Origin of the sequence: Georgenia ruanii, assembly GCF_009193175.1 — a bacterium.
Lineage (GTDB): Bacteria > Actinomycetota > Actinomycetes > Actinomycetales > Actinomycetaceae > Georgenia > Georgenia ruanii.
The window spans coordinates 1-54,656 of the sequence record NZ_VUKE01000013.1 but is presented as its reverse complement, the minus strand read 5'-3'; the positions used below and the strand labels follow the sequence as shown (position 1 = coordinate 54,656).

Annotated in this window: 55 protein-coding genes and 2 pseudogenes; 37 read left to right on the top strand and 20 right to left on the bottom strand. The window is 75.3% G+C overall.

Annotation, left to right across the window (positions count from 1 at the left end; all coding sequences use genetic code 11):
* Positions 1–137: 137 nt before the first annotated feature.
* The 4 genes from GD880_RS13425 to GD880_RS13410 all read right to left on the bottom strand — a co-directional run bounded on the left by GD880_RS13425 (position 138) and on the right by GD880_RS13410 (position 2,439).
* Positions 138–944: an alpha/beta hydrolase gene (locus GD880_RS13425; protein ID WP_152232128.1), complete on the bottom strand. Its 807-nt coding sequence runs from the start codon at positions 942–944 to the stop codon at positions 138–140.
* Positions 941–1,138: a hypothetical protein gene (locus tag GD880_RS13420; protein ID WP_152232127.1), complete on the bottom strand. Its 198-nt coding sequence runs from the start codon at positions 1,136–1,138 to the stop codon at positions 941–943. Before GD880_RS13420 ends, GD880_RS13425 begins: the two co-directional genes overlap by 4 nt.
* Positions 1,139–1,140: 2 nt before the next feature.
* Complete coding sequence (locus GD880_RS13415; protein WP_152232126.1) at positions 1,141–1,767, bottom strand: alpha/beta hydrolase; 627 nt, start codon at positions 1,765–1,767, stop codon at positions 1,141–1,143.
* 150 nt (positions 1,768–1,917) lie between these two features.
* Positions 1,918–2,439 carry a MarR family winged helix-turn-helix transcriptional regulator gene (locus GD880_RS13410; protein WP_152232125.1) on the bottom strand — a complete coding sequence of 174 codons (522 nt, stop codon included), beginning with the start codon at positions 2,437–2,439 and terminating at the stop codon, positions 1,918–1,920.
* A gap of 193 nt (positions 2,440–2,632) precedes the next feature.
* On the opposite strand from GD880_RS13410, the gene GD880_RS13405 reads away from it, so the two are divergent.
* The 6 genes from GD880_RS13405 to GD880_RS13380 all read left to right on the top strand — a co-directional run bounded on the left by GD880_RS13405 (position 2,633) and on the right by GD880_RS13380 (position 6,799).
* Positions 2,633–3,394, top strand: coding sequence for an NADPH-dependent F420 reductase (locus GD880_RS13405; RefSeq protein ID WP_226909651.1), 762 nt, complete (start codon positions 2,633–2,635; stop codon positions 3,392–3,394).
* A gap of 185 nt (positions 3,395–3,579) precedes the next feature.
* A complete protein-coding gene (locus tag GD880_RS13400; RefSeq protein WP_152232124.1) occupies positions 3,580–4,458 on the top strand; it encodes a dioxygenase family protein in 879 nt (292 codons plus the stop codon).
* Between the two features lie 92 nt (positions 4,459–4,550).
* Positions 4,551–5,183 (top strand): NADPH-dependent F420 reductase, encoded by a 633-nt coding sequence (locus tag GD880_RS13395; RefSeq protein WP_152232123.1) that lies wholly within the window; start codon positions 4,551–4,553, stop codon positions 5,181–5,183.
* Positions 5,184–5,193: 10 nt separating this feature from the next.
* Positions 5,194–5,799, top strand: a complete 606-nt coding sequence (locus GD880_RS13390) for a sulfite oxidase-like oxidoreductase (RefSeq protein ID WP_152232122.1) — start codon at positions 5,194–5,196, stop codon at positions 5,797–5,799.
* Positions 5,769–6,509: a ferredoxin reductase gene (locus GD880_RS13385; protein WP_152232121.1), complete on the top strand. Its 741-nt coding sequence runs from the start codon at positions 5,769–5,771 to the stop codon at positions 6,507–6,509. The genes GD880_RS13390 and GD880_RS13385 overlap by 31 nt, the downstream gene beginning before the upstream one ends.
* A 2-nt stretch (positions 6,510–6,511) precedes the next feature.
* The gene (locus tag GD880_RS13380; protein ID WP_152232120.1) at positions 6,512–6,799 is read left to right on the top strand and encodes a DUF6510 family protein; all 288 of its coding nucleotides are present in this window, start codon (positions 6,512–6,514) and stop codon (positions 6,797–6,799) included.
* A 16-nt stretch (positions 6,800–6,815) separates the two neighbouring features.
* On the opposite strand, the gene GD880_RS13375 is transcribed toward GD880_RS13380, so the two are convergent.
* The 4 genes from GD880_RS13375 to GD880_RS13360 form a co-directional block, all read right to left on the bottom strand.
* On the bottom strand, positions 6,816–8,549 hold the full coding sequence (locus GD880_RS13375) for a dipeptide ABC transporter ATP-binding protein (RefSeq protein ID WP_152232119.1): 1,734 nt from the start codon (positions 8,547–8,549) through the stop codon (positions 6,816–6,818).
* Positions 8,546–9,661: an ABC transporter permease gene (locus GD880_RS13370; protein ID WP_226909650.1), complete on the bottom strand. Its 1,116-nt coding sequence runs from the start codon at positions 9,659–9,661 to the stop codon at positions 8,546–8,548. Before GD880_RS13370 ends, GD880_RS13375 begins: the two co-directional genes overlap by 4 nt.
* Positions 9,661–10,740 (bottom strand): ABC transporter permease, encoded by a 1,080-nt coding sequence (locus GD880_RS13365; protein ID WP_405002752.1) that lies wholly within the window; start codon positions 10,738–10,740, stop codon positions 9,661–9,663. The genes GD880_RS13370 and GD880_RS13365 overlap by 1 nt, the downstream gene beginning before the upstream one ends.
* Positions 10,741–10,942: 202 nt before the next feature.
* Positions 10,943–12,586 carry an ABC transporter substrate-binding protein gene (locus tag GD880_RS13360; RefSeq protein WP_152232118.1) on the bottom strand — a complete coding sequence of 548 codons (1,644 nt, stop codon included), beginning with the start codon at positions 12,584–12,586 and terminating at the stop codon, positions 10,943–10,945.
* A 347-nt stretch (positions 12,587–12,933) separates the two neighbouring features.
* On the opposite strand from GD880_RS13360, the gene GD880_RS13355 reads away from it, so the two are divergent.
* The 9 genes from GD880_RS13355 to GD880_RS13315 all read left to right on the top strand — a co-directional run bounded on the left by GD880_RS13355 (position 12,934) and on the right by GD880_RS13315 (position 23,210).
* Positions 12,934–15,762: an ATP-dependent DNA ligase gene (locus GD880_RS13355; RefSeq protein WP_152232117.1), complete on the top strand. Its 2,829-nt coding sequence runs from the start codon at positions 12,934–12,936 to the stop codon at positions 15,760–15,762.
* Positions 15,763–15,971: 209 nt separating this feature from the next.
* Positions 15,972–16,253, top strand: coding sequence for an isoamylase early set domain-containing protein (locus GD880_RS13350; RefSeq protein ID WP_152232116.1), 282 nt, complete (start codon positions 15,972–15,974; stop codon positions 16,251–16,253).
* A 223-nt stretch (positions 16,254–16,476) separates the two neighbouring features.
* A complete protein-coding gene (locus tag GD880_RS13345; RefSeq protein WP_152232115.1) occupies positions 16,477–17,595 on the top strand; it encodes an ABC transporter substrate-binding protein in 1,119 nt (372 codons plus the stop codon).
* Positions 17,592–18,458 carry an ABC transporter permease gene (locus tag GD880_RS13340; protein ID WP_226909649.1) on the top strand — a complete coding sequence of 289 codons (867 nt, stop codon included), beginning with the start codon at positions 17,592–17,594 and terminating at the stop codon, positions 18,456–18,458. The genes GD880_RS13345 and GD880_RS13340 overlap by 4 nt, the downstream gene beginning before the upstream one ends.
* Positions 18,446–19,324 carry an ABC transporter permease gene (locus GD880_RS13335; protein ID WP_405002751.1) on the top strand — a complete coding sequence of 293 codons (879 nt, stop codon included), beginning with the start codon at positions 18,446–18,448 and terminating at the stop codon, positions 19,322–19,324. The genes GD880_RS13340 and GD880_RS13335 overlap by 13 nt, the downstream gene beginning before the upstream one ends.
* On the top strand, positions 19,321–20,403 hold the full coding sequence (locus GD880_RS13330) for an ABC transporter ATP-binding protein (protein ID WP_152232113.1): 1,083 nt from the start codon (positions 19,321–19,323) through the stop codon (positions 20,401–20,403). Before GD880_RS13335 ends, GD880_RS13330 begins: the two co-directional genes overlap by 4 nt.
* Positions 20,404–20,566: 163 nt before the next feature.
* Complete coding sequence (locus tag GD880_RS13325; RefSeq protein ID WP_152232112.1) at positions 20,567–21,814, top strand: SLC13 family permease; 1,248 nt, start codon at positions 20,567–20,569, stop codon at positions 21,812–21,814.
* A 4-nt stretch (positions 21,815–21,818) separates the two neighbouring features.
* Positions 21,819–22,352, top strand: a complete 534-nt coding sequence (locus tag GD880_RS13320; RefSeq protein WP_152232111.1) for a universal stress protein — start codon at positions 21,819–21,821, stop codon at positions 22,350–22,352.
* Positions 22,353–22,460: 108 nt separating this feature from the next.
* Complete coding sequence (locus tag GD880_RS13315) at positions 22,461–23,210, top strand: VIT1/CCC1 transporter family protein (protein ID WP_152232110.1); 750 nt, start codon at positions 22,461–22,463, stop codon at positions 23,208–23,210.
* On the opposite strand, the gene GD880_RS13310 is transcribed toward GD880_RS13315, so the two are convergent.
* Both GD880_RS13310 and GD880_RS13305 read right to left on the bottom strand, forming a co-directional pair.
* Positions 23,134–24,369: an MFS transporter gene (locus GD880_RS13310; RefSeq protein WP_226909660.1), complete on the bottom strand. Its 1,236-nt coding sequence runs from the start codon at positions 24,367–24,369 to the stop codon at positions 23,134–23,136. The genes GD880_RS13315 and GD880_RS13310 overlap by 77 nt on opposite strands.
* Before the next feature lie 201 nt (positions 24,370–24,570).
* A complete protein-coding gene (locus GD880_RS13305) occupies positions 24,571–25,284 on the bottom strand; it encodes a head GIN domain-containing protein (protein WP_152232108.1) in 714 nt (237 codons plus the stop codon).
* A 301-nt stretch (positions 25,285–25,585) separates the two neighbouring features.
* Between GD880_RS13305 and GD880_RS13300 the strand changes: the two genes are divergently transcribed.
* The 3 genes and pseudogenes from GD880_RS13300 to GD880_RS20785 all read left to right on the top strand — a co-directional run bounded on the left by GD880_RS13300 (position 25,586) and on the right by GD880_RS20785 (position 28,448).
* Positions 25,586–27,556 carry a penicillin-binding transpeptidase domain-containing protein gene (locus GD880_RS13300; protein WP_226909648.1) on the top strand — a complete coding sequence of 657 codons (1,971 nt, stop codon included), beginning with the start codon at positions 25,586–25,588 and terminating at the stop codon, positions 27,554–27,556.
* Positions 27,557–27,609: 53 nt separating this feature from the next.
* Positions 27,610–28,062: pseudogene (locus GD880_RS20790) on the top strand (LLM class flavin-dependent oxidoreductase); the annotation flags it as partial.
* A gap of 41 nt (positions 28,063–28,103) precedes the next feature.
* The gene (locus GD880_RS20785) at positions 28,104–28,448 is read left to right on the top strand and encodes a hypothetical protein (RefSeq protein WP_226909664.1); all 345 of its coding nucleotides are present in this window, start codon (positions 28,104–28,106) and stop codon (positions 28,446–28,448) included.
* A 42-nt stretch (positions 28,449–28,490) separates the two neighbouring features.
* On the opposite strand, the gene trxA is transcribed toward GD880_RS20785, so the two are convergent.
* The 3 genes from trxA to GD880_RS13280 form a co-directional block, all read right to left on the bottom strand.
* Positions 28,491–28,865: a thioredoxin gene (trxA, locus tag GD880_RS13290; protein WP_152232107.1), complete on the bottom strand. Its 375-nt coding sequence runs from the start codon at positions 28,863–28,865 to the stop codon at positions 28,491–28,493.
* A gap of 156 nt (positions 28,866–29,021) precedes the next feature.
* Complete coding sequence (locus GD880_RS13285; RefSeq protein WP_152232106.1) at positions 29,022–29,945, bottom strand: NADP-dependent oxidoreductase; 924 nt, start codon at positions 29,943–29,945, stop codon at positions 29,022–29,024.
* Between the two features lie 161 nt (positions 29,946–30,106).
* Positions 30,107–30,928, bottom strand: a complete 822-nt coding sequence (locus GD880_RS13280; protein WP_152232105.1) for an alpha/beta fold hydrolase — start codon at positions 30,926–30,928, stop codon at positions 30,107–30,109.
* A 189-nt stretch (positions 30,929–31,117) separates the two neighbouring features.
* Between GD880_RS13280 and GD880_RS13275 the strand changes: the two genes are divergently transcribed.
* The 4 genes from GD880_RS13275 (at position 31,118) to GD880_RS13260 (ending at position 37,366) form a co-directional block, all read left to right on the top strand.
* Positions 31,118–32,431 carry a glutamate-5-semialdehyde dehydrogenase gene (locus GD880_RS13275; protein WP_152232104.1) on the top strand — a complete coding sequence of 438 codons (1,314 nt, stop codon included), beginning with the start codon at positions 31,118–31,120 and terminating at the stop codon, positions 32,429–32,431.
* 116 nt (positions 32,432–32,547) lie between these two features.
* Entirely contained in the window at positions 32,548–33,528 is a 981-nt protein-coding gene (locus tag GD880_RS13270; protein ID WP_152232103.1) for an AAA family ATPase, read from the top strand.
* Positions 33,525–34,889 (top strand): DUF58 domain-containing protein, encoded by a 1,365-nt coding sequence (locus GD880_RS13265; protein WP_152232102.1) that lies wholly within the window; start codon positions 33,525–33,527, stop codon positions 34,887–34,889. Before GD880_RS13270 ends, GD880_RS13265 begins: the two co-directional genes overlap by 4 nt.
* Entirely contained in the window at positions 34,886–37,366 is a 2,481-nt protein-coding gene (locus GD880_RS13260; protein WP_152232101.1) for a transglutaminase family protein, read from the top strand. Before GD880_RS13265 ends, GD880_RS13260 begins: the two co-directional genes overlap by 4 nt.
* 13 nt (positions 37,367–37,379) lie before the next feature.
* Here GD880_RS13260 and GD880_RS13255 read toward each other — a convergent pair whose 3' ends face one another.
* A complete protein-coding gene (locus GD880_RS13255; RefSeq protein WP_152232100.1) occupies positions 37,380–38,045 on the bottom strand; it encodes a hypothetical protein in 666 nt (221 codons plus the stop codon).
* A 96-nt stretch (positions 38,046–38,141) separates the two neighbouring features.
* Between GD880_RS13255 and GD880_RS13250 the strand changes: the two genes are divergently transcribed.
* Positions 38,142–38,669, top strand: a complete 528-nt coding sequence (locus GD880_RS13250; protein ID WP_152232099.1) for a hypothetical protein — start codon at positions 38,142–38,144, stop codon at positions 38,667–38,669.
* Positions 38,670–38,739: 70 nt separating this feature from the next.
* On the opposite strand, the gene GD880_RS13245 is transcribed toward GD880_RS13250, so the two are convergent.
* Positions 38,740–39,087 carry a YciI family protein gene (locus GD880_RS13245; protein WP_226909647.1) on the bottom strand — a complete coding sequence of 116 codons (348 nt, stop codon included), beginning with the start codon at positions 39,085–39,087 and terminating at the stop codon, positions 38,740–38,742.
* 28 nt (positions 39,088–39,115) lie between these two features.
* Here GD880_RS13245 and GD880_RS20395 point away from each other — a divergent pair, with 28 nt between their 5' ends.
* Positions 39,116–39,274, top strand: a complete 159-nt coding sequence (locus tag GD880_RS20395) for a hypothetical protein (protein WP_193314509.1) — start codon at positions 39,116–39,118, stop codon at positions 39,272–39,274.
* A gap of 122 nt (positions 39,275–39,396) precedes the next feature.
* Here GD880_RS20395 and GD880_RS13240 read toward each other — a convergent pair whose 3' ends face one another.
* Entirely contained in the window at positions 39,397–40,071 is a 675-nt protein-coding gene (locus tag GD880_RS13240) for a DsbA family oxidoreductase (RefSeq protein WP_152232097.1), read from the bottom strand.
* Between the two features lie 141 nt (positions 40,072–40,212).
* Here GD880_RS13240 and GD880_RS13235 point away from each other — a divergent pair, with 141 nt between their 5' ends.
* Positions 40,213–41,289 carry a metallophosphoesterase family protein gene (locus GD880_RS13235; RefSeq protein ID WP_193314508.1) on the top strand — a complete coding sequence of 359 codons (1,077 nt, stop codon included), beginning with the start codon at positions 40,213–40,215 and terminating at the stop codon, positions 41,287–41,289.
* 127 nt (positions 41,290–41,416) lie between these two features.
* Here GD880_RS13235 and GD880_RS13230 read toward each other — a convergent pair whose 3' ends face one another.
* Positions 41,417–42,469 carry a CAP domain-containing protein gene (locus GD880_RS13230; protein WP_152232096.1) on the bottom strand — a complete coding sequence of 351 codons (1,053 nt, stop codon included), beginning with the start codon at positions 42,467–42,469 and terminating at the stop codon, positions 41,417–41,419.
* A 239-nt stretch (positions 42,470–42,708) separates the two neighbouring features.
* Between GD880_RS13230 and GD880_RS13225 the strand changes: the two genes are divergently transcribed.
* The 7 genes from GD880_RS13225 to GD880_RS13195 all read left to right on the top strand — a co-directional run bounded on the left by GD880_RS13225 (position 42,709) and on the right by GD880_RS13195 (position 47,472).
* Positions 42,709–42,939 carry a hypothetical protein gene (locus GD880_RS13225; RefSeq protein ID WP_152232095.1) on the top strand — a complete coding sequence of 77 codons (231 nt, stop codon included), beginning with the start codon at positions 42,709–42,711 and terminating at the stop codon, positions 42,937–42,939.
* Positions 42,940–43,138: 199 nt separating this feature from the next.
* On the top strand, positions 43,139–43,474 hold the full coding sequence (locus GD880_RS13220; RefSeq protein ID WP_152232094.1) for a DUF3140 domain-containing protein: 336 nt from the start codon (positions 43,139–43,141) through the stop codon (positions 43,472–43,474).
* A 10-nt stretch (positions 43,475–43,484) separates the two neighbouring features.
* Positions 43,485–43,769 (top strand): hypothetical protein, encoded by a 285-nt coding sequence (locus GD880_RS13215; protein ID WP_152232093.1) that lies wholly within the window; start codon positions 43,485–43,487, stop codon positions 43,767–43,769.
* A gap of 93 nt (positions 43,770–43,862) precedes the next feature.
* Positions 43,863–44,099, top strand: a complete 237-nt coding sequence (locus tag GD880_RS13210) for a hypothetical protein (protein ID WP_152232092.1) — start codon at positions 43,863–43,865, stop codon at positions 44,097–44,099.
* 65 nt (positions 44,100–44,164) lie between these two features.
* Complete coding sequence (locus tag GD880_RS13205) at positions 44,165–44,998, top strand: SDR family oxidoreductase (protein ID WP_152232091.1); 834 nt, start codon at positions 44,165–44,167, stop codon at positions 44,996–44,998.
* Positions 44,995–46,038: an LLM class flavin-dependent oxidoreductase gene (locus tag GD880_RS13200; protein WP_152232090.1), complete on the top strand. Its 1,044-nt coding sequence runs from the start codon at positions 44,995–44,997 to the stop codon at positions 46,036–46,038. The genes GD880_RS13205 and GD880_RS13200 overlap by 4 nt, the downstream gene beginning before the upstream one ends.
* Before the next feature lie 123 nt (positions 46,039–46,161).
* Positions 46,162–47,472: an alpha-amylase family glycosyl hydrolase gene (locus GD880_RS13195; RefSeq protein WP_152232089.1), complete on the top strand. Its 1,311-nt coding sequence runs from the start codon at positions 46,162–46,164 to the stop codon at positions 47,470–47,472.
* Positions 47,473–47,476: 4 nt separating this feature from the next.
* Here GD880_RS13195 and GD880_RS13190 read toward each other — a convergent pair whose 3' ends face one another.
* Both GD880_RS13190 and GD880_RS13185 read right to left on the bottom strand, forming a co-directional pair.
* Positions 47,477–48,322 carry a class II glutamine amidotransferase gene (locus GD880_RS13190; protein ID WP_152232088.1) on the bottom strand — a complete coding sequence of 282 codons (846 nt, stop codon included), beginning with the start codon at positions 48,320–48,322 and terminating at the stop codon, positions 47,477–47,479.
* Positions 48,323–48,473: 151 nt separating this feature from the next.
* Positions 48,474–50,471 carry an acyltransferase family protein gene (locus GD880_RS13185; RefSeq protein WP_226909659.1) on the bottom strand — a complete coding sequence of 666 codons (1,998 nt, stop codon included), beginning with the start codon at positions 50,469–50,471 and terminating at the stop codon, positions 48,474–48,476.
* Between the two features lie 290 nt (positions 50,472–50,761).
* On the opposite strand from GD880_RS13185, the gene GD880_RS13180 reads away from it, so the two are divergent.
* Both GD880_RS13180 and GD880_RS13175 read left to right on the top strand, forming a co-directional pair.
* Positions 50,762–51,253, top strand: a complete 492-nt coding sequence (locus GD880_RS13180) for a transporter substrate-binding domain-containing protein (protein ID WP_152232087.1) — start codon at positions 50,762–50,764, stop codon at positions 51,251–51,253.
* Positions 51,250–52,254, top strand: coding sequence for a cation diffusion facilitator family transporter (locus GD880_RS13175; RefSeq protein ID WP_152232086.1), 1,005 nt, complete (start codon positions 51,250–51,252; stop codon positions 52,252–52,254). Before GD880_RS13180 ends, GD880_RS13175 begins: the two co-directional genes overlap by 4 nt.
* Before the next feature lie 23 nt (positions 52,255–52,277).
* On the opposite strand, the gene GD880_RS13170 is transcribed toward GD880_RS13175, so the two are convergent.
* Positions 52,278–53,186, bottom strand: a complete 909-nt coding sequence (locus GD880_RS13170; RefSeq protein ID WP_152232085.1) for a putative RNA methyltransferase — start codon at positions 53,184–53,186, stop codon at positions 52,278–52,280.
* A gap of 127 nt (positions 53,187–53,313) precedes the next feature.
* On the opposite strand from GD880_RS13170, the gene GD880_RS13165 reads away from it, so the two are divergent.
* The 3 genes and pseudogenes from GD880_RS13165 to GD880_RS13155 form a co-directional block, all read left to right on the top strand.
* Complete coding sequence (locus GD880_RS13165) at positions 53,314–53,508, top strand: hypothetical protein (RefSeq protein WP_152232084.1); 195 nt, start codon at positions 53,314–53,316, stop codon at positions 53,506–53,508.
* A gap of 27 nt (positions 53,509–53,535) precedes the next feature.
* Positions 53,536–54,231 (top strand): nicotinate-nucleotide adenylyltransferase, encoded by a 696-nt coding sequence (gene nadD, locus GD880_RS13160; protein WP_152232083.1) that lies wholly within the window; start codon positions 53,536–53,538, stop codon positions 54,229–54,231.
* Positions 54,228–54,656 (top strand): annotated as a pseudogene (locus GD880_RS13155) (hypothetical protein); the annotation flags it as partial. The gene nadD and the pseudogene GD880_RS13155, both read left to right, overlap by 4 nt.

Here is a 54,656-nt window from a genome sequence, read left to right as displayed (position 1 = left end):
TGTCGCGCGCGGTGCGGGGAATCTCGCCATGTGGCACGGCGGGGGTGGGCAGGCCGCTCGGCTTCTCACCTGGAGGACACCGCGGCGGGGCAGCCGGAAGGGATGCGGCGCTGACTCGGCCGGGGGGAGGCGGCGGCTCAGCGGGAGGGCACGGCGGCGAGCCAGCCGGCCAGCTCCTTGGGCTGAGACAGGTAGGCGCAGTGGCCGCCGGGGACCTCGGCGGCGGTGAGACCGAGGCGCTCGCGGACCATCGCCCGGAGGAAGACGGCGGGGAAGAACCGGTCGTCGCGGAAGAGCACGAAGGAGGTCGCCACGTCGGGCCACGCGGCCAGCGGCCAGGGCTCGGTCATGACGGTCATGGTCTGCTTCCGGGTGCGGCGCAGCGCCTCGGCGGCCAGGTGCGGCTCGACGTCGTGGAAGAAGGTCTCGACCACCCACGCCTCGCCCTCGGCCTCCTGGATGCGGCTCGGGTGCTCGCCGTCGTCGGCCGCGGCGCCGGGCTCGTCGTCGTCGGCCGCGGCTCCCGGCTCGCCGTCGGCGGTCGCGGCGCTGGGCCGACGCGTGTCGTCCTCGGTGCCCGCCTTCATGGCCCGCATGGCGGCCTGGTACCCGGAGGCCTCCCACCACTCGCTCCCGGTCTCCCCGGGGCGGGGCACCATCGCGGCGGCCAGCGCGAGATGGTCCGCGCCCAGGCGGGCGGCGACGTGGGGCGCGGTGAAGCCGCCGAGCGAGTGCCCGACCACCACGAGGCGGTCACGGCCCACCCCAGCGCGCTCCACGGCCTGCACGACGGTGTCCGTGTAGGCCGCGAGCCCGGCGCCGTCGTCCTCGCAGGGCAGGTCCGGCGCGACGACGTCGTGCCCGCGGGCCTGCAGCTCGGCCGCCACCAGGCGCCAGTCCCAGCCGCTGCCCCCGGCCCCGTGGACGATGGCGTAGGTGGTCATGAGCGCTGGGGGAGCTGTCCCGCGGCGACGCGGCCGACGAAGTCGGCGACCACCGGCGCCACCGCCGCGGGCACGAGCGCGTGGCCCTCGCCCTCGACCGTGCGGTGCTCCGCCCCGAAGGCCTCGGCGGCGTGCCGGGCGGACTCGGCCAGCTCGGGCCAGGTGTCCCGCCCCGCGAGGACGAGGACGGGCACCGTCAGAGCACGGCGAGGTCCGCGGGCTCGCCGTGCTCTGCCGACACCGCCGTGTCGTAGGCGAGCGACCGGGCCATCGCCGTCATGCGGCTCCAGGACGGCGACTGCCGGAACTGCGCGACCATCTCCGCGGGAAGTCCCACGGCGTCGGTCTGGAACAGCGTCACGGCCTCGTCCCCGCGGCCGCGCGCGGCCAGGTCCCAGAGGCGGCCCGGCAGGTCCGGCGGGATCCCCCGGGCGCCGGGGCGGGGGAGGAACGGCGGCTCGAAGAGCACGACGGCCAGCACGGGCAGGCCGGACGCGGCGGCCACGGCCGAGAGGATGGCGCCCGAGGAGTATCCGAGCAGGACCACCGGGCCGCCGACGGCCGCGATGATCGCCCGCAGGTCCGCCAGCTCGCGGGCCACCGCGCCGTTCAGGGTGTCGGCGTTGTCGCCGCTGTCACCGCGGCCCCGCCGGTCGTAACTGACGGTCAGGCCGGCCGGCGCGAGCGCCTCGGCGAGGGCGGCGAGGTCCGTGCGGTCGGCGCCGGCGGGGGTGAGGAGAACGACCGGTGGCCGGCCGGGAACCGGCTCACCATGGCGCTCGAGGACGAGGTCGGTGCCGTCGGCGGCGGTGACACGTTCCACGACTCTGTTCCGTTCCGCTCGGCAGCTGGCGAAGAGACGTTCGGGCTCGACCTCGGTGGTGTCCGCCGACCGGGTCGACGGCTCGGCGGTGAGGGGTCGGGCAGATCACCACGGTAGCCGCTGCCGGGCCGGCGGGGGCTCGATCGGCTCTCAGCCCTGCGCCGGGGCAGCCTCCTTGCCCGCACGCGCGGCCCCGCAGGAGCGCAGCCGGTTCTCCGGGTCCAGCTTCGGCACGATCTTGTCGAAGATCGCCTTGAGCTGGCGGGTCTGGGCCGGGGTGAGGTCGTCGAAGATGAGCGAGCGTACGGTGTCGACGTGGCCCGGGGCGGTCGCGACGACCTTCTGCCAGCCCTCCTCCGTGAGCACGGCCATGGTGCTGCGGCGGTCGCCCGGGACGGGCTGGCGCTCGACCCAGCCGCGCTGCTCGAGGCGGTCGACAAGGTGGGACAGGCGCGACATGCTGAGACTGGCCATGTGGGCGAGCTCGCTCATGCGGATGGCGTGACCGGGGGCCTCGGAGAGCGCGGACATCGCGACGTACCCCGCGTGCGTGAGCTCGGCGTCGCGCTGCAGCTGGGCGTCCAGGGCGCCGGGGAGCAACAGGATCGCGGCCATGAGGGACCGCCAGGCCGACTCCTGCTCGGCCGTCAGCCACTGGGTCGTCTCGTCCATGCCCGCCAGTGTAGCGCCAAGAAAATTGAGCGTTCAAGCAACTGGACGTGGAGAAGGTAGTTGACGGCTCAAGCGACCCGGGTCTAGCGTCAAGGTTGTCGCTTCAAGCAATGTGCCTGGGCGGTCGGGCCGTCGGCGCACGCCGCGGCGTTCCGCTCGGCCCCCGCACGCCCGCCGACTAGGGAGAGAGCCCATGGGCCTGTTCGACCGCTTCCGCCGCAGGGAGACCCCCGCGGCGGCCGCCCCGGAGCCCACCACCGCACCGGAGCCCACCCCGACGCCGAGCCCGGCGCCGTCGTCCAGCACCACCACAAGGAGCAGCAAGATGACCGCCATCACCATCATCGGCGCGGGCAACATGGCCCGCGGCATCGCCACCCGCGCCCTCGCCGGCGGGCACGCCGTCCAGATCCTCGCCCGCGACGAGTCCAACGCCGGCAGCCTCGCCGGCGAGCTCGGCGGCGCCGCCTCCGGCTCGCTGGCCGCCCCGGTCACCGGCGACATCGTCGTCCTCGCCCTGCCCTACGACGCCGCGCTCGCCGTGGCCGAGCAGCTGCGCGACGCCCTCGCCGGCAAGGTCGTCGTCGACATCTCCAACCCGGTCGACTTCGCCACCTTCGACCGCCTCGTCACCCCGGACGACTCCTCGGCCGCCCAGGAGATCCAGAAGGTCGTCCCCGCGTCCAAGGTGGTCAAGGGCTTCAACACCGTCTTCGCGGGCACGCTCGTCGCGGGCGAGGTCGCCGGCCAGAAGCTCGACGTGGCCCTGGCCGCGGACGACCCCGAGGCGAAGGACGCCGTCGCCGCCCTGGTCGAGTCCTCCGGGATGCGTGCCATCGACGCGGGCCCGCTCAAGCGCGCCCACCAGCTCGAGGGCCTCGGCTTCCTCCACATGGCCGTCCAGGGCCAGCTCGGCAACACCTGGAGCACCGCCGTGAAGATCATCGGCGCCTGACTCCGCCCGGTCCGCCGTCGCACCGACGCAGCAACCCACTGGGCCGGTGCCACCATGGGTGGCACCGGCCCGCCCGGTGGGCGCTCACTGCCTGTCCCAGGGCCGCTCACCGGCCCGCCCCGGGGCGCTCACCGCCGCACCCGCCCCACCGTTTCGTCCACGCACCGCTCACGCCAAGGACCGTCATGAGCTCACTGCTGAACCCCGCCGTCCCGGCGGGCGCGTTCGACACCTACCTGCCCACCGCCGTCGCCGCGAGCCGCCGCCAGCGGCCGTGGACGCCCGCGGACGGCCCGCTGCCGTCGCTGTACCTCAGCCACGGGGCACCGCCGCTGTTCGACGACCCGCTGTGGATCCGGCAGCTGTCCGAGTGGGCCCTGTCGCTGCCCAAGCCCCGCGCGATCCTCATCGTCAGCGCGCACTGGGAGAATGCGCCGCTCGCGCTGAGCGGCTCCGACGCCGGCACGCCGCTCGTGTACGACTTCGGCGGGTTCCACCGGCGCTACTACGAGATGACCTATGCGACGCCCGACGCCTCGGAGCTGCTGCGGCGGGTGGTGACCGCGATGCCGGACACCGAGCCGATCCACCAGTACACGGGCCGCGGGCTCGACCACGGCGCGTGGGTGCCCCTGAAGGTCATGTACCCGCTGGCGGACGTGCCCGTCCTGCAGATGTCGATGCCCACCCACGACCCCGACGCCCTCATGCGCATCGGTGCCCGCCTGCGCGAGCTGCGCGACGAGGGCGTGCTGATCATCGGCTCGGGGTTCATGACCCACGGGCTGCCCTACCTCACCCGAGAGATGTTCGAGGGCGCCGTCCCCACCTGGTCCTCCGACTTCGACGCGTGGGCGGCCGACGCGCTGGCACGCGGCGACGTGGACACCCTCGCCGCCTTCCGGACCCGGGCGCCGGGCATGCCCTACGCGCACCCGACGGTGGACCACTACATCCCGCTGTTCGTCACCCTCGGCGCCGCGACGGCCGCCGACGCACCGGTCACCACCGTCATCGACGGCTACATGATGGGGTTCGCGAAGCGGTCCTTCCAGGTGGCCTGACGCCCCCGGGAGATGCCGGACCGCCCGGCCGGACGCATCATGGGTGGCACGCGTGGTGACGCAACGACGCGCCGCCGTGAGGAGGGGCTGCGATGAGGATCAGCATCATCGGCACGGGCAACATGGGCCGGGCGATCGCCACGCGGGCGGCGACCGGCCACCACGACATCCAGGTCGTCGACCGCGACCGCGAGCACGCCGGGGCCCTCGCGCACGAGCTGGGCGGCAACGCCACCGCGGCCCAGCTCGGTGACCCGCTCACCGGCGACGTCGTCGTCCTCGCGCTGTACTACCAGCCCGTGATGAGCGTGATCAAGGACCACGGCCCGGAGCTGGAGGGCAAGGTCGTCGTCGACATCACCAACCCGGTGAACACCGAGACCTTCGACGGCCTCGTCACCCCGCCGAACTCCTCCGCCGCGGAGGAGATCCAGAAGAAGCTGCCCGGCTCGCGCGTGGTCAAGGCCTTCAACACCACCCTCGCCGGGCCGCTGACGGCGGGGGAGGTGGACGGGTACCTGCTCGACGTCTTCGTCGCCGCCGACGACGAGGAGGCCAAGTCCGCCGTGACCGACCTCGTCGAGTCGGCCGGGCTGCGCGCGCTCGACGCCGGCCCGTTGCGCCGCGCCCACGAGCTCGAGGCGATCGGGTTCCTCCAGATGACCATGCAGGGGGCGCTCGGCAACACGTGGAGCACGGCCGTCAAGGTGCTCGGGGCCTCCTAGGAGGGCAGCCATGTCCTTCATCTCCCGCGGCTTCAAGGGACGCCGCCGCGCCGGACCGCCGGGCCGCCTGCCGCCCGGGCAGTACGACGTCGGCGAGGGCTTCCCGGTGCTCTCCGCCGGGCCCACGCCGCACACCCCGCTGGGGGAGTGGGACTTCAGCGTCCGGGGCGAGGTGGACCACCTGCGCCGGTGGACCTGGGACGAGTTCCGCCGCCTCCCGCGCGCGGCGCCGACCGTGGACATCCACTGCGTGACGAGCTGGTCCAAGTTCGACACCCGCTGGGAAGGCGTCTCGGTGGACACCCTCCTCGAGGGCGTGGACACGCCGGCCGAGTTCGCCGTCGCCTTCTGCGACGGCGGCTACACCACCAACCTGCCGCTGGCGGACCTGCGCGGCGGGCGGGCATGGGTGGTGGACACCTTCGACGGCGCGCCGCTCGATCCCCAGCACGGCGGCCCGGCGCGCCTGCTCGTGCCGCACCTGTACTTCTGGAAGTCGGCGAAGTGGGTGCGCGGGCTGACCCTCACCCTGCGCGACGAGCCGGGGTTCTGGGAGACGTTTGGCTACCACAACCGCGGGGACCCATGGCGCGAGCAGCGGTACGCCGGCGACTGACCTGGCAGCGCGCGGAGGTGCGCAGCACCGGGCGCGAGAGCGCCCGGGCCTGGCGCCTCGCGCTCGCGCCGCCGGACTGGCCCGGGCACGTGCCCGGTCAGCACCTCGACGTGCGCCTGACCGCCGAGGACGGCTACACCGCCCAGCGCAGCTACTCCATCGCCTCGGCGCCGCGGGCCGGGCACGTCGAGCTCGTCGTCGAGCGCCTCGACGACGGCGAGGTCTCGCCCTACCTCACCGACGTCCTCGTCCCCGGCGACGTGCTCGAGCTGCGCGGCCCGGTCGGTGGCTACTTCGTCTGGCCGGGCGACGGCGGCGCCGTCCAGCTGGTCGCCGGCGGCTCGGGCGTCGTGCCGTTCCTCAGCATGCTCGCGGCCCGGCGCGACCGGGGCGCGGGCGGCGAGGTCCGGCTGCTCTACTCCGCCCGGACCCTCGACGACGTCATCGGCCGTGAGGAGCTGGAGCGGCCCGCCGACGGCGCGCAGGTGCGGCTGACCCTCACCCGCGGCGCACCGGCGGGCTGGGCCGGGCTGACAGGCCGGGTGGACGGGCCGATGCTGGCCGCGCACGCGCTGCCCGCCGCGGCGCGGCCGTGGGTGCTGGTGTGCGGGCCGACGGGGTTCGTCGAGGCGGTGGCGCGCGAGCTGCTCGCGCTGGGCCACGACCCGGCCCGGGTGAAGACCGAGCGGTTCGGAGCGACCGGGGGGTAGTGATGGACGAGGAAACGCAGGAGCGCCGCCTCGACGGCAACGCGGCGGCCGGGCCGCTGGCCGAGCTGTTCACCGTCGACCTGGCCGCGGCCGTGTCCACCTGCGCGGGGTGCGGGGCGGCGGCGCCGCTGGCCGCGCACCTGCTCTACGCCGACGCCCCGGCGCTGGTGGTGCGCTGCCCGAGCTGCACGGCCGTGGTGCTGCGCTTCGGCTCGGCCGAGGGCCGGCTGCGCCTGGACCTCACCGGGGCGCGGCTGATCACCGTCGACCTCGGTACCGCCGCGGCCTGACGCCCCGATTCGCGGGCTACCGTTCGGCCAGTGCCGCCAGGGCCTCGCGGCGCCGCTCCTGCTCGACGGGGTCGGGCACCGGCACCGAGGCCAGGAGGCGCTGGGTGTAGGGGTGCTGCGGGTCGCCGAGCACCTGCGCGCCGGCGCCCTCCTCGACCAGCCGGCCGCGGTAGAGCACCGCGATCCGGTCCGCCAGCATGCCGACCACCGCGAGGTCGTGGCTGATGAACAGCGTGGCGAAGCCCAGCCGCGCCTGGAGCTCGGTGAAGACCTCGAGCACCTTGGCCTGCACGGAGACGTCGAGGGCGGAGGTCGGCTCGTCGGCGATGAGCAGCTCGGGGTCGAGGGCGAGCCCCCGCGCCAGGCTCGCGCGCTGACGCTGCCCGCCGGAGAGCTCGTGCGGGTAGCGCTGGGCGTAGGCGACCGGCAGGTGCACCGCGTCGAGCAGCTCGTGCACCCGCGGCCGGGCGGCGGCCACGTCGCGGGCGTGGCCGTGCACGACCAGCGGCTCGGCGATCGCCTCCTCGAGCGTGAGCAGCGGGTTGAAGCTGGTGGCCGGGTCCTGAAAGACGAAGCCGATGCGCGCGCGCAGCGGCCGGAAGGCGCGCTCGCGGAAGCCGACCATCTCGTGGCCGAGCACCCGCAGCGACCCGCCGGTCGCCCGGGTCAGCCCGGCGATGGCCCGCCCGATCGTCGTCTTGCCGGAGCCGGACTCGCCGACCAGCCCGAGCACCTCGCCCGGCGCGATCGCCAGGCTCACCCGGTGCACGGCGCGAAAGCCGCTCTGCCCGAGGCGGCCGGGGTAGACGATCTCCAGGTCGCGGGCCTCGACCACGGCCGGCCCCGCGCCGCCCGCGGCGCCCGCGGCGTCCGGCCGGGGCTCGAGGTGCCCGGCCGCGTCGTCGTCCTGGCGGTGCCGGGCGGCCGGGGCGGCAGTCCGGTCGCGCGGGGCCGGGTCGGCGCCGCCGCCGAGCCGGGGGACCGCCGCGAGCAGGCGTCGTGTGTACTCGTGGCGCGGGGCGGCGAAGAGCTCGCGCACGCCGGCGACCTCGACCAGCTCGCCCTGGTACATCACCGCCACGCGGTCGGCCAGGTCGGCCACCACGCCCATGTTGTGCGTGATGAGCACGATCGCGGTGCCGAACTCGGTGCGCACCCGGCGCAGCAGGTCGAGGATCTCGGCCTGCACGGTGACGTCGAGGGCGGTGGTCGGCTCGTCGGCGACGATGACCTTGGGGCCGAGCACGAGCGCCATGGCGATGACCAGGCGCTGCTTCTGCCCGCCGGAGAACTGGTGCGGGTAGTGGTCCACCCGGCGCTCCGGGTCGGGGATGCCGACCTTGCCGAGGATCTCGATCGCCTTGGCGCGCGCCGCCTTCTTGGAGTACTGCCCGTGCGCGCGCAGCCCCTCGGCGATCTGCCAGCCCACCGTGAAGACCGGGTTGAGCGCCGTGGACGGCTCCTGGAACACCATCGCCACGTCCCGGCCCCGCACGCCGCGCAGCCCGTCGCCGGTGAGGCCGACGACGTCCTGCCCGGCCAGGACGACGGCGCCGGAGACCGTCGCGCTGTCGGGCAGCAGCTTGAGGATGGTCTTGGCGGTCACCGTCTTGCCCGAGCCGGACTCCCCGACGATGGCCAGCACCTCGCCCGGCTCGACGCTCAGCGACACCCCGCGCACGGCGGGCACCGGGGCGGCGTCGGTGGCGAAGGTGACCTCGAGGTTGGTGATGTCGACGACGGGGCTCACGCCTGGTCTCCGTTCTGCGCGGTGGGGGCGGTGCCGTCGGCGGCGGGGACGGCGTCCGCGGCGGTGTCCGGCGAGGCCGGGGTGGGCGCGGGGGCGCCGGCGAGCCGGCGGGGCGCGCGCCGGCGGATGCGCAGGCGCGGGTCGGACAGGTCGTTGAGGCTCTCGCCCACCAGCGTCACCCCGAGCACGAGCAGCACGATCGCGGCGCCGGGGAAGATGCCGGTCCACCAGATGCCGCTGGCGACGTCGGCGAGCGCCCGGTTGAGGTCGTAGCCCCACTCGGCCGCCGCCGTCGGGTTGATGCCGAAGCCGAGGAAGCCCAGGCCCGCCAGGGTGAGGATCGCCTCGGAGGCGTTGAGGGTGACGATGAGCGGCAGCGACCGGGTCGCGTTGCGCAGCACGTGCCGGCCGAGGATGCGCGGGGTGGAGGTGCCGATGACCCGGGCGGACTCGACGAACGGCTCGGCCTTGAGGCGGACGGTCTCGGCGCGCACCACGCGGAAGTACTGCGGCACGAACACCACCGTGATCGACAGCGCCGCGGCGGTGATGCCGCTGAGGAAGCCGGACTGCCCGCCGCTGATGATGATCGAGATGACGATCGCCAGCAGCAGGGACGGCATGGCGTAGATCGCGTCGGCGACGGTCACCAGGACCCGGTCCACCCAGCCGCCGAGGTAGCCCGAGAGCAGGCCCAGCGCCACGCCGAGGAAGATCGAGGCGACGACGGCGAGCACGACCGTCAGCAGCGCCGTCTGCGAGCCCCACACCACCCGGGAGAAGACGTCGTAGCCGCCGACGGTGGTGCCCCAGACGTGCTCGCCCGACGGCGCGGCCTGGCGGGCGAAGTTCCCGTCCGGGCCGCTGAGCTGGTTGTACGAGTACGGGGTGACGAGCGGCGCGAGGACGGCGAGCAGGACGAACCCGACGCACAGCACGAGCCCGGCGACGAGCATGCCGCGCTGCAGGCCCACGCTGCGCCGCAGGTGCCAGATCACCGGCAGCTTCTTCCAGCGGGCCTCGGCGGAGGAGCCGGGTAGGACGACGTCGGCGGCGGCCGCCGCCTGGTCGACCTCAGGCCGCCCGGCGGCCTCGGAGCGGAGCTGGCTCATCAGTACCTCACCCTCGGGTCGACCAGCGCGGCGATGACGTCCACGACGAAGTTGGTGACGGCGACGATCACGGCGATGAGGGCGACGATGCCCTGGACCGCGACGTAGTCGCGGGCGCCCAGGTACTGGGCCAGCTGGAAGCCCAGGCCGCGCCACTCGAAGGTGGTCTCGGTGAGGATCGCCCCGCCCATCATGAGCGCGATCTGCATGCCCATGACGGTGATGATGGGGATGAGCGCCGGCTTGTAGGCGTGGCGGCGCACGAGGCGGGACTCGCGCACGCCGCGCGAGCGGGCGGCGTCGACGTAGTCCATGCCGAGCGTGCCGATGACGTTGGTGCGCACCAGGCGCAGGAACACCCCGGCGGTGAGCAGCCCGAGCGCCACCGCGGGCAGCACGGCGTGCGCCAGGACGTCGCTGATGAGGTCCCACCGCCCGGTGCGGAGGGCGTCGATGGTGTTGATGCCGGTCGAGCCGGAGATGCGCCCGAGGATGAGCTGGACGTCGGTGGAGGCCCGCCCGCCGAGCGGGAACCAGCCCAGCCAGACGGAGAAGACGAGCTTGAGGATCAGTCCGGCGAAGAACACCGGGGTGGCGTAGCAGAGGATCGCGAAGACGCGCAGGACGGCGTCGGGGAAGCGGTCGCGCAGGTAGGCGGCCAGCATGCCCAGCGGGATGCCGACGACGAGGGCGACCACCAGCGAGTAGAGCACCAGCTCCAGGGTCGCGGAGCCGTAGGTCACGAGGATCTCGCCGATGGCCCGGTTGTCGGTGATGGTGCGGCCGAAGTCGCCGGTGAAGACCTGGCCGAGGTACTCGCCGTACTGCACGAGGATCGGCCGGTCGTACCCGGCCGCGTGCAGCCGCTCGGCGAGCTGCGCCTGGGTCAGGCGCCCGCCCACGGAGGCGGTGATCGGGTCCCCGACCACGCGCATGAGGAAGAAGACCAGCGTCACCAGGATGAGCACGGTGGGGATGATGAGCAGGAAGCGGACCAGGATGTACCGGCCCAGTCCCGAGCCCCCTCCGGTCTTGGCGGTCGCCGTGGTGCCCACGGTCCGCTCGTCGGCGATCGTCACCGCGTGGGTGTCCTCTCGGTAGGTCGGAGGCGGCGGGGTGGCGCCACGCGGCACCGTGCCCGGCACCGGTGGCGCCGTCCCCGGCACCGCCCCCGCGCGCCGGTGGGTGGTCACGGCCGGGGCCGTGACCACCCACGGGTCTGTGCACAGCCGGCCTCGAGGGCCGGCCACGGCGCGGCGCCCGCGGGCACCGCGCCGTCGGTCAGCGGCCCAGGGCCGCGTAGCGGAACTTGAACGAGGCGTCGAGGGTGTCCTGGACGCCGGTGATGTCCTTGGCCGCGACCGCGACCTGGGCGCCCTGGAGGAACGGCACCGTGGACAGGTCCTGCGCGACCTTCTCCTGGATCTGCTCGATCAGCGCGGTGCGCTGCGCCGCGTCCGGGGTGGTGGCCTGCTGGAGGATGAGGTCGTTGACCTCGGCGTTGTCGTAGTGGTTCGCCAGGAAGTTCTCCTTGAGGAAGAACGGCGAGAGGTAGTTGTCGGCGTCGGAGTAGTCCGGGAACCAGCCCAGCTGGTAGGCCGGGTAGAGGTCGTCGGTGCGCTCGGCGCTGTAGACGGTCCACAGGGTCGACTGGAGGTTGACGTCGAACAGGCCGTCCGCCTCGAGCTGCTTCTCGACCATGGCGTACTCATCGTCGGAGGACTTGCCATAGTGGTCGGGGCTGAACTGCAAGTTGAGCTTCACGGGCGTGGTCACACCCGCGGCTTCGAGCGCCGCCTTGGCCTTGTCGGCGTCCGGGCCGCCGTTGCCGTCGCCGTAGAGCTCCTTGAGCGGCTGCGCCGCGCCGGTGAGGCCCTCGGGGATGTAGGAGTACAGCGGGGTGTAGGCGCCGTTGTAGATCTCGTTCGACAGCGCGTCGCGGTCGAGGAGGTTGGCGACGGCCTGACGCACGGCCAGCGCCTTGGCCGGATCCGCCTCCGGCGTCGTGGCGCCGTAGGGCTGGGTGTTGAAGTTGAAGACGATGTAGCGGATCTCCCCGCCCGGGCCGTCGTAGACCTTGACCTTCTCGTCCTTGCGCAGGTCCGCGAGGTCGGTGGGGCTGAGGCTGCGGGTGGCGACGTCGACGTCGCCCTGCTGGACCGCGAGCTTGAGCGAGGTCTCCTCGGTGAAGTACTGAGCGGTGATCGAGGCCGTCTTCGGCTTGCCCAGCAGGCCCTGGTAGCCGTCGTAGGCGGCGTACTTGACGAGCTCGTTCTCGGTGTAGTCGGTGATCGTGTACGGGCCGGCGAACGCCTTGGCCTTGACGATGTCCGCCGACGGCGTCAGCGCGGTGGCGGAGAAGGAGTCCTCGTCGACGATGGGGCCGACCGGCGAGGAGAGGATCTGCGGGAAGATCTGGTCGTTCTCGCTCTTGAGGTGGAAGACGACCGTGAGGTCGTCCGTCGCCTCGGTGCTCTCGAGGTTGTACAGCAGCGACGACGGGCCGTTCGGGTCGGCGATGGCGAGCTGACGGTCGAAGCTGAACTTCACGTCCGACGAGGTCAGGTCGTTGCCGTTAGCCCACTTCAGGCCGCTCTTGAGCTTGACGGTGTACTCGGTGGGGGAGGTGAACTCGGCGCTCTCGGCGATGTCCGGCTCGACGTCGGGGCTGCCGTAAGGGGAGTTGAGGAGGAACGGGTAGACCTGGTTCTGCACGGCGAAGGAGCCGTTGTCGTACGAACCGGCCGGGTCGAGGGAGGTGATTCTGTCCGTGGTGCCGACCGTGATGCCCGCGGAGCCGCCGCCGCCGCTCTTGTCGCCGCCGGTGGTGTCGTCGGTCTTGGCGCAGGAGGCGAGCACCAGGGCGAGGGCGGCGGAGATGCCGACCGCGCCCAGGGCACGGCGCCGGTGTCCAGCAAGTGCCATGTGAAGTTCCTTCGTCAGGCCCGAGCCGCGGTCGGGGACGCGGGGCGCGGGAGCCGGGGGCGCGCCACTGTGGCGTGCCTCTCATGTGGGGATACTTCCTAGCACACCGGTGTTTCATGAAAAGGCACCCGGCATCCCGGCGGGCGATCTGCAACCGTGTTGTGACCGAGCGGCCTGGGGAGGGGCCGCCGTCCCGACACGGCGCGACGACGCCTGGCGACGCGCGTTCGCCCGCGCGGCGACGCGGCTGCGCCCGCGCGGCGACACGGGTGCGCCCGCGCGGCGACACGGGTGCGCCCGCGCGGCGACACGGGTGCGCCCGCCCGGCGCGCGCGCCACGATGAGGCATGCCCGCCAGCGAGAAGCCGGAGACCGTCCTGATCCAGGGCCGCCGCCTGCGGCTGACGAACCTGGGCAAGGTGCTCTACCCCGAGACCGGCACGACCAAGGCCGAGGTGCTCGCCTACCTCACCGAGATCGCGCCGGTGATGCTGCCGCACTGCGCCGGCCGCCCGGCCACCCGCAAGCGCTGGCCCGACGGTGTGGGCACCGCCGGGCAGCCCGGCGAGGTCTTCTTCATCAAGAACCTCGAACCCAGCGCGCCCGAGTGGGTGGTGCGCGCCGACGTCGGTCACTCCTCCGGCGCCAAGAGCTACCCGCTGGTCGACGACGTCGCCACGCTGGTCTGGCTCGGCCAGGTGGCGGCCCTCGAGGTGCACGTGCCGCAGTGGACCTTCCGCAGCGACGGCGAGGCGCGCAACCCCGACCGGCTGGTGCTCGACCTCGACCCCGGGCCGGGCACTGGGCTGGCCGAGTGCGCCGAGGTCGCCCGCCTCGCCCGCGGGCTGCTCCGCGGCATGGGGCTCGACCCGGTGCCGGTGACCTCGGGGTCGAAGGGCATCCATCTGTACGCGGCGCTGGACGGGTCGAACACCTCCGACCAGATCAACACCGTCGCGCACGAGCTGGCCAGGGCCATGGAGGCCGACCACAAGGACCTCGTGGTCTCGGACATGAAGAAGGAGCTGCGCCGGGGCAAGGTGCTCGTCGACTGGTCCCAGAACAACGGCAACAAGACCACGATCGCGCCGTACTCCCTGCGCGGGCGCCCGCACCCCACCGTCGCGGCGCCGCGGACCTGGGAGGAGCTTGACGACCCCGACCTGCGTCACCTGGCGTACCCCGAGGTCCTCGAGCTGGTGCGCCGGCGCGGGGACCCGCTGGCGGCGCTGCTGGGCGCCTACGAGGTGCCCTACACCGACCCGGGCGAGCGCGCCGCCGACGCGCCGGCCCTCGCCTCCGCGGGCGGCGAGACGCCGGCTCCTGCCCGCTCGCGCGGCGAGACGCCGGCTCCTGCCCGCTCGCGCGGCGAGACGTCGGGTCCTCCGCGAGACCTCACGAACGCCGTCGCCGTCCGGCGCCGGCTGGACCGACTCGCCACCTACCGGGCCATGCGCGACCCCGCCAAGACCCCCGAGCCGGTGCCCGACGAGGTCCTCGACGACTACTCCGAGGCCGCCCAGACCTTCGTCATCCAGGAGCACCACGCCAGCCGGCTCCACTGGGACTTCCGCCTGGCGCACCGCGGCGTGCTCGTGAGCTGGGCGCTGCCCAAGGGCGTGCCGACCGACCCGGGCAGGAACAACCTCGCCGTCCAGACCGAGGACCACCCGATGGAGTACGGCACGTTCGCGGGCACCATCCCCAAGGGGGAGTACGGCGGCGGGGAGGTGGCCATCTGGGACTCGGGCACCTTCGAGCTGCGCAAGTGGCACGAGGGCCGGGAGGTCATCGTCGTCCTGCACGGCCGGGAGGGCGGCGGCCTGGAGACGCAGGGGCCGGGGCGCACCACGCAGGTGGCGCTCATCCACACGGGCGGGCGCGGGGGGCAGGAGCCGAACCAGTGGCTCATCCATCTCATGGACCCCGCGCGGGCCGGCGAACGCCGGACGCGCCGTGCCGCGGGCGCTCGGCCGTCCACCGTCGCGGCCGGCACGTCGGCAGAGCCGGAGCCGGCGCGCGCGCCCGGACCGCGCCCGTCGCGCCGTGGCGCGAGCACCGCGGCAGCACCGGGCCGGTCACCCGGCGGTGCCACGACGACGGCCGCCGCGGCGCCCGAGGGGCGCCCGGACGAGCAACCGGCGGCGCCCGAGGGGCGCCCGGACGCACAGCCGACGGCGCCAGCGCGCGCCCCGGGGGAGCGGCCCCCCGCGCCGATGCTGGCCACGCCGGGCACCGCCCACGACCTCTCGGGCGAGCACGAGTGGGCGCTGGAGATGAAGTGGGACGGCGTGCGCGCCGTCGTGGAGGTCGACGCCGGCACCGTGCGCCTGGTCAGCCGCAACGGCAACGACGTCACCCGCCAGTACCCCGAGCTCGGCGACGTCGCCGCCACCCTCCGCGCGCACAGCGCCGTGCTCGACGGCGAGATCGTCGCCCTCGACGCACGCGGCCGCCCCAGCTTCGGCGTCCTGCAGAAGCGCTTCGGGCTCGGCGACGACCGGCAGGTCGCCAGGCTGGCCGCGGCCAACCCCGTGCGGCTCATGCTCTTCGACGTCCTCGAGGTCGACGGCGAGTCGGTCGTGCGCCTGCCCTACGACGAGCGCCGGGCGCTGCTCCACGAGCTGGTCGACCCCGAGCGGCACCGGCTGGCGGAGATCCCCGCCGTCTTCGACGGCGACGTCGACGCCGCGATGGCCGCCAGCCGCGCCTGGGGCCTGGAGGGCGTCATGGCCAAGCGGCGCGACTCGCGCTATACCCCGGGCCGGCGCTCGCGGGCGTGGGTGAAGATCAAGCACACCCTCGCCCAGGAGGTCGTGGTGATCGGCTGGCGCCCCGGGCAGGGCTCGCGGGCCGGGGCCGTCGGCTCGCTCCTGCTGGCGGTGCCCGACGGGCCGGGCGGGCGGCTGCGCTACGTCGGGCGGGTGGGCACCGGCTTCACCCTCAAGGAGGCCGAGCAGTGGCAGCGCGACCTCGCCCGCGACGAGCGGCCGGACCCGCCCGCGCCGGACGTCCCCCGCGCCGACGCCCGCGACGCCCACTGGGTCACCCCGTCGCGCGTCGCTGAGGTGGAGCTGTCGGAGTGGACGACGGACGGCCGGCTGCGTCACCCCCGCTGGCGCGGGTGGCGTCCGGACAAGGCTCCGTCGGACGTCGTGCGGGAGGTGCCGGGCTGAGCCGCGCGCTTGCCGGGCCGGGCGGCGGGCGCGGCCGGGCGATTGGCGGGGCCGGGCAGCGGGCGGCGGGCGGGGCCGGGCGGCGGGCGCGGCCGAGCGGCGCGCGATCGAGTGTGGCGCCCGTCACCGGGACGGTGTCCCGATCCGGTGACGGGCCGCCGACTGCCTGCCAGGCTGCTGCCACAGGTCATGACACGAGGGGGAGGACCGTGATCAAGCAGTCTCGCGCGCCCAGGGGCGCCGGCCGGAAGCTGACGTTCGCGCTGCCCGCCGAGCACCCGGCCGGAACCGTCTCCGTGGTCGGCAGCTTCAACGACTGGACCCCGGGGGTGCACGTCCTCCGCCGCCGCAGCAACGGCACGAAGAGCGTGACGGTCACTGTGCCGGACGGGGCACGGGTGGTCTTCCGTTACCTCGGCGAGAACGGGCACTGGTTCGACGACCCCGACGCCGACGTCCTGACCCACGAGGGCGGCCACGTCCACACGTAGGCCCCCTGGCACGACGGCGCGGAGGCCGCGGCGAGGAGGATGCGGGGCACCCCGGTGAGGCACGCTGCGCACCCGGCGCCACGACGCCACCGCACGTTCACCCCCTCTTTGTGAAGCGGACGCCATTCGGTCGCAATAGGGGCCTAGCGTCGGCGCGGGCACCGCCCCGGTCCCCTCCGCCCGTCCCCTGCCGGGCGGCCGCGGCGGGTCCGACGGAGGATCTGTGATCACCAAGCGCGTCTTCGCGGGCGTGGCCGCTACCGCGGCCCTCGCACTTACCCTGTCCGCCTGCAGCTCGAGCGCGGAGGCGGGCGACTCCGACGCCGCGACCGCCACCAGCGCCGAGGACCTCGGCGGCTTCGACGCCCTCGTCGAGGCCGCGAAGGCGGAGGGGGAGCTCAACGTCATCGCGCTGCCCGAGAACTGGGCCAACTACGGCGAGATCATCGCGCTGTTCGAGGAGAAGTACGGCATCACGGTCAACTCGGCCGACCCGGACGTGTCCTCCGCCGAGGAGATCCAGGCCGCGAAGAACCTCAAGGGCCAGGACACCGCCCCCGACGTGTTCGACCTGGGCTCCGCCGTCACCCTGGACTCCACCGACCACTTCGCGCCGTACCAGGTGCAGGCCTGGGACGACATCCCCGAGGGGTACAAGGAGAAGTCGGGCCTGTGGGTCTACGACTACACCGGCCTGATGTCCGTCGGCTTCGACGCGGACGCGGTGCCCGCTCCCACCTCCCTCGACGACCTCCTCGGCGAGGAGTACAAGGGCAAGGTCGCGCTCAACGGCGACCCGACGCAGGCCGGCTCGGCCGCCGCGGCCGTCAACCTCGTCGCGCTGCAGACCGGTGGCTCCGCCGACGACATCCAGCCGGGTATCGACTGGTTCGCGAAGCTGGCCGACGCCGGGAACTTCCTCCCGCTCGACCCCACCCCCGCCACCATCGCCTCGGGCGAGACTCCGGTCGTCTTCGACTGGAGCTACAACAACCTGGCCGAGGCCAAGGCGAACGAGGGGCAGCGGGACTGGCAGGTGACCGTCCTGCCCGGTGTCGCGGTCGGCTCGTACTACAACCAGGCCATCAACGTCGACGCCCCGCACCCCGCGGCCGCCCGGCTGTGGCAGGAGCACATCTTCAGCGACGAGGTCCAGAACCTCTACCTCAAGGCGGGCGCGTACCCCGTGCGCCTGGACGCAATGGTCGAGGCGGGCACCGTGGACCAGGAGGCGCTCGACGCCGTCGGTGAGATGCCCGCGGACCTCGTGCAGTTCACCGCCGAGCAGACCGAGGCCGCCTCGGCCCTGCTGGCCAAGAACTGGGCCGCAGCCATCCAGTGACCACGCCTCGTGCGGCGCGACGGGGGTGGGCCCTGGCCGGGCTCACCCCCTTCGGCCTCTACGTCCTGCTGTTCCTCGCCGTCCCGACGGTGCTCGCCCTGGCCGTGGGGTTCGTCGACGGCGAGGGGTCGTTCACCTGGCACAACCTCGGTGGCCTGTTCGAGCCGGCGATCCTCAAGACCTTCGGTGCGTCCCTGGGGGTCGCCGCGGTCACCGCCCTGGTCGGCGCCGTGGTGGGCGCCATGATCTGCTACGCGCTGCTGGGCACCCGGCCCGACGGCGTCCTGCGCACGGCCGTCGACGCCGCCAGCGGGGTGCTCGCCCAGTTCGGCGGCGCCATGCTCGCCTTCGCGTTCATCGCCACCATCGGCATCCAGGGGATGCTCACCCAATGGCTGCTCACCAGCCTCGAGGTGGACATCTTCGCCGGCGGCGTGTGGCTCTACGAGGTGCCCGGGCTCCTGCTGCCGTACCTGTACTTCCAGATCCCGCTCATGGTGCTGACGTTCATGCCGGCGATGGAGGCGCTCAAGCCCCAGTGGGCCGAGGCCAACGCCACGCTCGGCGGCACGCGCTGGACCTACTGGGCGCGCATCGCCGCGCCGGTGCTGGCCCCGTCGTTCCTCGGCAGCGTGCTGCTGCTGTTCGCCAACGCCTTCTCCTCCTTCGCCACCGCCGCCGCGCTGATCAGCCAGGGCTCGCAGATCGTCCCCCTGCAGATCCGGGCGGCGCTGGTGAGCGAGACCGTGCTGGGCCGCGAGGGCATGGCCGGCGCGCTCGCCCTCGGCATGATCGCGGTCATGGCCGCGGTCATGGTCGGGTACTCGGCGCTGCAGCGCCGTGCCGCGAGGTGGCAACGGTGACCGGCCGCCGGGAGGCGGCGCCGCTCCGCACGGGCGCCGGCCGTGCCCGCGCCGGTGCACGTGGCCGCCGCGCCCCGGACGCCGGCGCGCCCTCCCGCGCCACCCGCACCGTCGTCCTCGGGGTGGTCGGCGTGCTCTTCGCCCTGCCGCTCGTGGCCATGGTGGAGTTCTCGCTGCGCACCGCGGGCGGCTACGGGCTCGACCACTGGGCCGCCATCCTCGCCCCGGAGAACGCGCGCACCTACCGCAACCTCTTCGCCGGCGTGACGAACTCGCTGGTGCTCGCCGTCGCGACGGTGGCCATCATGCTCGCGCTGCTGGTCCCGACCATGGTCCTGGTCCGGCTGCGGCTCCCGCACCTGCAACGGGCGCTGGAGCTGGTGTGCCTGCTGCCCATCACCATCCCGGCCATCGTGCTCGTGGTGGGGCTGGCGCCGGTGTACTCGGTGGTGGCGCGGGTCTTCGGCTCCGACGCGTGGACGCTGGCCCTCGCCTACGGCGTCCTCGTGCTGCCCTACGCCTACCGCGCCATCGCGGCCAACCTCGCCGCGGTCGACGCCGTGACCCTCGCCGAGGCGGCCCGCACCCTGGGTGCCGGCTGGCCCACCGTCGTCGTGCGCGTGATCCTGCCCAACCTGCGCCGCGGCCTCCTCGCCGCGTCACTGATCTCCGTGGCCGTGGTGCTCGGCGAGTACACCATCGCCTCGCTGCTCAACCGCGCCAACCTGCAGACCGCCGTCGTGCAGGTCTCGAAGTCCGACCCCTACGTCGCCGTCATCTTCGCGATGCTGGCGCTCGCCCTCGGGTTCGTCCTGCTGTTCGTCATGGGACGCGCCTCCGCCGCGCGGCCCGGGAGGAAGTCATGACCGCCACCACCGCCCGGGCCGTCGCGGCCCGACAGGGCACCCGCGTCGAGCTGCGCGGGGTCGTCAAGGAGTTCGCCGGGCACCGGGCCCTGGCCGGGGTGGACCTCGCCCTGGAGCCCGGGGAGCTGGTCGCGCTGCTCGGGCCCTCCGGCTGCGGCAAGACCACCGCGCTGCGCTGCCTGGCGGGGCTGGAGGAGGTCAGCGCCGGCAGCATCCTGCTGGGCGGGGAGGACGTCGCGGCGGTGCCGACGAACCGGCGCGACCTCGGCATGGTGTTCCAGCAGTACTCGCTCTTCCCGCACATGACGGTGGCGGAGAACGTCGAGTTCGGGCTGCGGATGCGCAAGGCCGGGACCGGCGAGCGTCGGCGGCGCGCGGCCGAGGCGCTCGAGCTGGTGGGCCTGGGACACCTGGGCGGGCGCTACGCCCACCAGCTCAGCGGCGGGCAGCAGCAGCGCGTGGCGCTGGCGCGTGCGCTGGTCACCCGGCCGCGGGTGCTCCTGCTCGACGAGCCGCTCTCGGCGCTGGACGCCCAGGTCCGCGTCCAGCTGCGCGAGGAGATCCGCCGCCTGCAGACCGAGCTGGGCATCACCACCCTGTTCGTCACGCACGACCAGGAGGAAGCCCTGGCCGTGGCGGACCGGGTCGCGGTCATGCGGGCCGGCGTCGTCGAGCAGGTCGGCACCCCCGAAGAGCTCTACTCCACGCCCGCCACGGCGTTCGTGGCCGGCTTCGTCGGGCTGAGCAACCGGCTGCCCGGGCACCTGGCCGACGGCGTGCTCACCGTCCTCGGTGCCGCGCTGGCCTGGGCAGGTCACCAGACCCCGGACGGGCCGGTCACCGCCTACGTCCGCCCGGAAGATCTCGGGCTGGACGAACACGGTCCCGTGGCGGGTACCGTAGTGGCCTCCAGTTTTCTCGGAGCGGTGCGCCGCACGCAGGTGCGCCTGGACGGGGGAGTTGTCGTCGTGGTGCAGCACGACGCCGCTGACGCGCGCCAATCGGGGGAGGGTGTGCACCTCACGCTGCGGAAGCGCGCCGTGGCCATCGAGCCGCGGGAGGCCACCGCCTCGGCGTGAGCACGGGGGAGGAGCAGGCCGCCGGGTCCGCCGGTGGCCTGCTCCTTGCTCATCGGCCCCCTGCGCGCCGGCAGGGGCGCGCCGGCAGGGGCGCGCCGGGCGAGGCCCGGCGCGCCGCGTCCACTGCCGCGCGGCCCGCGGTCCCCGGCCGGATCATGAGCCGGTGCTCGAGACCCTCGCGGTTCTCGCCCTGCTGCTGGCGGTGCTCGGTTTCGCCGTCGCCCGCCCGCGCGGGCTGCCCGAGGCGGTCGCCGCCGTGCCGGCCGCCGTCGCGGTGGTGGCGCTGGGCGCCGTCACCCCGGCCGCGGCGTGGGCCGAGATCCGGGCCCTGCTTCCGGTGGTCGCGTTCCTCGTCGCCGTCCTCGTCCTCGCCCACCTGTGCGACGCCGAGGGCCTGTTCGACGCGACGGGCGCGGCCATGGCCCGCGCCGCCGGGGGAAGCCCGCAGCGCCTGCTGGTCGCGGTGTTCGTCACCGCCTCGCTCGTGACGGCGGTGCTCAGCCTCGACGCCACCGTCGTGCTGCTCACCCCGGTCGTCTTCGCCACCGCGGCCGGCGCCGGGGTGCGGCCCAAGCCCTTCGTCTACGCGTGCACCCACCTGGCCAACTCCGCGTCGCTGTGGCTGCCGATCTCCAACCTCACCAACCTCCTGGCCCTGCGGGCCAGCGGCCTGTCCTTCGCACAGTTCGCCGCGGTGATGGCGCTGCCCTGGCTGGTGGTGATCGCCGTCGAGTACGTGGTGCTGCGCCGCTTCTTCGCCGTGGACCTGGCCCTGCGGGCGCCGCGCGCGGCCCGACGCGCGGCGCCGGTCTCCCGCCGGACGGTCGCCCTCGTGCTGGCCACGCTCGCCGCCTTCGTCCTCGCCGCGGTGCTGGGCCTCGAGCCGGCGTGGGCGGCCGCCGGCGGCGCCGCGGTGCTCGCCGTGCGTGCCATGATCCGCCGCCGCACGGGCCCGGCGGCCCTGGTCCGGGCCGCCAACCTGCCCTTCGCCGTCTTCGTCCTGGCCCTCGGCGTGGTCGTCAGCGCCGTGGTCGGCGGCGGCCTGGGCGACGCCGTGGCGGCTGTGCTGCCGCACGGCACGGCGTTCTTGCCGCTGCTGGGCACCGCGGCGCTCGCGGCCGTGCTGGCCAACCTGCTCAACAACCTGCCCGCGGTGCTCCTGCTGCTGCCGCTGGTGGCGCCCGCCGGCGGGGCGGCGGCGGTGCTCGCCGTCCTCGTCGGGGTCAACGTCGGGCCCAACCTCACCTACGTCGGCTCGCTCGCGACGCTGCTGTGGCGCCGCGTGCTGCGCGGGCACGACGTCGAACCCGGCCTGGGGGAGTTCAGCCGCCTCGGGCTCGTCAGCGTGCCGGGCGCGCTGGTGGCCGGCGTCGCGGCGCTGTCTCTCGCGCTGACGGTCGCGGGAGGATGAGCGCATGGACGTCGTGGTCTGGCTGACGGAGGCGACCTGGCCGGCGTGCGTCGCAGGGGTGCGCCGGCTCGTCCCCGACGACGCGCGGCTGACCCTGCTCTACGTCGCGAGCGCGGACCTGCTCGGGGTGGCGGGCGGCGCCGCCGCCGGACTGCTGGGCCGGGGGCGCCGGCCCTCGCAGCCGGGCGGCTCCGGGGCGCTGGACGACCTCGCCCGCCGCTCCGCCCACGAGCTGCTGGCTGAGGCGGGTGCGTTGCTGGGGCGGGAGGCGCGCCAGGAACTGCGCGCCGGCCGCGTCGAGCGCGTGGTGGTGGACGTCGCCGCCGGCGCCGACCTGCTGGTGCTCGCTCGGGACGGCGACGGCGCCCGCCTGGGCCCGCGCAGCCTGGAGCCGCCCACGCGCTTCGTCGTCGACCACGCCCCGTGCGACGTGCTGCTCGTCGCGCCGGACGGGTCGCCGACGCCGTCCGGGCGACCCGAGGACGGGCCCAGGACCCCGTCCGGGCGACCCGAGGACGGGCCGCCGGCCCCGCCATGACGGCGCGCTCGCCCCTGGCCCGCCGCCCCTTCGTCGCGTCTTCCCGCTCCGAGCGGCCGGCACCTGCTGCCGTTGCCGGGCGTACGTCACGGTGCTTCGCTGACTTGCATGAGCGCGCAGGAGGAAGGTCAGGCCACCACGCACGACGAGGGCCGTCCCGAGCCGCACCGCAGCAACCTCGCCCAGCGGCTGAACTGGCTGCGGGCCGGCGTGCTGGGCGCCAACGACGGCATCGTCTCGACGGCGGCGGTGGTGGTGGGCGTGGCCGGCGCGTCGTCGACGAGCACCGGCGCCATCGCCACGGCCGGTGCCGCGGCCGCCGTCGGAGGCGCCGTCTCGATGGCGCTGGGCGAGTACGTCTCGGTCAGCAGCCAGCGCGACACCGAGCACGCGCTCATCGACAAGGAGCGCCGCGAGCTCGCCGAGGACCCCGACGGCGAGCTGGACGAGCTCACCCGGCTGTACACCGCCCAGGGCATCTCGCCGGCCACCGCCCGGCAGGCCGCCGTCGAGCTGACCGAGCGCGACGCGCTGGCGGCCCACCTGCAGGCCGAGCTGGGCATCGACCAGGGGGACGTCGTCAGCCCCTGGCACGCCGCGGCGGCCTCGTTCATCTCGTTCAGCATCGGCGCCGTGCTGCCGCTGGTCGCGATCCTCCTGCCCGGCCCGGACGTGCGGGTGCTCATCACCTTCGTCGTCACCCTCGTCGCGCTCGCGCTGACCGGGTACGTCGCGGCGTGGATCGGCGGCGCCGCGCGCGGCCGGGCGTCCGCCCGGGTGGTCATCGGCGGGGCCCTGGCGCTGGCGGCGACCTTCTTCGTCGGCCTGCTCTTCGGGACCACGGGCATCGCCGGGTGACGCCGTCGCGGACGGGGCGGCGTCCTGAGCCGGGCGCCCGCAGCAGCCACGGCAGAGCGGCGGCCACCGCGGCGACGAGGGCGCTGACGGCGAGCGCCCCGCCTTGCGCCCAGGCGGCGAAGACGGCGAGGGACGCCACCTCCGCCCCTACGCCCGCCACGGAGGTGACCGTCGCCCGGCGGCCGCCGGGGATGCGCTCCTGCAGCCGGGCGCCGAGGGCCACCTGGACCAGCTGGCACAGCCCGTAGAACGCGGCGACGGCGAGCACGCCCGCGGGCCGGGCGAGCAGCGCCGCCCCGGCCAGCGAGGCGGCGGCGCCGGCCAGCGGGAGGACGAGCGACCGCCCCCGGTGCCGGGTGCAGACGCCGGCCAGCCCCGCGCCCGCGGCGCCGGCGAGCGGCACGGCGACGAGGGCGAGCGGCACGGCGGCCGAGGGCACGCCCCAGTCCTGGGCGAGCAGCCCGGCGTACTCCTCGACGGCGTCGAGGGCGGTCACCAGCGCGACGGCGAGGGCGCACCCGGCGGCGCCGGGCAGCGCCGCCGTCGCGCGCAGGTCGGCCAGGAAGCCGCTGGGGGCGGGGGCCTCCTGCCCGACGGGGCCCGGTGCGCCGTCGGACGCGACGTCCCCCGGCGGGGCGGGGGCGCCGTTGGCGACCGGTGGGGCCGGGCGCGGCTCGGGCAGGCACGCCGCGAGGGCCGCGGCGGCCAGGCAGACGACCACGCTCGCCCACCCCGCCAGGGCGTAGCCGCCTGCCCCGACCAGAACGGTGGCCAGCGCGGCGGCGGGGAGCTGGGCCAGCAGGCCGGCGGAGGTGACGCGACCGAGCAGGCGGGGGAACTGCCCCGGGGCGCCCAGCGCGGTCAGGGCGTCGAAGAGCAGCGCCTCGAGGGCGCCGGAGGTGAGCGCGCCCCCGACCGCCCACAGCGCGAAGCCCGCGGCGAAGCCGGGGAACCCGGGGGTGAGGAGCCAGAGCGCGAACCCGGTCGCCTGCACGGCGCCGGCGGCGGCGAGCGCGGCCCGGCGCGGGACGCGGTCGGCGAGCATCCCGGTGGGCACCTCGGCGAGGAGGGCCACCGCGGACCAGATGGCGAAGAGGGCGGAGATCTGCGCGTCGCTCAGGCCGGCGTCGGCGAAGAGCAGCGCGTAGAGCGGGTACAGCGGGATCGTCTCGGCGAGGAGGGCCCAGCCGGTGGCGAGCCGGGCGAGCCGTCGGGCCCGAGGGGGCGTCGAGGATCAATGTCGCATGGCGGCCAGGCTAGGCCCGGGCGCGCCGTCGGGCCAGGGCTTTCCGTGCGGACGAGCCGCACCGTGGGGGCCCGGCGAGCCGGCGCCGTCCTGCCGGACCGTCCAGACGCGGTCCTACCCCTGCCGCACGGCCCCGAGGCCGCTGATGCTGCTGGTGACCCGGGCGCCGCCGGTGTGGACGATCTCGCCCGCGCCGTCGACGGCGGCGCTGAGAGCATTGGTGACGTGGACGTGCGCGTCGCCCGCGCCGCCGATCGTCACGTCCGCGTTGGCGCTGGTGAGGTCCTCGCCCGAGTACCCGCCGACGCCGTCGATCTCCACGTCCTGCCGTACGGCGGTGCCGGCGAGGCTCACGGTGCCGGCCCCGTCGACGCGGACGGTGAGGTCATCGACGTCGACGCCGTGGGCGGTGATGTCGCCGGCCCCAGCGAGCTCGACGCGCAGGCGGTCGGTGGCCGCGAGGTCGGCGTCCACCGCGCCGGCGCCCTCGAGGCGGATCTCGTCCACCGCCGGCAGGACGAGGTCGTAGGTGATGCGCCCGGGGGTGCGGAGGAAGCGACCGTCGAGGTCGAGCACGAGGGTGCCGTCGCGCACCTCGCTGGTGACGCGGTCGAGGACCCGGTCGCCGGCCGTGATGGTGAGCGACGGCTCGGCGCCGGTGCGGATGTGGAGGTCGCCCACGGAGGCCAGTGTCACGGCGGAGACGTCTTCGATGGTCCGTCGCTCGGTGGTGGGGTCGCCGGCCGCCACGTCCAGCGCGGCGCAGCCGGTCAGGGCGAAGGGCGGGGCGACGGCGAGCAGGAGCATGGCGAGCTTGGGCAGGGTCATGACGGTTCCTGTTCTTCGGTCCGGGTTCCGGCCGCACTCCGGCCGGGCTGTGTCCAGCCTGGCAGCGGAGGACACCCGCCGGATATGGGGGTTCGCCCGGGTCGCCCCCTGAGATCGGTGGGGCGGTCCTCAGGGGGGCGCCGGGGCGCGGTCCCTGGGGGCACTCCGGCCCCGGCGGGGCCGCGTGGGCGCCGGCCCGTCGGACCCCCGGTGGGGCCGGCGCCGGCCCGTCGGACCTCGGCACCGCGCCTACCGCGCATTTTGGTCGTTACCCGGCGGCAACTGTGGGATCGTACGTGCCGTGCACCCCCCAGCCGCGGCGCGGACGCCGCTCGTGCGGAGGACGCGTGCCCGGCGCTCGCTCGCGCGCGCGGCGGGAGCCGGCCTCGCCGTCGTCGTGGCCCTGACCTTGGCCGCCTGCTCCCCGGCCCGGCCGGACCCGACCGAGGCGGCCGAGGCGCTCGCCGCCGCCCTCGCCGAGGGGAACCTCGACACGGCCCCGCTCGCCGCCGCCGACCGCGAGCGGGCCGCGGCGGAGCTGACGGAGGTCCTGGCCGGCACCGGCGAGGTGGACCGCGCCGTCGCCGCCACCGTGGGGGAGGTGCGCGAGGACGGAGAGACCCTCACCGCCCCGGTCACCCTCGAGTGGACCTGGGAGCTGGGCGAGCAGGACCTCGCCTACCGCACCACCACCACGCTCACGCACGACGGCGAGGAGTGGACCGCGCTGTGGTCGCGCGAGCTCGTGCACGCCGCGATCGGCGACGGCGTCCTCGCCGTCGAGACCGTCCCCGCCGAGCGCGGCCGGGTGCTGGCCGGCGACAAGACCCCGCTCGTGATGCCCCGGCCGGTGCTGCGCATCGGCGTCGACAAGGCGAACCTCGCACCCGAGGGCGTCGCGGAGGTCGCCACCAATCTGGCCGCGGCGCTCGGCTTCGACGACCCCCAGGCGTTCGCCGACCGTGCGGTGGCGGCGGGCCCGAGGGCCTTCGTCGAGGCGATCACGGTGCGCCAGGAAGACCCGGGCGACGTCGACCTCGACGCGGTGCGCCAGGTGCGTGGCGTGCTCCTGCTGCCCGACGTGCTGCCGCTGGCGCCCACCCGCCAGTTCGCCCGGCCCATCCTGGGCACGGTGGGCCCGGCCACGGCCGAGATCGTCGAGGAGTCCGAGGGGGCCGTCCGGCCGGGGGACCAGACGGGCCTGTCCGGCCTGCAACGCCAGTACGACGAGGTCCTGCGCGGCCGACCTGGTACCACCATGGTCATCCGCCGCGGCGACGGCAGCGCCGTCGACCTCTTCAGCGCCCCGCCGGAGGCGGGCAAGGACGTGACCGTCACCCTCGACGCCGCCCTGCAGACCGCGGCCGAGGAGATCCTCGCCGCGGTGGAGCCGGCCAGCGCCATCGTGGCGCTGCGCCCCTCGACGGGCGAGGTGCTCGCCGCCGCCAGCGGGCCCGGCGGGCAGGGGCTGAGCACCGCGACCCTGGGCGCCTACGCGCCGGGCTCGACCTTCAAGGTCGCCACCGCGCTGGCGCTGCTGCGGTCCGGCCTGACCCCGGACAGCCCGCTGCAGTGCACGCCCACGGCGACGGCGGATGGCCGCGAGTTCTCCAACTACCCGGGCTTCCCCGCCGACGACCTCGGCCCGACGACGCTGCGCGGCGCCATCGCCAGCTCGTGCAACGCCGCCCTGATCGCCCAGCGCGACCGCGTCGACGCCCGGGACCTCGCCGACGCCGCGGCGGCCCTCGGCCTCGGCGTGCCCGCCGCGCTCGGGGTGCCCTACGTCACCGGCGAGGCCCCCGCGGACGCCACCGGCACCGAGCACGCCGCCGCCCTGATCGGCCAGGGCCGGATCCAGGCCTCCCCGCTGGCGATGGCCACCGTGGCGGCGTCGGTGGCGCGCGGCGAGCGCGTCGCCCCGGTGCTCGTGCGCGACGCGGGCGGGCAGCCGCCGAGCCCCGCCGCCTCGCCCGACGCCGGCGCGCGGGACGCGGGACCGCTGACCGCGGCGGAGGCCGAGGCGCTGCGCTCGCTCATGCGCGCCGTCGTCGAGGACGGCACGGGCAGCTTCCTCGCCGACATGCCCGGCGAGCCGGTGCACGCCAAGAGCGGGACCGCCGAGTACGGCACCGGCGACCCGCCGCGGGCCCACGCCTGGATGATCGCCTTCCAGGGCGACCTCGCCGTCGCCACGTTCGTCGAGGACGGCATCGCCGGCGCGCAGACCGCCGGCCCGCTGCTCGAGGAGTTCCTCCGCCGCGCCGCCTGACGGGCGGACCGTCTGACCTCCGGCTGTCGGTGGCGGGCGCTACGGTCGGCGCCATGAGGTTCGGGCTGGTGGGCACCTTCGGCTCGGCCCGGCAGATGGTCGACCTCGCGGTGGAGGCCGAGCGGGCCGGCTGGGACGGCTTCTTCACGTGGGACGGCATCAGCGTGGGGGAGGTCGACACCTTCGACCCCTGGACGCTGCTCGGCGCGGTCGCCGTGCGTACGTCCACCATCCGCCTCGGCGCGATGATCTTCTCCCTGCCGCGGCGCCGGCCCTGGAAGGTCGCGCGCGAGGCCCTCACCGTCGACCACCTCAGCGGCGGCCGGCTCGTCATCCCCGTCGGCCTCGGCGCCACGGACGACGGCGGATACAGCCGGGTCAGCGGCGACGACGTCGACCGCCGCACCCGCGCCGAGCGCCTCGACGACGCCCTGGCGATCCTCGAGCGGGCGTGGACCGGCGAGCCCTTCAGCTACGCCGGCACCCAGTACCGGGTGCGTGACCTGATGTTCAGGCCCCGGCCGGTGCAGCAGCCGCGCATCCCGGTGTGGGTGGTCGCCTCCTGGCCCGTGCCGCGGTCCATGAACCGGGCCGTGCGCGGGACGGCATCCTGCCCTCCCGGCACGGGGACCCGTTCGAGCCGTTCTCGACCGACGAGCTCCGCGAGGTGGTGGCCTGGACCACCGCGCAGCGCGCCGCGGCCGGCCGGACCGCGCCCTTCGACGTCGTCGTCGAGGGGGTGCTGCCCGACGACCCCGCCGCCGCGGCCGAGCGAGTGCGCGAGCTCGCCGCGGCGGGGGTCACCTGGTGGATCGAGTCACGGTGGGAGGGGGAGGCGGCCACGCCAGAGCGCCTGCTCGAGCGGGCCCGGCAGGGCCCGCCGCGGAACTGAACCCGTCCCGCCGCGGAACTGACCGCGCCCCGCCGGCACCGCTCAGTGCTGGTGCGAGGTCTCGTGCTCGGCGATCTGCTTGCGCACGTCGTCCATGTCCAGGCCCTTGACGCCGTCGATGAGCTGCTCGAGGCTCTTCGCCGGCAGCGCGCCGGCCTGGGAGAAGACGAGGATGCCGTCGCGGAACGCCATGAGGGTCGGGATGGCGCTGATCTCAAGGCCGGCGGCGAGGGCCTGCTCGGCCTCGGTATCCACCTTGGCGAAGGTGATGTCGGGGTGCTCCTCGGAGGCCTGCTCGTAGATCGGCGCGAACATCTTGCACGGGCCGCACCAGTCCGCCCAGAAGTCGACGAGGGTGATGCCCTCTCCGCTGACCGCCTTCTCGAACTCCTGGGTGGTGAGGTTCTTCGTCGCCATGCTGCGTCTCCTTCACGGTTGCTTATCGGCTACAACAACGTGCCTGCGCCAACATTCCCGGGCGCGGGGGCGCGGGGGCGCGGGGGCGCGGGGGCGCGGCGGATCGCGCGGTACCGCTCGCCGCGCCTGGCCGGGGCCGCTCGCCCGGCCCCGCCATCAGCGCAGGAGGACCAGCTTGCCCCGGACGTGCCGACCCTCGCTGAGCTGCAGCGCGCGGCGCGCCTGGTCCAGCGGGAAGCGCTCGGCGATCTCCACGCGCAGGCGCCCGTCGGCCACCAGGCCGAGCAGGCGGGCCAGGCGCTCGCGGTCGGCGTGGACGAAGACGTAGGCGCCGCCGAAGCGATCCTTGACGCTGGGGTCGAGGACGGACGCGACCCGGCCGCCCGCGCGCAGCAACCGGTCCGTGGCGTCCAGCGCCTCGCCGCCGACGAGGTCGATGACCGCGTCGACGCCGTCGGGCGCGGCGGCCCGGACGTTCTCGACCAGGCCCTCGCCGTAGGCCACCGGGGTCGCGCCCAGCCCGGCGAGGTAGTCGTGGTTGCGCGGGCTGGCCGTGCCGATGACGGTGGCGCCGCGCAGCCGGGCCAGCTGCACGGCGAAGGAGCCCACGCCGCCGGCCGCGGCGTGGACGAGCACGGTGTCGCCGGCCCCGACCTGCGCGGCGTCGAGCGTCATGTCGGCCGTCATGCCGGCCAGCGGCACGCAGGCGGCGACGTCGAAGGGCACCCCGTCGGGGATGTGCGCCCAGGACCGCTCCGACACGGAGACCACCTCGGCGAAGGTGCCGTCCTGGATGTGGTCCTTGCGGGCGTACGCGGCGACCCGGTCTCCGGGGGCGACGCCGCGCACGGCGGGCCCGACGGCGACCACCGTGCCGGCCACGTCCCAGCCGGGCACCACCGGCAGGTGATGGTAGAAGGCGCCCCGCAGCCGGCCGTGGAGGATCTGCCAGTCGACGGGGTTGATGCTCGCCGCCGCCATCTCGACGAGGAGCGTGTCCGGGCCGAGGGGCGGGGCGTCGAGCTCGGTGATCTCGAGGGCGTCGGGGCCGTCGAAGGACTGGATCGCTGCTGCCTTCATGCCCCCGAGCCTCGGACGGCCGGGGAGCGGCCGCAACCCGGTCGCTCGGCGTCCGCCGGCGTGCTCGGCCGGGGCCGGGGTCCCCAGGGCCGGGAAGGCCAGGCCGCGACCGCGGCCGCGAAGACTAGACCAGGGCCGCGGTCACCACGCCGCGGCCGGCGTCACCACGCCCGTTCGGCGGGGTGGATGCGCTCGAGGAAGTCGGCCAGCACGGCGTTGACGGCCTCCGGCGCGTCGAGGGTGGCGAGGTGGCCGGCGTCGGGGATGACGACCTGGCGGGTGAGCTCGCGCGGGGCCCAGCGGCGCATCGAGCTGTCGACGGTGCCGGTGTGGTCGGCCTCCCCGCGCACCAGGCACAGCGGGACCGGGGTGCGGTAGAAGCGCTTGCGCGTGCGGAAGCGCCAGGTGGCGGTCCACTCCTCCAGCAGCCGCTCGGGCTGCATCCGGGCGTAGGCCTGGGCCGCGTAGGTGCGCCCGGCGCGGCTGGTCGCCGAGCGCTGGGCGAGCACGCGGCGCAGCCGGCCCGGCGGCATCCGGCGCAGCAGCTGGCCCTTGACGGCGCCGGTGACCCGCTCGGTGAGCGTCACCCGGCCGGCGTTGGAGCCCGCGCCGATGACGACGAGCGCGCGCACGTGGGCGGGGTAGCGCCGGCTGTACTCCTGGACGATGGTGCCGCCGAGGCCCTGCCCGACGAGGACGGGTCGGACCAGGCCGAGCACCTCGAGGAGCCTCGCGAGGTCCTCGGTGGCCCGGTCGACGTCGAACGGCGCGTCCCACGGGCCGGACTCGCCGCTGCCGCGGCGGTCCCAGGCGATGACGCGGTGCCCGGCCTCGGTGAGGAAACGCACCTGCGCGTCGAAGACGGTGTGGTCGGTGCCGGCGCCGTGGGTGAGCACCACAGGGCCGCCCTCGCCGTGGTTCCAGTACCGCAGGCCGCAGCCGCTCACCTGGAGGGTCTCGCCGAGGTCGGACAGGGATGCCATAGCCGAAATCTAACGAACTTCCGGCGTGCGGCCTCGCCGTGCCCGCGCTGCGGACGACAACCGACCGGATCGATCGGGCAGATGTTGGGCCCGGAACCGGAAAGGGCGCGTCGCGGCGCGCGCCCTCCCGTGCCCAGTTGGTGAGCAGCGTCATACCGGTACTCGGGCGGTCACCGTACGCTGTTGGCCATGAGCGACACCCTTGTCTCGCCCGCGCAGGAGCCGGCCGCGTCCGCCGTCGACGTGCGCGCCGCCGTCGTCGACGTCGCCCGAGCCGCGAAGCACGCCTCGCGGGCGCTCGCGACCGCCACCCGGGCCCAGAAGGACGCCGCGCTGCACGCCATGGCGGACGCCCTGGTCGCCGGCGCCGCGCGCATCATCGAGGCGAACGGCGCCGACCTCGAGCGCGGCCGGGACGCGGGCATGAAGACCTCCCTGCTCGACCGGCTGGCCCTCGACGCGGACCGCATCGGCGCGATCGCCGACGCGCTGCGCGAGCTCGCGGCCCTGCCGGACCCGGTGGGCGAGGTGGTGCGCGGCTCGACGCTGCCCAACGGGCTGCGCCTGCGTCAGGTGCGGGTGCCGATGGGCGTCGTCGGGATGATCTACGAGGCGCGGCCCAACGTCACCGTCGACGCCGCCGGCCTGGCGCTGAAGTCCGGCAACGCCGTCATCCTGCGCGGTGGCTCCGCCGCCGCGAGCTCGAACGCCGTCATCGTGGAGATCCTCGCCGACGCGCTCGCCGCCCGGGGCCTGCCCCGCGAGCTGGTGCAGTCCATCGACGCCCACGGGCGGGCAGGCGCGGTCGAGCTCATGCGCGCCCGCGGGCTGGTCGACGTGCTCGTCCCGCGCGGGGGCGCGGACCTCATCCAGACGGTCGTGCGCGAGTCGGTGGTGCCGGTCATCGAGACCGGCGTGGGCAACTGCCACGTCTACGTCGACGCCGGCGCCGACGTCGCGCAGGCGGTGCCGATCGTGCTCAACTCCAAGACCCAGCGCACCGGCGTGTGCAACGCCGCCGAGACGCTCCTGGTCCACCGGGACGTGGCGGGGGAGTTCCTCCCGGCGGTGCTCGAGGCGCTGCGGGCGAAGGACGTGACCATCCACGGCGACGACGCCACGGCCGCCGCGGCGCCCGCGGGCCTGCGGCTCGAGCCGGCCACCGAGGCGGACTGGGAGACCGAGTACCTCTCGCTCGACCTCGCCGTGAAGGTGGTGGACTCCCTCGACGAGGCGCTCGAGCACATTCGGCGCTACTCCTCGGGGCACACCGAGGTCATCTGCACCCGCGACCTCGGCGCCGCCCGCCGGTTCACCACCGAGCTGGACGCCGCCGCGCTCATCGTCAACGCCTCCTCCCGCTTCACCGACGGCGGCCAGTTCGGCCTCGGCGCGGAGATCGGCATCTCGACGCAGAAGCTGCACGCCCGGGGTCCGATGGGGCTGGCCGAGCTGACCACGACCACCTGGATCGTCGAGGGCGACGGGCAGATCCGCGAATAGCCCGACCCCGCCGCGCCGGGCGTCACGGCCGGCGCGAGGCGCCGCACAACGCACCTCCCCAAAATCGGACGGCGATTACGGTTTCGTCGAGGGGCCCCATGGGGGACCATCGGCCCATGGAACCGGCCGTCATCGGGGACGTCGACACCGCCCTGGACCACCTGCACGCCGTCGTCGGCGACGTCCACCGCGCCATGACCACCGTGGTCCAGGGCAAGGACGAGGCGGTCCGCACCGCCCTGACCGTGCTCCTGGCCGGCGGTCACCTGCTCATCGAGGACGTGCCCGGCGTGGGCAAGACCCTGCTGGCCAAGACGCTCGCGCACACCATCGACTCCACCGTCCGGCGCATCCAGTTCACCCCGGACCTGCTGCCCTCGGACGTCACCGGCGTCAGCGTGTTCAACCAGGACACCCACGCGTTCGAGTTCCGCCCCGGCGCGATCTTCGCCAACGTGGTGGTCGGCGACGAGATCAACCGCGCGTCCCCGAAGACCCAGTCGGCGCTGCTGGAGTCGATGGAGGAGCACCAGGTCACCGTCGACGGGCGCACCTACCCGCTGCCCGGGCCCTTCATCGTCATGGCCACCCAGAACCCGCTGGAGATGGAGGGCACCTACCCCCTGCCCGAGGCCCAGCGCGACCGCTTCATGGCCCGCATCTCCATGGGGTACCCGTCCCCGGCGGCCGAGCTCGCCATGCTCGACACCCACGGCGCCGGCTCCCCGCTCGAGGGCCTGGCCCCGGTCACCGACGCGGCCACCGTCGCCGGCCTGGTCGGCGTGGTCGAGCGGCTTCACGCCAGCCCGGCGGTGCGGCAGTACGTGGTGGACCTGGTCACCGCCACCCGCGCCAGCCGGTACCTGCGGCTCGGCGCCAGCCCCCGCGCGGGCCTGCAGCTGCTGCGCGCGAGCCGGGCCCGCGCCGCCCTCCAGGGCCGCGACCACGTCCTGCCCGACGACGTCCAGGAGCTCCTCGTCCCCGTCCTCGCCCACCGGGTGCTGCTCGCCAGCGAGGCGGAGCTGAGCGGCATGGGCGCCCAGGACGTGCTCGGCGCCGTGCTGGCCGACGTTCCCGTCCCCAGCCGCCCGCGATGAGGCCGCTGCGGCTGACCACCCGCGGCCTGGCCTTCCTCGCCGCCGGGCTGGCGGCCGTGCTCGCCGCCGTCGTCCTCGGCTACCCCGACATCACCCGGATCGGGGTGCTCCTGGCCGCCCTGCCGGCGCTCGCCGTGCTGACCGGGTGGCGCCGCACGCCGCGGTTGGGCGTGCGGCGGAGCGTCGCCCCGGACCTGCTCTGGCCCGACGGCGAGGCCACCGTGACCCTCGAGGTGCGCAACGAGGGCCGGCGCCCCACCCTGCCGTTCCTCGCCACCGAGCGGCTGGACCCCGCCCTGGGCGACGCGCCGCGCCTCGTGCTGCCGCCCCTGCGGGTGGGCGAGCGGCACGCCGCGACCTACCGGCTCCATCCCGCCCGGCGCGGGGTCTACGCCCTGGGGCCGCTCGCCCTGGAGCTGCGCGACCCCTTCGGCCTCACCCGCGCCGGGCTCGAACCGGGGGACCCCGCCGAGCTCGTCGTCCTGCCGCGGGTGCACGAGCTCGGCGGCGTCCGCCTGCGCCGGGAGGGGGACGCGGGCGACTGGCACGTCCCGCACAGCGTCGCCCCCCAGGGCGAGGACGACATAAGCACCCGCCACTACCGCTACGGCGACGACCTGCGGCGCGTGCACTGGCCGGCCACCGCCCACCGCGGTCAGCTCATGGTGCGCCAGGAGGAGCGCCCGGCGCGCCGCCGCGCGACCCTCGTCCTGGACTCGCGCGCCAAGGCCCACTGGGGCACCGACGAGGACGGCTCGTTCGAGTGGGCGGTCAGCGCCCTCGCCTCCGTCGCGGTCCACCTCGGCCGGCAGGGCTGGTCGCTGTCCCTGGTCAGCGCCGACACCGTCCGGGAGGGCACCGCCGCGCGGGTGCTCGGCGCCGACGCCGTGCTGCGTGAGCTGGCCCGCGCCCGGGTGCACTGGGGCGACCTCGACCCGGTGCTGCGCGCCGCCCGGGAGCTGCCCGCCGGCGCGGTGGTCGCCGTGGCCACCGACCACGACGAGCCGGCGCTGCGGCGCCTGGTCCCGGCCCGCCCGCACGGGGCCGCGGGGGTGCTCCTGCTGGTGCGCGCCGAGACCTTCGCTCCCGGGGCGCTGGCCGACCCGCCCGGCCCCGGCGCCGCGGACCGGGCGGACCGCCTCGCCCGGCTCGCCCGCGCGGGGGGCTGGCGCACCGCGGTCGCCCGTGCCGGGGACCCGCCGAGCACGGTCTGGCGCGCCGCGACCGCGGCGCCGCCCGACCGCACGGCGGCCCGGACGGTGCCGGCCGCGACGGCCCCCACCGCCGCGGTTCCGACGGGGACGGCGACGGGGACGGCGGAGCCGGCCGGGACCGCCGCCCCGCCGGCGGTGGCCCGGTGAGCGCGGCCGACGTCGCGCAGCGGGTCCTGGTCGGGCTCCGCTCCGACCGGGCGCGGTGGCCCCAGGCGGGGCTGGCGGCCCTGACGACCGCGGTGGCGAGCTGGCCGGTCACCCTGCTGCTGAGCGACGCGAGCTGGCTGCTGCCGGCGCTGACCGGGCTCGGCGTCATCGCCGTCACCGGGGCGCTGGCCCGCGGCGCCGACCGCTCCGGGCCCGCCGTCGTCGCGCTGCAGGCGGCGGTCGCCGCCCTGGTGCTGTCGTGGATCCTCGTGCCGGGATACCACTGGCTCGGGCTGCCCCGGCTCGCGGCGGTGAGCGAGGCGGCCCGGCTCGTGGGGGAGGGCATCGCCACCATCCGGGACGAGACGGTGCCGGTCACCGCCCGCCCGGGCATGGTGCTCGTCGTCGTCGTGGCGATCGCGCTGGTGGGGCTCGCCGTCGACGCGCTCGCGGTCACCCGCCGGTCCCCGGCGCTGGCCGGGCTGCCGTTGCTGGCCGTGCTGACCGTCAGCGCGTCGGGCACCGGGGTCGCGCTGCACCCGAAGTTCTTCCTCGCCCCGGCGGCCGCCTGGCTGCTGCTCGTCGGCCGGCAGGGGGTGGGCGAGATCCGGGCCTGGCGCCGCGGCGAGACCCGGAGCGAGAACGGATCCAGGAGCGAGGGCGCAACGCAGAGCGAGGGCCGAGCCCGGGGCGAGGCGGCCCGGGGTGAGCACGAGGACCCCTTCAGCCACGACCGCGCCGAGGCCGAGCGCGGCGTGCGCCAGGGCGCGCAGGGCTACGCCCGCTGGGGCCGGGTGGTGGGCGCCGTCGCCGTCGTCCTCGCGCTGCTCGTGCCCGCCGCGCTGCCCCACCTGCCGCCCACCGTCCTGGCCCAGGGACTGGTCCGCGCCGCCGGCCAGGCCCAGGACGGCCCGGTGACCTTCACCGACACCCTCGACCTGGCCGCCGACCTCGCCAGCCGCAGCACCCGGCCCGTGCTGCGCTACCGCACCGACGACCCGATGGGCACCCCGCTGCGCGTCGCGGTGAGCACCACCTACGACGGGCGGCGCTGGGTGCCCGGCCCGGAGGAGCCGCCGGTGCAGCAGGGGTACCCGCTGCCCCCGGGCGGCATCGACGTCGAGCAGCACTCCCTGACGGTGTTCCACAACGAGCTGCGCGCCCCGCAGGTCGCGGTCCCGGCCACGCTCACCAACGCCGACTTCGGCTCGATCCGGTGGGGCATGCGGCCGGCGACCGGCGCCGTCGTCGTCGCCGAGCGCCCGGAGAGCTACGGGGCGAGCTACTGGCGCCTCCTCGGCGCCCTGCCCGAGGGGATGGGGCAGGGCGGCCCGCCGCCGGACGCCGATCCCGCCACCCTGGCCGTGGACCCGGCCTCCGCGCCGGTGGCGACGGCGCTCGCCCAGAAGCTCACCGGGGGCGCGACCAGCCAGGAGCAGGCCGGCATGGCCATCCAGTCCTACCTGCGCGGCAGCGCGTTCCGGTACTCCCTCACCCTGGCCGACCCGGTGCCCGGCCCGGACGGGCAGCCGCTCGACCCCATCAGCAACTTCCTCGAGACCAAGGTGGGCTACTGCGTCCAGTTCGCCACCGCGATGGTCATGATCGCCCGGGCCGCCGACATCCCGGCCCGGCTCGCGGTGGGCTTCCTGCCCGGCGAGAAGGGCGAGGACGGCGCCCGCACCGTCGTCGCGGCGGACGCACACGCCTGGCCCGAGCTGTACATCACCGGCCTGGGGTGGACCCGGTTCGAGCCGACCCCCGGCGCCCGGTCCGGCACCGCGCCCGTCTACCGCACCCCCGGGGCGCCGATCCAGCCCGCGCCCGCCCCCGCCCCGACGGCGGCGGCCGAGCGGCCCAGCATGGGCACGGGCCTCGGCGACACCCCGGTGCTGGACGAGCCGGCCTGGTGGGACGGGGCGCGGCGGTTCGTGGCGGGCGCGGGCGTCGGCGTCGCCCTGGTGCTGCTCGGCGCGCTGGTCCCGCTGGCCGGCCGGTGGCGGCGCAGGGGTGCCCGGCGCCGGGCCGGCGACGACGCGGCCGCGGTCGAGGGGGAGTGGGAGGCCCTCACCGCGACCCTGACCGACCTCGGCGTGACCGCCCCGCGCGCGGCCACCCCGCGCCAGCTGCGGGCCCACTACGCGCGCGCCGCGCCGCTGGACGCGGACGGCGCCCGGGCCCTGGCCCGCGCGGCCGGGCGGGTGGAGGCCGCGCGGTACGCCCCCGGCGGCGCCGCCGTGGGAACCATGGTCGACGACGTGCGCGAGGTGACCCGCCAGGTGCGGGCGGCCGCCCCCTGGCGCGCCCGGGTGCGGGCGGCGCTGTGGCCGCGCAGCGGGACCACCCAGCTGCGCGAGGCCACGGGGCGCCTGGGCCAGGTGCTCGGGGTCGGTGCGGCGGCCCGGGCGACGGAGAGCCCGAGGCGGCGCGCCGCGCCTCAGGCGCGACGGGCGGGGCGGAGCCTCACCAGGCGGTAGGCGCCGCACCGGGTCACGACGGCTCCGCCACCGGGGCCGCGGCAGGCGCGACCGGCGCACGCGTGCGGAGGGCCTGCGCCCCCAGACACACGCCCAGCGCCACCAACCAGGCCATGCCGCCGACGGCACCGATGCCCGGCGTGATCCACGCCAGCGCGACGAGCACCACCGGCAGCCCCGCCCACCCCAACGCCCGCGGGAGCCACCGCGACCGCAGGATGGCCAGGCTCGTCGCACCCACCAGCGCGGCCACCGGCGCGGCGAGAGCGAAGGCGCCGTCGTACGAGACGGCAAACACCACCCGGGCGATGGTCGCGTCACCGCTCTCGGCGACCGTGGTGGCGGCCAGCGAGAGCAGGACCTGGATGAGCACGCCGGCACCGAACAGCCCGCCGGCGATGACCACCACGGTGGCGAGGACCCGGCCCGGCGCCACCCGGCGCAGCTCGCCGTACAGGTAGGCCAGGAACCAGACGAACAGGAACAGGGCGAGCAGCTCGGCGTAGGCGGCCGCATAGAACTCGCGCTCCCGCTCGGTGAAGAGACGGACCAGGGTCTGGTCGGACGATCGCAGGGACGCCTGGCACGCCAGGCACTGGACCGTCGGCACGGTGATGAGCACCGCCATGGAGGCCAGGCCCGCGAGCGCGGCGAGGACGCCGAGAAGAGATCGGGACATGCGCCGGAGCCTAGGGCGGCCCGTCATGGGGCGGGCGAGGAACTGCCCCAGAAATTCGGGAATGACCGGAACGGATGACGTTCCTAGGCTCGGGGCGTGCAGGCGGTCGACGACGACCGCCCCGGACGAACGGACCCCTCCATGCTCAGGACCATCGGCACCCGCGTGCTGGCCGGCCTGCTCGCCGCCGTGGCGGTCGGCGTGCTCGCCGGTGCGATGGCGCGGCTGCTCATGCGGCTGGTCGCCCTCCTCGGCGACGGGGAGACGCGCTTCTCGGCGCTCGGCACCTTCTTCATCGTCCTCGTGTTCGTCGGTGCCATGCTGCCCGGCGCGCTGACCACGGCCCTGGGGGCCCGGCGGACCGGCTACGGGCTGCTGGCGCTGGGCGCGGCGTTCCTCCTCTTCGAGGCCGTCAACATCGCGGTGCAGGACGACGCCGCTGAGCTCGTCCGGGCCGGCGGGTCCCGGCTCCTGCTGGTGGTCCTCGTGCTGGGCGCCTTCGTCGTCGTCGCCGCGGGGGAGGCCTGGGGCATCGCCCGGCTCGCCCGGGCACTCGCGCGGCGCACCGTCGGCGGCGGCGCGCCGCTCACCGGCGTCCCCGTCCGGGAGGCGGCGGCCGGCTGACGCCGGCGCGACCGCCTGCGCGTCCCGGCACGGCGGCGCGCCCCCGTGCCGACGGCGGCGGAGGGGCCGGTCAGCCGAACGGCACCCCGCTGCCCTCGAGGAGCGGGCGCACCTCGACCGCGCCGTACGAGGCGACGGGGTGCTGCGCCGCCACCTCGAGGGCCTCCGCGTGGCTGTCGCACTCGATGAGGGCGTAGCCGGCGATGACCTCCTTGGCCTCCGTGTAGGGCCCGTCGGAGACCTGCGGGCGGCCGTCGCGCACGCGCACGGTCCGGGCCTCGACGTGCGGACGCAGCTGGCTCGTGTGGCGCATGACGCCGCGACGCACGGTGTCCTCGCTCCACGTGCCGCAGCCGGGCGGGGTGACGTCCGGGCGGTCCTCCGCCTCGGGGACGGCGATCAGCAGCAGGTACTTCACGGGTCCTCCCTTGGGTTCGGAGCCGAGCATGGCACCTCCCGCCCACACCGGGGCCGCGGGCGCGCTACTCCGCCGGGCGGGGGGCGGCCGGCTCGACGCCCGGCACCGCGCAGACGCCGTCGACGCACACGCCCGCCCCCGCCTCACCGAGCGGCTCGAGCCCGCCGACACCCTCGAGCCCGGGTAGGCCGCCGAGCCCGCCGACACCGCCGAGCCCGAGGAGGCCGCCGCGGTCGGACAGAGACGGGCCCCCCGTGCTCGCCGGCGTCGCGGTCGCGACCTGGCCGGCGCGCGCCGGTTCCGGGGCGCTCACCGGGCCGCCTGGCCCGCGGGCTCCCCGGCGTCGCGCTCGGCGGCGGCCCGGCGCAGCGCCTCGGCGAAGACCTCGGGGCTCTGGGCGCCCGAGACGCCGTACTTCTCGCCCACGACGTAGAAGGGCACGCCCTGGATGCCGAGCTGGCGGGCGGCCGCGATGTCGGCCTGGACGTCGGCGCGGTAGGTGCCCTCGGCGAGGACGCGGCGCGCCTCCTCCGGGTCGAGCCCGGCCTCGGCCGCGAGGGCCACCAGGTCCTCCTCGTGCCCGACGTGGCGGCCCTGCTCGAAGTAGGCCGAGAAGAGTCGCTCGGCGACCTCGAGCTGCAGGCCCTGGGTCTTGGCGTGGTGCAGGAGCTCGTGGGCCTTGAGCGTCTTGGTGTGCTGCACCTTGTCGAAGTCGTAGGCCAGGCCCTCGGTGGCGGCCAGCTGGGTCATCTGCCCGAGCATCTGGGCGACCTGCTCACGCGGCATGCCCTTGTGGCCGGCGAGGAAGTCCACCTCGCTGCCCTCGAAGTCCACCGGCGTGTCCGGGGCCAGCTCGAAGGAGTGGTAGACGACCTCGACCTGCCCGTCGAAGGCGGCGGCGGCCGACTCGAACCGGCGCTTGCCGATGTAGCACCACGGGCAGGCGATGTCGGACCACACGTGCACGGAGATGGGTTGGCTCATGCCGGGTCAACCCGGCGGCCGCGCCGAGCATTCCGTGCCGGTGCCGTCCGCGCTCGCGTCACCCGGCGTTCACCGCCCCGTGGGTTACCGCTCTGCTGGGTCCGATAAGGTCCCCGCCGCCCATCGACCCAGGAGGACACGTTGCCCATCTCCCGCTCCCTCGTCGGCGCCGGCCTGGCCCTGGTGGCCGCGCTGTGCGCAGCGCCGGCGTCGGCCGCGCCCGCCCCGCAGGCGCCCGCTTCGCACGCCGCGCCCACCCCGGCGCAGCACGCGCCGTCCCAGGACGCCTTCAGCTTCGCCGTCATCGGCGACGTGCCCTACGGCACCGCGGCCGGCGCGGCCTTTCCCGGCCAGATCCGGCAGATGAACGAGGACGACCTGCGCTTCGTCGCGCACGTCGGCGACATCAAGGACGGCTCGTCCGAGTGCTCCGACGCCTACTTCGCCGGCATCCGATCAGCGCTGGACACCTTCGAGCACCCGCTCGTCTACACCCCCGGCGACAACGAGTGGGTGGACTGCCACCGCACCAACAACGGCGCCTACGACCCGCTCGAGCGGCTGGCCACAGTCCGCGAGGTCTTCTTCCCGGTGCCCGGCAAGACCCTCGGTGCCACCATGCCGGTGCGGTCCCAGGCCGCGCTCGGGCTGCCGGAGAACGTCACCTTCGGCCACGACCGCGTGGCCTTCTCCGTCGTGAACGTCCAGGGCAGCAACAACGCCCTCCAGCCGTGGGCCGGTCGCGGCCTGTCCGAGCCGACGACGGCGCAGCTCGCCGAGGTCGAGCACCGCACCGCCGCCGTCGTCGCGCAGCTGCGGACCACCTTCGCCGAAGCGACCCAGCGGCACGACCGCGCCGTCGTCATCCTCACCCAGGCCGACATGTTCGACCCCGCCCAGCTGGCCGGCGCCCAGGCGGACCCCGCGGCCGTCAGCGGCTCCCGGGAGATCGTCGCCGCGCTCGTGGCGGAGACCAACCGGTTCGACGGGCCCGTGTACCTCATCAACGGCGACAGCCACGCCTACGCCGTCAACGCTCCGCTGGCCGCGGGGTCGCCGTGGCTCGCGGTCTACGGCGCGGCCCCGGCCGACGACCTGCGCCGCGTGACGGTCGACGGTGCGGCGAACGCCACGAGCTACCTGCGTTTCACCGTCGCGCCGAACGCCGCCCGCACGGACGAGGTCCTGACCTGGGAGGCCGTCCCGTTCGCGTCGTGACGGCGCCCGCCGATCGAGGCCGCACGGGCCGCGGGCGGAGCGGAGGGGCAGGGCCCGACCGCCGCGGCGGGACCTGCTCCTCGGCCGGAGGCGCGCACCGTGGTGCGGGCCTCCAGCCGGGTCCTCATCAGCGCGTGAAGACGCTCATGAGGATCTCGAGCACCATCCGCTGGAAGCGGTTGAGGCGCTCGCTCGCGTGCCGGGACTCGTGGCCGGTGGCCTCCTCCGCGCGCTCGGCGCCGTCCGCCGCCGCCTCGGCGGGGTGGTCGGCGGTCTCGCTCGGCGTGCCGGCGTGGTCCGTGGCGGCGCCCTCGGCGGCCTCGGGCGTGGGCTCGGCGGACTCGTCCGCGGGGGACGCCGGGGTGCTCGGGGCCGGCGCGGGGGTCTGACCCGCCGTCGGGCCGGTGGCGGTCGGCCGCTCCGGCTGCGGCGCGGGGGCCTGGGGCGCGGGCGCCGGAGCGCTGTCCGTCGTCGGCGACGGGGCCGGCGTCAATGGTGCGGCCTTCGGGGCGGGCGTCAATGGTGCGGCCTTCGGGGCGGGCGTCGGCGGTGCGGCCTTCGGGGTGGGCGTCGGCGGTGCGGCCTTCGGAGCCGGAGACGACGGTGCGGGCTTGGGGGTGGGGGACGCCGTGGCGCGGTCGCCGGAGATCCCCCCCGCGTAGCGGCCGAAGTTCTGCGTCGCGTACACCTCGCCGGCGGCGTTCTGGGCGATGCCGACCCCGGTGTGGGTCATGTTCGCGTCGAGGATGTTGCGCCGGTGGCCGGGGGAGCCGATCCAGTCGTCGACGAAGACCTTGGCCATCTCGCTCACGCTGTAGCCCTGCAGGTAGGCGACGTTCTCGGCCCACGCCGAGGCCCCGGCGGGCATCTGGTCGGCGTAGCGGGGGTTGTGCGACATGGTGCCGCGGTCCGCCTGGTTCTGGCTCCAGCCGCGGGCGACGGAGTCGATGCCGCTGTTGCGGGTGAGCGGGGCGACCCCGTTGGCGGCGCGGTAGGCGTTGACCTGGGCGACGATCGCCGCCTCGAGCTGCGCGGCCGTCGAGGCCTGGAGCGCGGCGGGGGCGGCCGTGACCGGGGCGGCCGTGGCCGGGGCGGCGGCCAGGCCGGCGGGGATTGCGACTGCGGCGGCGGCCACGGCGGCGAGGGCGGATCGGCGCTGGCGGGAGGACAGGACAGTCACGGCTGGTTCTCCTGGGGAGGGTGAAGGACGGGCGTCAAGGTAACAGTTCGATAACGTCCGTTGTTGGGCCGGTCCAGGGACGGCCGCCGCCGGGGCCGGGTGTGGCGCGGCACTGCCCCGGAATCCCGGCCCTACCAGCGCTGACGCGCCATCGGTGCGGGCGGCCGGATCGACGTGAGAACGGCGACGAAAGTCGCGCCCGGGTTTCTCCGGGCGAGCGGCGGAGGGACACTGGACCCATGACCTCCTCCGGCAAGCGTCCGCATCTCGCCAACAGCCCGTTCAACGCGGCCCGGGAGGCGGCAGCCGCGCAGGCGGCCCCGATCGCCGTCGGCGAGCAGGTCAGCCACGACCGCCACGGGCTCGGCCGCGTGGTCGCCCTCGACGGACCCGCCTCGGTCATCGTCGACTTCGGCAAGGGCGAGCGCCGCCGGGTGGCGCTGAACAGCCCGCGCCTCGAGCGCCTCTGACGCACCGCGCGCCGGGACCGGGTCCGGTCTGACGTACCCGCGCGCCGGGACCGGGTCCGGCGCGCCGCAGCTCACCCGCCGCCGCGCTGACCTCGCACCACACCGGGTCTCCTCGCGCGGCGGTGCCGAGGTGCGCCCATTTGCCATCGCTCGTACGGTCGGAGCACGGACAGCAGCCCCCGGCCCACCAGGAGGACGCATGGCCGAGACCGCGATCGACGACGAGCTCTGGGACGAGTTCCACGTCCTGGTGAACATGACCTCGGCGGAGCTGCGTGACTGGCTCACCACGTCGGCGGCCGGCGAGGAGGGCGAGGTTCTGCCCGACCAGGCCGGCAACGAACGGTCCCGCACGGTGCTGGAGGTGCTCGGCAAGCGCCGCACCGACCTCACCGACGACGACATCGTGGTGATGCGCGACGTCGTCGAGCAGATCCGCGCCGCGCGCGGGGAAGAGCCCGAGCCCACCGCCGGGTCGGAGGCGTGGCGGCACCGTCTCATGTCGCTCGGGCACGACCCGCTCAAGCCCAGCTGAGGAGGAGACGATGGCCTCGAAGAGCCACACGACCACCGACCACGACGAGATCCGCACCTGGGTCGAGCAGCACGACGGCAAGCCCGCGAGCGTGCGGGGCACCGAGAGGTCCGAGACGGCCGGCGTGCTCCGCATCGACTTCCCTGGCGGGGCCGGCGCCAAGGAGCTCGAACACATCAGCTGGGACGACTGGTTCGCCAAGTTCGACGAGGAGAAGCTCGCCTTCCTCTACCAGGAGCAGAAGGCGGACGGCTCGGACAGCACCTTCTTGAAGCTGGTCGCCCGCGAGGGTTGACCGGGCGGGCGCGCCCGACATCGGAGCCGGGCGGATCGTCGGCGCCGCGGCCGGGACCGGTCGCGGCCACCTACACATGAGGGGAACGCACCGATGAGCACCAGCGAGACCGGCGAGGTCACCGGCACCAAGGACAAGGACTACAACATCATCTGGTTCACCGAGGCGTGCCTGTCCAACGCCCTGCGGTTGGAGACCTACATCCAGGACGCCGAGCGCGAGGGCGACAACGAGCTCGCCGAGTTCTTCCGCAAGGCCCAGCACGACAGCCGCAAGGGGGCCGAGCAGGGCAAGGCGATGCTCGCCAAGCGGCTCTCCGCCGGCAGCTGACCGACCAGCCCACGTGCGCGCCCCGTCCGTCGGCGGGGCGCGCGCCCCTGCCGGAGGGAGACCGCATGACCGCCGCCCCCAACCCCGCCTGGCCGCCCGCCGCCTTCGAGGCCCGCCGCGTCGTCGTCACCGGCGCCGACTCCGGCATCGGCAGGGCCACCGCCGTCGCGCTGGCCGCGCCGGGCCGCCACATCGCCCTGACCTGGCACGAGGACGACGACGGCGCCCGCCGCACCGCCGCGGAGATCGCTGCGCACGGGGCCACCGCGCACGTCCGGCGCCTGGACCTCACCGACCCCCGGGACGGCGCCGCGGTCGTCGACGCCCTGGTGGGGGAGATGGGCGGCTTGGACGCCCTGGTGATGTGCTCGGGCACCGGCAGCGCCGAGCTCCTTCTGGGCATGGACTACGACCGGTGGCGCCAGGTGGTGGGCGTCGACCTCGACGGGGCGTTCTGCTGCCTCACGGCCGCGGCCCGGCACATGGTCGACGGCGGCACCGGCGGGCGCATCGTCGCGATCACCTCCGTGCACGAGCACGCCCCGCGCGTGGGCGCCGGCCCGTACTGCGCGGCCAAGGGCGGGCTCGGGCTGCTGGTCACGGTCGCGGCCCTCGAGCTGGCCGAGCACGGCATCACGGTCAACGCCGTCGCGCCGGGGGAGATCGCCACCCCGATGACCGGGCAGGAGGACGAGAGCGTGCTGCAGGGCAAGGACCGCCCTGGCATCCCCGTCGCCCGGCCGGGCGACGCGCGCGAGATCGCCGCCACGGTGGCGTTCCTGTGCGGCCCGGACGCCGGGTACGTCACCGGCGCGTCCTGGGTGGTCGACGGCGGCATGCTGCAGATGGGCCCGCAGGCGGGCTCGCACCTGACGAGCGACGACTGGCGCCGGCCGTGACCGCCGCGCACCGCAAGCGCATCGGCTTCCTCTCCTTCGGGCACTGGCAGGCCGTGCCCGGCTCGCGCACCCGCACCGCGGCCGAGGCGCACCTGCAGACCGTCGAGCTGGCCGTCGTCGCCGAGGAGCTCGGCCTCGACGGCGCCTTCGTGCGCGTGCACCACTTCGCCCGCCAGCTCGCCTCGCCGTTCCCGCTGCTGGCGGCGATCGCGGCGCGCACCCGGCGGATCGAGCTGGGCACCGCCGTCGTCGACATGCGCTACGAGAATCCCCTGTACCTGGCCGAGGAGGCCGCGGCCACCGACCTGATCAGCGGCGGGCGGCTGCAGCTGGGGATCAGCCGGGGCTCGCCCGAGCCGGCCCTGCGCGGCTACGAGTCCTTCGGGTACGTGCCCGGGCACGGGCGCAGCGACGCCGACATGGCCCGCGAGCACGCGGAGATCTTCCGCGCCGCGGTCGCCGGGACGCCGGTGGCGCGGGCGGACCCGCAGATGACCGGCTCGGCCGGCGGGCTGGCGATCCAGCCGCACTCCGCGGGGCTGGGCGAGCGGATCTGGTGGGGGTCCGGGACCCGGCGCACCGCCCGGTGGACCGCCCAGCAGGGGATGAACCTCATGAGCTCGACCCTGCTCTCGGAGGACACCGGGGTGCCCTTCGACGAGCTGCAGGCCCAGCAGATCGCGGCCTACCGCGAGGCGTGGCGGGCCGCCGGGCACGAGCGCGAGCCGCGGGTCTCGGTCAGCCGCAGCGTCATCCCGCTGACCACCGACGAGGACCGGGCCTACTTCGGCGGCCGCGCCGAGGAGAACGAGGACCAGGTCGGCTTCCTCGAGGGGGTCGTGGCCCGGTTCGGCAAGAGCTACACCGGCGAGCCGGACGTCATCGCCAGGGAGCTCTCCGGCGACGCCGCCGTCCAGGCGGCCGACACCGTGCTGCTCACCGTGCCCAACCAGCTCGGGGTGGACTACAACGCGCACCTGCTCGAGTCCGTCGCCCGGCACGTCGCCCCGGCGATCGGGTGGGCGCCGGCGCCGGCCTGAGCCCGCGGGGCCACCTCGCCTCCGCGCCCCCGGAGGCACGCGACGTCTCGGTGCGCCGCCCCGTCCCCTCCGCGGCGGGCCCCGCGCTCGCCTCCCCCGGCGCCGGTCCGCGAGGATGCCCCCATGGGCTGGCACGAGCACGCGATCTTCTGGCAGGTCTACCCGTTGGGCTTCCTCGGCGCCGAGCCGGTGCTCGCCGAGGATCAGGCGGTGACCCACCGGCTGCCGCGGCTGGTGGACTGGCTCGACTACGCCGTCGACCTGGGCGTCTCGGGCCTGCTGCTCGGCCCGGTGTTCACCTCCTACAGCCACGGCTACGACACCATCGATCACTTCGCCATCGACCCGCGCCTGGGCGATCTGGACGACTTCGACGCCCTCGTGGCCGCCGCGCACGCGCGCGGGCTCAAGGTCGTCCTCGACGGGGTGTTCAACCACGTCGGCTCGCGCCACCCGCTCGTGCGGGCGGCCCTGGGCCGGCCGGGCGCGCCCGAGGGCGGGCTCTTCCACGTCACCTGGCCGGCGCAGGGCGAGCCGACCTACGCCACCTTCGAGGGCCACGGGGGCCTGGTGGCCCTCGACCACGACGCCGCCGCCGTGGCCGAGCTCGTCGGGGAGGTCATGCGCTACTGGCTCGGCCGGGGCGCGGACGGGTGGCGCCTGGACGCCGCCTACGCCGTCCCGCCGGCCTTCTGGGCCCAGGTGCTGCCCGGCGTGCGCGAGGAGTTCCCGGAGGCGTACGTGGTGGGCGAGGTCATCCACGGCGAGTACGCGGCGATCGTGGCCGAGTCCGGGATGGACGCCGTGACCCAGTACGAGCTGTGGAAGGCCATCTGGAGCTCGCTCAACGACCGCAACCTGTGGGAGCTCGACCACGCCCTGGGCCGGCACAACGCCATGCTGGACACCTTCGCGCCGCTGACCTTCGTGGGCAACCACGACGTCACCCGCCTGGCCACCCGGCTCACCGACGACCGCCACCTGCCCCACGCGCTCGTCGTGCTGCTCACCGTCGGCGGCACGCCGAGCCTGTACTACGGCGACGAGCAGGGCCTGACCGGCCTCAAGGAGGAGCGCCTGGGCGGCGACGACGCCATCCGCCAGCCGTTCCCCGCCGCGCCCGCGGACCTCCCCGACGAGGGGTGGCCGGTCTACCGCCTGCACCAGGAGCTGATCGCCCTGCGCCGGCGCCACCCCTGGCTGCACCGGGCCCGCACCCGCACGCTGACCCTCACCAACGAGGTGCTCGCCTACGAGGTCACGGCGCCGCGGGGCCCCGCGGCGGGCCGCCTCCTCGTCGTCCTCAACCTGGCCGACGGCGACGCGGAGGTGGCGTACGAGGCGACGCCGGCGCCCGCGGTGCTCGCCGGGCACGCGGCCGCCGGCGACGGGCTCGTCCGGGTGCCGGCGCACGCGTGGGCGGTGCTGGGATAACCGCTCACACCAGCCGCGGCGCCGAGAAGGGGCGGAAACGGTGCATCTCGTCGTCGCCGTCGGGACGGATCACGCCCCAGCGCGACTCCGGCACCTCGTGCCACGCCCCGGGCAGGTCGCGCAGCGGCTCGGAGACGATGAGGCGGGACTCCTCGCCCAGCAGCCGAAGCACGGGCAGCTCGGGGTGCAGCTTGCGCATCGTCGCCACCTCGGCGGAGTAGAACAGCGACCGGGACTTGCCCACGCTGGAGTACCGGAACCCCCACACCGACTCCCCGTCGGAGGTCGCCACCGTCATCTGGACCGGGTGCATGACCCGGTGCCGGGCGGCGACGTCCTCGACGAAGCCGACCGCCCGCTCGACCGCCGCGGGCGGGTCGTCCATCAGCCCCATGGTCAGCGCGAGGTAGAAGAGCACCTCCGAGTCGGTGGAGCCCTCGATGTACGGGTACAGGTCGGGGTCGACGACGGCGTCGAGGTCGCGCTTGAGGTGCGGGAAGCCGGTGATGCCGCCGTTGTGCATCCACATCCAGCGGCCGTAGCGGAACGGGTGGCAGTTGGTGCGCTGGACCGGGGCTCCGGTGGAGGCGCGCACGTGCGCGAAGAACAGGCTCGTGCGGATCTGGCCGGCCACCTCGCGCAGGTTCTGGTCGTTCCAGGCCGGCTCGATGCTCTTGAACAGCGCGGGGGCCTCGCCCTCGCCGTACCAGCCCAGCCCGAAGCCGTCCCCGTTCGTCGTCGTCGCCCCGAGCTTGGAGTGCAGGCTCTGGTCGATCAGTGAGTGGGTGGGCTTGAAAAGCAGCTCCTCGGCCAGGACCGGCGAGCCGGAGTACGCCAGCCAGCGGCACATCGTCCTCACCTCCTGGGAGGCCAGTGAACCGGCTCGGTGCGCGGCGCGCACGACGGGCCGCGCCGGCGGAGCGCGGCCCGGCGCGGCCCGGCCCGGCGCACCCCGGCCCGGCGCCGGCACCGCCCGGGGCCGTCCCCGGGCGGCGCCGGGCTCACCAGCCGGTGGCGGCCAGCAGCCGTTCGCGCATGTCGGCGGCCAGCGTGGCGGAGTAGTCCGCGGTGAGGTGGTTGTCGTCGAGGTAGACGTGGACGTTGCCGATGACGGGCCGGCAGACGCCGTCCGGGCAGAGCCGGTCGGTCAGGTCGACGAGATGGACGCCGGGGATCGCGTCGAGGGGCACCGCCGGGTTGGTGGGGGCGAGGGCCGTCTCGAGCGGCACCTCGCACGCCGCCGCGCCGCGGTCCTCGACGCACTGGTACATGTTGAAGGTGAACCGCGGGTTGTCCCGGATCCCGACGACCTCGATGCCGCGGCCGGTCAGCTCCCGGACCAGCTGCTCGTACCCGGTGACCTCACGTTCGTCCGGGGCGCTGGGCGCCGCCGCGGTGGCGACGGTGAACACGGCGTCGGGCTGGACGTCGAGCACGTAGTCCTTGGCCGCCGCGAGCCAGCCGGCGCAGAAGTCCGACTGGCCGGCGGTGGGCTCGCCGAACGCGCACCCGCCCTTGAGCAGGCCCACGAGCTGCCAGTTGCGCTCTCGCGCCACGGGCTCGAGCGCGGCCATCCACTGCTCGGCGTGGGAGTTGCCCACGACGAGGACCACCTTGCTCGGCTCGCCCTCGACGAGGGTCTGGGTGCACTCTTCCAGCCGCGGGTCGGACGGCGCGAACCGGCCCTGGCACTGGTGGTCCAGGTGCACCCACTGCCGGTCGAGCTGGGTCGCCAGGGGCAGGGTGGGGGCCGACGCGTCGCCGGGGACGCCTGTCCGCAGGGTCAGGGCACCGGGGTTGGTCGCCGCGCCGCTGACGCCGGCGGCCTGGGCGGTGCGGGTGAGGTCCGTCTGCCAGGCGGCCGCGGGCACCGCGACGACGGTCAGGCACGCGGCCACGACGGCCGCCATCCGCCACCGACGCGCCTCGGTCCAGGCGGCGCGGCGCAGCGGGGTCTCCACGAGGCGGGTGATCAGGTAGGCGGCGACCACCGAGGCGGCGATGATGGCCAGCCCGGCGGCGAGGGAGGCGCGGGCCTCGCCGGCCACGGCGAGGTAGGTCGTGAGGATCGGCCAGTGCACGAGGTAGAGGGCGTAGGAGACGTTGCCCATCCCGACCAGCGGGCGGGCCGAGAGCAGCCGGTCCGCGCCCAGCCGCGAGCCCGTCTGTCCGGCCACGATGACCAGCGCGGCGGCACCGATGGGCCACAGCGCGACGACGCCCGGGAAGGACTGGCCCACCGGCAGCAGCAGCCCGCACGCGAGCATGGCGACGACGCCCGTCCAGCCCAGCACCACCCGCAGTAGGCGCGGGGCGCGCAGGTACGGCAGCGCGAGGGCCAGCAGCGAGCCGGCGGCGAACTCCCACAGGCGGGCGCGGGTGTCGAAGTATGCGAAGGCCTGATTGGTCGCCGTCTCGTGGACGGAGAAGGCGAGGGAGGCGACGAAGACCAGGCCGAAGGCCACCGCGAGGACGGCGCGGTAGCGCCAGCCGAGGCGGCGGCTCAGCCACGCGCCGCCGGCGAGCACGAGCGGCCACAGGAGGAAGACCTGGCCCTGGATCGACAGGGACCAGAAGTGCTGGAGCGGGCTGGCCAGGGAGTCGTCGCTGGCGTAGTAGTCCACCGAGGTGGCCGCGAGCAGCCAGTTCTGGGCGTAGAGCAGAGATGCCCAGGCCTGGTCGAGCACGGCGGCCCAGCGCGACGGCGGCAGCCACAGCCAGGCGGCCGCGAGCGTGCCGACGATCGTGACCGCGGCGGCCGGCATGAGCCGTTTGAAGCGGTGCAGCCAGTGCCGGCCGAGGGCGAGCGGCCGGTCCTCCTCGACCTTGCGCGTGAAGGACAGGGTGAGGAGGAAGGCCGAGATCATGAGGAAGATGTCCACCCCGCCGGAGACCCGGTCGAGGAAGACGTGGTAGGTCACGACCATCAGCACCGCGAGGGAGCGCAGGCCCTGGATCTCGGGACGGAAGCGGCGCGGCGCCGGGGCGCGAGGCGCCACCCGGGGCGGCCCGCCCGCCTCGGGGCGCGGGGAGTCCTCGAGCCCCGGGCGCGCGGGGGCAGCCGGCACGGCGGAGTTTCGGGAGAGACTTAACGACACCTGTCGATGGTATGGTCCCCCGTCGTGGGGGCGGCCGTGAGAGTGGTCTCATTGCCGGGCTTCCCGGTCGGGAACGTGCCCCGGAACGGTCGAGAACCGGAGGGTTTTCGAGCAAGGCGGCTGAGCCGCGGCGCCGGCGGGCGGCCGGCCGCTCGAGGTGCGGAAATTCGTGACTGCCGTTTACTGCCGACATGACCCGAAACTGGCGCCGGCTGCGTGGCCTGCTCGCCGGCCTGCTCCTGGCCGGCCTCGCCGCGGGCTGCTCCGCCACCATCCCGACCGACCCCGACGGCACCCTCGAGCGCGTGCGCGGCGGCGTCCTGCGGGTCGGCGTCTCGCCCAACCCGCCGTGGACGATCGTCACCGCCGAGGACGCCCCGCCCTCCGGCACCGAGGCGGTGCTCGTGGAGGAGTTCGCCCGGACCCTCGACGCCGAGGTCGACTGGACCGTCGGTGGGGAGGAGTCCCTCGTCGCGCGGCTCGAGCGCGGCCAGCTCGACCTCGTCGTCGGCGGCCCGACGGCCCGCTCGCCCTGGGCGCAGAAGGCGGCGCTGACCTACCGCTACGCCGAGGCGGTGGGCCCGGAGGGGGCGAAGGAGCTGCACGTCATGGCCGCGCCGAAGGGGGAGAACGCCTTCCTCGTCGAGCTCGAGAGCTTCCTCCTGGGCAAGGAGCTAGCATGAGCGCGCGGTTCGGGAACACGGAGCTGCCCGCCGAGCAGGAGCGGGCCCTGCGCCGGGCGATGCGGCTGGAGTGGGTGTCGCTCGTCTACCTCGTCACCGCCGTCGTCCCCGTCTACCTGGTCATGGGCTCCTCGCAGGCGATGAAGGCCGCCTGGGCCGAGGACATGCTCTCCTTCATCCCGCCCATCGCGTTCCTCGTCGCGGTGCGGGTGACCCGCCGCGCCCCGAGCCCGAAGCACCCCTTCGGCTACCACCGCGCGATCGGCGTGGGGCACCTCGTCGCCGCCACGGCGCTGCTGAGCATGGGCGCCCTGCTCGTGTGGGACTCCGCCACCCGACTGGTCACGGCCGAGCACCCGCCCGTCGGCCTCATCGACGTCGCCGGCCACGCGGTCTGGTCCGGCTGGCTGATGATCGTCGTGCTGGCCTGGACCGGCATCCCGCCGGTGATCCTCGGCCGGCTCAAGCTGCCGCTCGCGCGCACCCTGCACGACCGGGTGCTCTACGCCGACGCGGACATGAACAAGGCCGACTGGATGACCGCCGGCGGCGCCGTCGTCGGCATCCTCGGCATCGGGGTGGGGCTGTGGTGGGCCGACGCCGTCGCCGCCCTGTTCATCGCCGCCAGCATCGTGCGCGACGGCGTGTCGAACCTGCGCGTGGCGGTCGCCGCCCTCATGGACGCCCGGGCCTCCACCTACGACGGCGAGGAGCCGCACCCGCTCGTGCGCGAGGTCGACGCCCGGCTCGAGGCGCTGCCGTGGGTGGGGCAGGCGCGCTCGCGGGTGCGCGACCTGGGCCACGTCTTCCACGTCGAGTCCTTCGTCGTGCCGGCCGGCGGAACGGCGCCGATGCTGGCCGAGCTGGTCGACGCGCGCGAGCGGGCGGTGGCGGCGGACTGGAAGATCCAGGACCTGGTGGTCGTCCCGGTGGTGGAGCTCCCCGAGGAGTTCCTGCCCGGCGTGCACGAGGTGGTGGCCGGGCACGACGCCGGCCGGTAGCACGCCATCGGCCGGTGGCGCGGCTACGCCTCGTCGTCGCCCGGCGGGCCCAGCACCGCACCGCCGGCGGCCGCGGCGCCCCGCGGGCGGTACGTCGCGACCCGCACGGACACGGTCACCGGCGCGGGATCGGGCAGGGCGGCCACCCGCCGGCGCCGCTCCTCCGCCGGCAGGTGGAAGGCGCTGGGCCCCATCCCCACCAGCGCCTCGACGTCCGCGCGGCCCAGCCGCAGCTCGTACGCCACCTCCTCGACGGCGGCGCGCTCGAACCCGGCCAGCCGGGTGGCGAGGCGCTCGTCCTTGGCCTCGTCCACGCTGACCAGGCCGAGCGGGCCGACGAGCTCGCGCAGGTGGTCCGCCGTCGGCGCGACGACGACGAACACCCCCGTGCGGCTGAGCACCCGCTCGACCTCCGCCGCCGGCCGGGGCCCGAAGGTGCTGAGGACGACGTCGGCCGCGGCGTCGCGCAGCGGCAGCTCGCCCAGGAGGTCCGCGCCGATCGCCGCGGCCCGCGGGTGGGCGCGGGCGGCCCGCTTGAGCGCGGGCACCGAGACGTCCAGGCAGGCCCCGTCCCAGCCCGGGAGCTCCCCGAGCACCCGGGCGAGGTAGTACCCGGTGCCGCCGGCCAGGTCGACGACCAGGCCGCCCACGGTCGCCGTCGTGCGCGCCACCGCGTCCGCCAGCGCGGCCGCCACCGGCGCGTAGTGCCCGCCGGCCAGGAACGCCTCACGGGCGAGGACCATCGCGGCGGTGTCCCCGGTGACGTGGCGGCGGCCGGTGACCAGGTTGAGATACCCCTGCCGGGCGAGGTCGAAGGCATGGCCGTTCGCGCAGCGCACCGGGCCGGCGGTGAGCTGGAGCGTGCCGGCGCACACCGGGCAGCGCAGCCGGGGGAGCACGCCGACAAGCGCCGGGGGGATCGCCGTCGTCATGGCGGCATCCTGCCCGCGGTCCGGGCGGCGCGTCACGCTCACCACGCCCGGCGGGCCCTGACGGCGCCGGGGGGCGCAGTCGTGACACACTAGGCCCCTGACCGCCGGGACTGGAGAAAGGACCCCCATGACCAGCTCGCTCGTGAGGTTTGCCGCAGAGACGCAGACCACCAGCCCCACCCTGACCGTCGAGCCGTGGGTGCTCGGCGTGCTGACCTTCGGCGTCTTCGTGCTGCTCCTGCTGCTGACGTTCGCGTTCCGGCACACCTACCACCGCCACGCGGTGAACAAGGTGAACGCGCAGGCGCCGCAGCACCACTGAGCCACCGAGGGGACGAGGGACACGAGCATGGCGTGGGGCGCGAAGCAACGGCGCCGGATCGGTGTCATGGGTGGCACGTTCGACCCGGTGCACCACGGCCACCTCGTGGCTGCGAGCGAGGTGCGCGACGCCTTCAACCTCGACGAGGTCATCTTCGTCCCCACCGGTGAGCAGCCCTTCAAGCAGGGCAACGAGGTCACCGCGGCCGAGCACCGCTACCTCATGACCGTGATCGCGACGGCGTCCAACCCGCGCTTCACCGTCTCGCGCATGGAGATCGACCGGCCCGGCACCACCTACACCATCGACACCCTGCGCGACCTGCGCCGCGACCTGCCCGACGCCGAGCTGTTCTTCATCACCGGCGCCGACGTGCTGCCGCAGATCCTCACCTGGAAGGACGCCGACGAGCTCTGGTCGCTGGCCCACTTCATCGGGGTCACCCGGCCCGGGCACGACCTGGACATGACGGGCCTGCCCGCGGCCGGGGTCTCGCTCATGGAGGTCACGGCCATGGCCATCTCCTCCACCGAGTGCCGGGCGCGGGTGCGGGGGGGCAAGCCGGTGTGGTACCTGGTGCCCGACGGCGTCGTGCAGTACATCGCCAAGTACGGGCTGTACCTGCCCGAGGACGACGCCGGCGTGGGCCGGGAGACGATGGACCGGGACGTCGCGGCGACGCGCGCCGACGTGCCGCCCCGCATCGTGGAGGCAGCGAAGTGAGCCAGGAGCCGAGCACCGAGACCGGCGGGCTGGGGGAGCGGCGCCGCCGGCGCGAGGCCGAGCGGGCCGCCGCCGCCCAGGCCGAGCGCGAGGGGCGGCCGCTGAGCCGCAAGGAGATCCGCCGCCGCCAGCTGGAGGAGGAGGCCCGCCGGGAGGCCATCGCCACCGGCGAGCTGCAGCTGTTGGACGAGCAGGGCAACCCGCTGAACTCGGACCAGGCCGCCGCGCGCGCCGCCGGGTCGGCGGACGCGGCGCCCGTGCGGCGGCGCGAGCGCCGCGAGGCACCCGCCTCGGGCGCGCCCGCCTCCACCGGGCCCGCCCGCGCGCAGGCCGGCGCCGTCCAGGACGCCCCCGCGTCGGCCCGCCCGGCCGAGCCCGCGCCGGCGCCCGAGCCGGCCTTCGCCGGCGCCCCGGCCCGTCGGGCT

What these genes read in the sequence shown, in the direction of transcription:
- GD880_RS13425 (WP_152232128.1), bottom strand. Translation starts at nt 944, where the DNA reads ATGACCACCTACGCCATCGTCCACGGGGCCGGGGGCAGCGGCTGGGAC.
- GD880_RS13410 (WP_152232125.1), bottom strand. Translation starts at nt 2,439, where the DNA reads ATGGACGAGACGACCCAGTGGCTGACGGCCGAGCAGGAGTCGGCCTGG.
- GD880_RS13405 (WP_226909651.1), top strand. Translation starts at nt 2,633, where the DNA reads ATGGGCCTGTTCGACCGCTTCCGCCGCAGGGAGACCCCCGCGGCGGCC.
- GD880_RS13400 (WP_152232124.1), top strand. Translation starts at nt 3,580, where the DNA reads ATGAGCTCACTGCTGAACCCCGCCGTCCCGGCGGGCGCGTTCGACACC.
- GD880_RS13395 (WP_152232123.1), top strand. Translation starts at nt 4,551, where the DNA reads ATGAGGATCAGCATCATCGGCACGGGCAACATGGGCCGGGCGATCGCC.
- GD880_RS13390 (WP_152232122.1), top strand. Translation starts at nt 5,194, where the DNA reads ATGTCCTTCATCTCCCGCGGCTTCAAGGGACGCCGCCGCGCCGGACCG.
- GD880_RS13385 (WP_152232121.1), top strand. Translation starts at nt 5,769, where the DNA reads ATGGCGCGAGCAGCGGTACGCCGGCGACTGACCTGGCAGCGCGCGGAG.
- GD880_RS13380 (WP_152232120.1), top strand. Translation starts at nt 6,512, where the DNA reads ATGGACGAGGAAACGCAGGAGCGCCGCCTCGACGGCAACGCGGCGGCC.
- GD880_RS13370 (WP_226909650.1), bottom strand. Translation starts at nt 9,661, where the DNA reads ATGAGCCAGCTCCGCTCCGAGGCCGCCGGGCGGCCTGAGGTCGACCAG.
- GD880_RS13360 (WP_152232118.1), bottom strand. Translation starts at nt 12,586, where the DNA reads ATGGCACTTGCTGGACACCGGCGCCGTGCCCTGGGCGCGGTCGGCATC.
- GD880_RS13355 (WP_152232117.1), top strand. Translation starts at nt 12,934, where the DNA reads ATGCCCGCCAGCGAGAAGCCGGAGACCGTCCTGATCCAGGGCCGCCGC.
- GD880_RS13330 (WP_152232113.1), top strand. Translation starts at nt 19,321, where the DNA reads ATGACCGCCACCACCGCCCGGGCCGTCGCGGCCCGACAGGGCACCCGC.
- GD880_RS13320 (WP_152232111.1), top strand. Translation starts at nt 21,819, where the DNA reads ATGGACGTCGTGGTCTGGCTGACGGAGGCGACCTGGCCGGCGTGCGTC.
- GD880_RS13315 (WP_152232110.1), top strand. Translation starts at nt 22,461, where the DNA reads ATGAGCGCGCAGGAGGAAGGTCAGGCCACCACGCACGACGAGGGCCGT.
- GD880_RS13305 (WP_152232108.1), bottom strand. Translation starts at nt 25,284, where the DNA reads ATGACCCTGCCCAAGCTCGCCATGCTCCTGCTCGCCGTCGCCCCGCCC.
- trxA (WP_152232107.1), bottom strand. Translation starts at nt 28,865, where the DNA reads ATGGCGACGAAGAACCTCACCACCCAGGAGTTCGAGAAGGCGGTCAGC.
- GD880_RS13285 (WP_152232106.1), bottom strand. Translation starts at nt 29,945, where the DNA reads ATGAAGGCAGCAGCGATCCAGTCCTTCGACGGCCCCGACGCCCTCGAG.
- GD880_RS13280 (WP_152232105.1), bottom strand. Translation starts at nt 30,928, where the DNA reads ATGGCATCCCTGTCCGACCTCGGCGAGACCCTCCAGGTGAGCGGCTGC.
- GD880_RS13275 (WP_152232104.1), top strand. Translation starts at nt 31,118, where the DNA reads ATGAGCGACACCCTTGTCTCGCCCGCGCAGGAGCCGGCCGCGTCCGCC.
- GD880_RS13270 (WP_152232103.1), top strand. Translation starts at nt 32,548, where the DNA reads ATGGAACCGGCCGTCATCGGGGACGTCGACACCGCCCTGGACCACCTG.
- GD880_RS13265 (WP_152232102.1), top strand. Translation starts at nt 33,525, where the DNA reads ATGAGGCCGCTGCGGCTGACCACCCGCGGCCTGGCCTTCCTCGCCGCC.
- GD880_RS13255 (WP_152232100.1), bottom strand. Translation starts at nt 38,045, where the DNA reads ATGTCCCGATCTCTTCTCGGCGTCCTCGCCGCGCTCGCGGGCCTGGCC.
- GD880_RS20395 (WP_193314509.1), top strand. Translation starts at nt 39,116, where the DNA reads ATGGCACCTCCCGCCCACACCGGGGCCGCGGGCGCGCTACTCCGCCGG.
- GD880_RS13240 (WP_152232097.1), bottom strand. Translation starts at nt 40,071, where the DNA reads ATGAGCCAACCCATCTCCGTGCACGTGTGGTCCGACATCGCCTGCCCG.
- GD880_RS13225 (WP_152232095.1), top strand. Translation starts at nt 42,709, where the DNA reads ATGACCTCCTCCGGCAAGCGTCCGCATCTCGCCAACAGCCCGTTCAAC.
- GD880_RS13220 (WP_152232094.1), top strand. Translation starts at nt 43,139, where the DNA reads ATGGCCGAGACCGCGATCGACGACGAGCTCTGGGACGAGTTCCACGTC.
- GD880_RS13215 (WP_152232093.1), top strand. Translation starts at nt 43,485, where the DNA reads ATGGCCTCGAAGAGCCACACGACCACCGACCACGACGAGATCCGCACC.
- GD880_RS13210 (WP_152232092.1), top strand. Translation starts at nt 43,863, where the DNA reads ATGAGCACCAGCGAGACCGGCGAGGTCACCGGCACCAAGGACAAGGAC.
- GD880_RS13205 (WP_152232091.1), top strand. Translation starts at nt 44,165, where the DNA reads ATGACCGCCGCCCCCAACCCCGCCTGGCCGCCCGCCGCCTTCGAGGCC.
- GD880_RS13195 (WP_152232089.1), top strand. Translation starts at nt 46,162, where the DNA reads ATGGGCTGGCACGAGCACGCGATCTTCTGGCAGGTCTACCCGTTGGGC.
- GD880_RS13190 (WP_152232088.1), bottom strand. Translation starts at nt 48,322, where the DNA reads ATGTGCCGCTGGCTGGCGTACTCCGGCTCGCCGGTCCTGGCCGAGGAG.
- GD880_RS13180 (WP_152232087.1), top strand. Translation starts at nt 50,762, where the DNA reads ATGACCCGAAACTGGCGCCGGCTGCGTGGCCTGCTCGCCGGCCTGCTC.
- GD880_RS13175 (WP_152232086.1), top strand. Translation starts at nt 51,250, where the DNA reads ATGAGCGCGCGGTTCGGGAACACGGAGCTGCCCGCCGAGCAGGAGCGG.
- GD880_RS13170 (WP_152232085.1), bottom strand. Translation starts at nt 53,186, where the DNA reads ATGACGACGGCGATCCCCCCGGCGCTTGTCGGCGTGCTCCCCCGGCTG.
- GD880_RS13165 (WP_152232084.1), top strand. Translation starts at nt 53,314, where the DNA reads ATGACCAGCTCGCTCGTGAGGTTTGCCGCAGAGACGCAGACCACCAGC.
- nadD (WP_152232083.1), top strand. Translation starts at nt 53,536, where the DNA reads ATGGCGTGGGGCGCGAAGCAACGGCGCCGGATCGGTGTCATGGGTGGC.